This window comes from Patescibacteria group bacterium (assembly GCA_041645165.1).
Classification (GTDB): domain Bacteria; phylum Patescibacteriota; class Patescibacteriia; order 2-02-FULL-49-11; family 2-02-FULL-49-11; genus 2-02-FULL-49-11.
In genome coordinates, this window is record JBAZQN010000010.1 from 1 (window position 1) to 57,671 (window position 57,671).

Sequence of the window (57,671 nt, forward strand, 5' to 3'; positions counted from 1 at the left end):
AATCCGCTCGTGCTGAAACGTGAAGTTGAAAAGCGATTACAAATCCTGTACGATACTCAAAAGCGCTGCGGTCGATCCCAATTTTAAATCCCCTCTACGGTAACAGTTTCTAATGATCTATATCGTAAATGTCGAAAAGATTGATGATTTTTGTGTTTTAACCTTTTAAGGTTTGTATTACAGAAGAATCGATATTTATTTATAGACCGCTTATATTGTGTATTCTCCTAATTTTTTTAGGTAACTCCTCACTTACCTAAATCTAGAAGCGAAGGAATACCAATTTTTCGAGGACTTATGCCTGTAGTCAGGTAGGTATAAGCGCGAGGGTAGTTGGGTCGCGTCCGCAGAAAAATTGTGTATTCCTGAGCGAGAAAGAACCTGAGTGAGCAGTCACTTTTTTAGGGATTGACTAATTTTAATAAAACATCATAATAAGACCTATGTATGACAGAAAACTCCATACTCAATAAATTCACCTCGCACTATCAGCATGTAGTGAGCAATGCCTACCGCTTTGCGATGTATGCTAAGGCCCCCCACATTGAACCGATCCACCTCTTGTGGGGCTTGGTAAGCGAAACAGGATCGCTCGCGCACGAAATCCTGCGAAAAGCAGGCCTTCCCCCTCCTCCCCTCCCGCCGCTTGAGGGGGAGATAAAAAGCGCGCCAAGCTCCGTCTTTGCCCTTCCCATCACCGATACGGTGAAGGCGGTGATAAAAAAATCAGTGCTGGCCGCTTCCCGCTACCATCACAAATACATCGGCACCGAACATCTGCTTCTTGGCCTTCTCAACAGCAGGGACGCAGTGGTCGAGAGCGCGCTCCAAGACCATCGGATTACCATCCCTGCGCTCAAGAAACACGTCGCGCTCGTAATGAAATCCACCTCGCGCTTCCCGGATCTCACCCAGGCAATCTCCCGCGATGAAATGGAAGACGAAGAAGATGAAACCCGCACCCATTCGTCGAAAACAAAAACGCCTGCATTGGATTTTTTTGCCAATGAGCTGACCTCCGTTGCCGCGCAGGTGCGCCTAGATCCCGTCATAGGCCGCGCAAAAGAAATCAACCGCATCATCCAAATCCTTTCCCGAAAGACAAAAAATAATCCTATCCTCCTCGGCGACCCCGGGGTGGGAAAAACAGCGATTGTGGAAGGGCTGGCAAAACGCATCTGGGAGGGTAATGTGCCAGATCTCCTTCTGCGCAAACGCATTTACAGCCTCGACCTTACCCTCCTGGTCGCCGGCACGATGTACCGCGGCGAGTTTGAATCGCGCATCAAGCAAGTGCTCGATGAAGTGCGCGCCGATCCCAATATCATCCTTTTCATCGACGAGATCCATAATATTATCGGCGCAGGGTCGGCCTCCGGGTCGCTCGATGCGGCGAATATCCTGAAACCCGCGCTCGCGCGGGGGGAAATACACTGCATCGGCGCGACGACGTATGAGGAGTACAAACAGCACCTTGAAACCGATCCTGCCCTTGAGCGGCGTTTCCAGGCGGTGCAGGTAAGTGAGCCATCGGTCGATGAAACCGTAGAAATTCTCAAAGGAGTAAAGGCATCCTATGAAACGCATCACCATGTGAGCGTCGAAGACGACGCATTAACGGCGGCCGCGCACCTCTCCGCGCAATATCTGCCTGAAAAACGCCTTCCGGACAAGGCAATCGACCTGGTGGACGAAGCATCCGCCATGAAACGCATAAGCGGTTCAGAAAACCCCTATTTGCGCGAATTGCGGACAAAAGAATCGGCCTTCGAGGCGGTGAAGAAGGAAAAAGAGGAAGCGGTGAAGAAGGAAAATTTTCCCCTTGCGCTCCAGAAAAAAGAAGAAGAAAGAGCCATTGCCGCAGCTATTGCAGATTTGCATAAAAATGAACAAAACCGCGAATCAAGCGCTTTGCGCTACGGTAACGTGACCCGGGAAGATATTATCCACGTGCTTTCCGACATTACCGGAATCCCCTTGGGACGGATTGAAGAGGAAGAGCGGGGCCACCTGTTAAATCTGGAAACGCTCCTTACTGAGCGGATTATTGGCCAGGAAGAAGCGCTCCATGAAGTGGCAAACTTTATCCGGCGTTCGCGCGCCGGCTTATCCGGCGACAAGCGCCCCTTGGGTTCATTCATTTTCCTCGGGCCTTCTGGGGTAGGGAAGACGGAAACCGCGAAAGTGCTCGCGGAAGTGGTGTTCCGCGATCCGGAAGCGTTCATAAGATTCGACATGTCGGAATTCAGCGAAAGCTTCAATATCTCCAAACTTATCGGCGCGCCCGCAGGCTACGTAGGGTATAGGGAGGGCGGAAAACTCACCGAACTCGTCAGGCGCAAGCCCTATTCAGTCATTCTCCTGGATGAAATAGAGAAAGCGCACCCCGATATATTCAATCTCTTCCTCTCGATCCTTGATGACGGTTTTCTGACCGATGCGACCGGGCGAAGAGTAAATTTCCGGAATACTATTATCATCATGACCTCGAACATCGGGCTCTCCTTGTTTAACGCGAATGCCTCGCTTGGGTTCTCGTCTGCAGACGCGAAACGCGGAACCGTATATGAAGAAACGAAAATGCGGGTGTTGGGCGAACTGCATGAACGGTTTCGCGCCGAATTTTTAAACCGCATCGACCGTATCATGGTCTTCCGCCCTTTAAACACCGCATCGCTTAAAACAATCGCCGAACAGCAGCTCCGCCAAATCCAAGCGCGCCTCGCCAAACAATCCATTACGCTCACATGGGATAAAAAAGCAGCCGATCTCATCACGAAGCTTTCCCAGAGTCCCAACGAGGGCGCGAGAAAAATTTCACGGGTTTTAAGGCAACACGTGGAGGACGCGCTCACCGATCTTTTGCTTAACAGTAAAGCGCGCACCGGCTCGGTGATCCGCCTTACTGTACGAAAAGACGCTATCGCGCTTGTGAGCTCCAAGTAAACTAAGGAAACCACCCCCCTCCCTTCCTTTATAAGGAGTGGACAAGGGGAGGTCTCAATAATTAAATTCCAATACGAAATATAATTCTCTCTTTGATACCCTCCTCAACCTCATCACGCCCCGCGAATGCTTCCAATGCGGGAGCGTAGGCGCGTGGCTGTGCGCGCGGTGCACCGCGTCTCTTCCTCTGCTCCACCCAATCCCCTGCCCGGTATGCCAGCGCCCCACCACGGCGGGAAGCGCGCATATCCAATGCAGAAAAAATCTGGGATTAGAAGGCTGCCTGTTGGCTGCCAATCTTTCCCATAAAACCATGGAACTTTTGCTCTATGGATTGAAATACCACGGATTGAAATCAGCGGCCATACCCTGTGCGCGTCTGCTTGCGCGCGCGCTCACGGAAAACTACTCTTTATCAGAGCGCCCGGTCTCCGCAGCCTTCTGCCCTATTCCTCTCCATCCACAGCGCGAGAGGGAACGCGGCTATAACCAAGCACGCTTGATCGGCAAGGCACTCTCGCATGAGCTTTCGCTTCCCCTTCGAGAGCTCCTTATCCGCACACGCGCAACTAAGGATCAGGTGAAATTAAACCGCGCACAGCGGCTCCTCAACCTTGACGGCGCATTCGAACCGCAGCAAGATGCCATTCTGCAGGAACAGGTCGTGTTTCTTATTGATGACGTGGTCACCAGCGGCGCGACGCTGCATGCCGCGGCATCCGCCCTTCGGAAACAGTGGCCGCATTTACAAATCTGGGGACTGGCGGTGGCATACCATGCGCATGGAAACAATTAATTCTTAACTTTGTAATAAACTTGCCCAGTATATCAACATCCAACGCCACACGTGACGCGGATGGTAGTGTACTCTTGTATGGTTGCGAACTTGTAGTGTTGGTGCACAATCTTGTGTGAAGATAACGTGTGGCGATCGGTGAGGGAGGCGTGAAGGTACATCTCGACGTTCTTACCAGACCCTTCTATCTCATCATTATTTACTACTCATAAGTTTATGCCTCCCTCTTGGATGTTGTATTATCTGGGCTTGATTATTGTGAGATAATTTCGTATCCTTTCCCTGCTGGTTCTTTAACGCGGAGAAATGGCTGAATGCCAGTCAAAGACATCCGGCGGGCGTTCATAGACGCCCGGGCGACACGAAACCTCAAATTTTATATTGCGAGGCATCGCCCGAACAAATTATATGGAGAGGTGGCTGAGTGGCCGAAAGCGGCGCCGTGCTAAGGCGTTAGGGATGCAAGTCCCTCGTGGGTTCGAATCCCACCCTCTCCGAATGAGTTTACGAATGAGGAAAGAGTTCCGCAACTGCTTGCGTGGCGTGTGGAATGAGAAAGGTTTGGCGATGTGCGCGAAGCGGAATCTTTACCCCGATGCATATCGGGGCCACCCTCTCCGAATTTGAAAATTATAAAATTAAAACACATGGAGGGGTCGCATAGCGGTTTAGTGCACCGGTCTTGAAAACCGGAGTACCGCAAGGTACCGTGAGTTCGAATCTCACCCCCTCCGCCAGACTTCGCCAAGGCTACGTCTAGGCTAGCCTGAAGCCTTGAATAAAATAAATAAAGTGATATGTTTTATACTTACATACTCAAAGAGAAACAAAAACATCATTTCTATGTTGGTTCGTCGAATGATCTGAATGAACGCCTTCAAGAACACGCACAAGGATTAACAAGATCAACAAGAGGAAGGGTGTGGAATCTGTATTGTTATTTCGCATTCCCAAGTGAAACGCTTGCAAGAAAATTTGAACAATATTTAAAGACTGGATCTGGAAGAGCTTTTGCCAAACGGCATTTTGAATTTCAAGTTGACGAAGCTTTAGCGTAGTCACTCTCACCCCCTCCGCCAGACTTCGCCAAGGCTACGTCTAGGCTAGTACCGTATCTCGTTAACGTCCCATAGTGATCCGCTTCCAGATTTTATTAAAACTCAAGCTGAAAGGCGTATTTCCCGCTATGGGAGACCAAAGAGATACGGCACTAGTCTGTAGCCTTGAATAAATAAAGCGCATCCGCCAATGAGGGAACATAACCTCATATGAAGAAGAAACATACGGATGAATCGAATATGGTATACTGGAAACATGAAAAAATTCATGTTTTTCTTTTTTATTTTTGCGGCTTTTTTTGACACAGGAACGCGCGCGGAAGCGGCAGAGACGCTCGCGGAGCGCTTACGCGGGCGCATTCTCCTGCAAGTCGAGAGCTATGGCAGAGCATGGTATGTGAATCCGGCGGATGGGACGCGGTATTATCTCAAGGACGGAGAAACCGCGTTTGAACTTATGCGCTCATTCGGGCTGGGGATTACGGACCGCGATCTCGCAAAAATTCCCATTGCACGCGGGCAGGCGGCGGATCGCACATTGGCAGCCCGGCTCTCAGGGCGCATTCTCCTGCAGGTGGAAAAGCGCGGAGAAGCGTGGTATGTGAACCCTTCAGATGGCCTGCGCTATTACCTGCAAGACGGAAATGCGGCGTATGCGCTCATGCGCCAATTTGGGCTGGGGATAAAAGACAAGGACTTGCGGAAGATTGAAATGAACGATGTGCAGATCGTGCAAGATACTACGTTTGATGACGTGGCGTATGTGAAACTCTCGGGAGGCGACATTGTCGCGGAAAAACACCAAAACCAAATCCTCCCTCCTGCTTCGCTCACGAAACTCATGACCGCACTCGTGCTTATCGACCATGATTTTGATTTTCACCGGACGCTAACCCTAACCGCCGATGCCCTTGCCTTCCCCAAGGCGCTCGTGGGCGACGATACCACCAGCGAGATTGAACTTGAAGCGGGAGACCAGGTGCAGGCCGACGATCTGTTTATCGCCATGCTGGTGGCGTCTTCCAACCAGGCGGCGATTGCCTTGGTGGATGCGAGCGGCATGACGCGCGAGGAGTTTATCGCCGCCATGAACGCGCGCGCGAAAGCCATGGGATTGACGCGCACCCGCTTCTTTGATCCGGCGGGGCTCGACGCGCATACCGTCACGACGCCCTATGAAATGGCGCTCATTGCGCAAGAGGCGTTTCTCGCGCCGGAAATCTTTGCGGCCGCGCGGCAAGATGCGCATACCATTACCATGCAGCAGCCGCCGTACCGTTCATTGTTTGTCACTGACCGCAATACCACGCTGAAGCCCTACCATCCTGACGCAGTAAAAGTCGGATTTCTCATCGAAGCCCAGCGCTGCGTGGCGTTGATGAAGGACGGCGATATTGTCGTGATCATGCATGCGCGGAGCATGAGCGAGAGAAACGGCATACTGAACAAGCTGCTCAGCCGCGAATGACAAACCGTTTAAGACGACTGCGGCCGCAAGATATCCCACCGCGCCCTTGCACCTTGAGACAGTAGAAGAACTCAAACGATGGTAGCTATTTTTCGACCTTCGGAAATTTTAAGCCCTTATTACACGATTTAAACGACTCGTTTTCTTGAAAAAGCATTCTCAAAAGTATTGTTCTACAGTCTCACCTTATAATCCTCTTTTTACATACCCTGCGGTGGCGCCCTGGACAGCTAACGAATGAAGAAAACTTGCCGCCTGGGTAAAAATCTACTACAGTGAATTAAGGAAACCACCCCATCCCCTTCCCGCGTCAAGCTCGGGACAGGCTCTTAGTAAGGAGGGGACGTGAGGGAAGGTCTCTGTGATGTGATTGAAATTCCGATGTAATGAGTTTTGGAAAATAACGATCATTATTTAATAAACACGCAGCCTTATGGTAAATGACAACCCCGCGCCATTCTCTTATCCCCTCACGTGGTCCTTCCCGGAGTACCCGAAACATGAGAGAACCGCAGGATGGTTCATCATTGCGGTACTCATCGGCGGTGCGCTCTTCGCATATGCGCTCCTCACAGGCAATTATTTGTTCGCCAGCATCATTATATTCATATCGCTCATCATCGCCCTCCAGCACTTCCGCCATCCCCTCACTATTGATTTTGCCATCACTGAGGACGGCATCAGCCTTGCCGGGAAAGCGCTGCCTTGGAAAGATATTAAGTCATTCTGGATGATCTACGAACCGCCAGAGGTAAAAACACTTTACTTCACCTTCAAAGGGCTGCGCCCCACCCTGAAGATCCCCATTGCCGAGCAAAATCCCCTCCACATCCGCGAAGCGCTCAACCCTTATGCGGAAGAAGACCTGGAGCAAGAAAATGAATCGTTTTCAGATGCAGTGGGAAGGATGTTCAAATTGTGAAATTTTCAATGCTCAATTTCTCCCCCTACGAGAGATCTCCCGAAGGGAGACAATTTTCAAATAATTCTCAATGCATCAATATTTCAATGTTTGAAAATTGAATCATTGGAGCATTAATTGTAAATTGAGAATTGGAAATTGAAAATTTTATCATGTGCGCCCGTCGTTCAATGGATAGGACACAAGATTGCGGATCTTGTAATGCAGGTTCAATTCCTGCCGGGCGCAAAAAGTGCGGGGTGAAATTCCCTGCAAGGACAACGATTGGCCTTATAATGATAGAAACCCTAGGTAGGGGGTTTTTATTTTTATACTAAAATGCCTGACTAATCGAATTTGTCATTCCTGATTTAATCAGGAATCCAGAAACAAAAATACGCAAAAACGTTCGTGGTGTCGGTTTTTATTTTCTTCTCTGGATTCCCGCTTTCGCGGGAATGACGACGGGGAAATCGAAAATGGAGTAGCAGTTGAGTATAGTTGATAATTTCATCCAACCGCCGCATACTGATAACATGAATACCCTTTCTCTTTCTGATTCTCTTGCAGAACTCGGGCCCATGGGAAAACGGCTGAGCTCCCGTTTGAAGAGCCTCGGCATTATGAGCATCGAGGATCTGCTCTTTCACTATCCCTTCCGCTACGAGGACTGGTCTCGAGTTCTGCCTATCAAAAATCTCATCCCCGGCATGCAAGCCACGGTGAGCGCGACGGTAAAAACTATTTCATTCCGTCCCGGGCGATGGAAGATAAAACCGCTCATTGAAGCGCTCCTTGAGGACCAGAACGGCGATCACATTCGCGCGGTATGGTTCAACGCGTCATACCTTATTAAAACCCTTACCCCGGGCACCGCGCTTCTGCTTTCCGGAAAAATTGACCGCTCAAAAGACGCGCTCCAACTCACCCATCCCGTATGGGAAAAAAACACAACTCACGCCCCAATGCATACCGCGCGTATTATCCCGATTTATCATGCGACGAACACCATAAGCCAAAAACAGATCCGCTCGCTTATGGCAGTTTCTCTTCAAAATATCCCCTCCATCCCTGATCCGCTTCCCTCGTGGATAGCGTCAGGCGCCAAAATCATCCCTCTTGATCGCGCGATCCGCGCCATCCATTTCCCGTCCACGTGGGCGGCTTTGAGTGCGGCGCAAACGCGGCTGAAATTCGACGAATTATTCCTTTTACAACTGCGCAGCGCGCTTGCCCGACAGGAGCTTACTGCGCTTAAAAGTACCCCCATTCCGTTCCATGAGACTCTTACGCGCACATTCGTTGCCCGTCTCCCTTTCAAGCTCACCACCGCACAGAGAAAAGCCGCCTGGGAAATTATTAAAGACCTCGGGAAGGGCAAGCCGATGAACCGCCTCCTGGAGGGCGATGTGGGATCGGGAAAGACCGTGGCCGCCGCCATTGCCGCCTTAAATGTGATTGCGAGCGGCCATCAGGTCGCCTATCTTGCGCCCACCGCCATACTCGCGGCACAGCAGTTCGCGACGTTTTGCCGTCTTTTTTCCGACACCCCCCTATGTCCCCCCCTTACGAAGGGGGGGAACGGGGGGGTCTTCACCATCGCGCTCATCACGCAGGGGGATATCAGGGTGAATAAAATTCAAAGTTTCCCGCCTCAGCGGGATCCCGCATACCTTAGAGAATCAGATTCAAGGGGCGGGACAAAACCCAAAGTTCAAAATGAGAGAGGGTATAAAAAAATTTCTAAGCAGGAGCTTGCAGTACTGTTAAGAAAAGGGAGAGTCGACATTTCGATTGGCACACATGCTTTACTTTCTGAACATATCCAATTTCAAAAACTGGCACTGGTCATCGTCGATGAACAGCACCGTTTCGGCGTCAACCAGAGAGCTGCGCTCCTGCGCAGATCAGCGCAGATAAAAACGCAGATAGACGCAGATGCTGATGACTTTCTATATAAGGAATTGACATATCAAATAAGAGGAGCAGCATTTGAAGTGGCAAATAGCTTAGGCCTCGGTTTGAAAGAAAATGTGTACCAAAAAGCACTTGAAGAATCATTAAAACAAAAAAGGCTCTTATATGAGCGAGAAAAATCAATTAATGTCTCATTCCACGATACGCGCGTGGGCAGCTTTAAGCCTGATTTTATTATTGACCAAAAGGTTATCGTAGAACTTAAAGCACTACCTTTTATTGGTAAAATTGAAGAAAAGCAACTCTGGAGTTACCTCAAAGGTTCAAATTACAAAGTTGCGTTACTCATCAATTTTGGCAACGATAAACTGGATATCAGAAGAATAATCTACGACACCGCGAGAGATAAAACGCCCCAACCGTCACCAAATCAGCATGCATCTGTGATTAATCAGCACATGTCTGCATCAAGTGATCTGCGACCATCTGCGTCTCATCTGCGTGAATCTGCGTATGTGCCGCATCTGTTGTCCATGACCGCCACTCCCATTCCCCGTTCGCTTGCGCTGGTCGCCTACGCGGACCTAGATTTGTCAATCATCAATGAGCTGCCCAAAGGCCGCGCGCCGATTACCACTAAAATCATCCCGCCTGAACAACGGCAAGACGCGTATAATCTCATCAAGCAAGAGCTCTCATCCGGTCATCAAGCATTTATCATTTGCCCGCTCATTGATCCTTCCGATGCCTTAGGCGTGAAATCGGTGAAAGAGGAAGCAGAGCGCTTGAAACGAGAACACTTCCCCCATGTGAATCTCGCCGCGCTCCATGGCCGCATGACGCCTGCGTCAAAAGACAAGATCATGGGCGCGTTTGCACAAGGAAGTATCCAGGTGCTGGTATCCACGCCAGTGGTCGAAGTGGGCATTGACGTGCCGAATGCCACGGTAATCCTTATAGAAAGCGCAGAACGGTTTGGGCTGGCGCAACTCCATCAGCTCCGCGGCCGGGTGGGAAGGAGCACCCACTCCTCGTGGTGCTTGCTCGCGACCGAAACAGAACAAGAGGAGGCGTTGAAACGCCTCCACGCGGCGGTCTCCTCCCGCGACGGCTTTGCGCTCGCCGAAATTGACCTAGAGATGCGCGGACCGGGAGAAGTGTACGGCACCCAGCAATCCGGCTTCCTCGACACTTTAAAAATCGCCAAGCTTACCGATGTCATCATCCTTAAGCAATCAAAAGAGACGGTTGCCCGCCTCCTCCAAGAAGATCCCGCGCTTTCCCGCTACCCCTTACTCCAGCGCCGCCTCGCCGTATTCGAGGAATCAGTGCATTTTGAATAGCATCTGCGCTCCGCGCATATCGAAGATAAACGCCAATTATTACCGCGTATTTATCAAAGAAAAGTTTGAAATAATTTTTACTTTAAACTAAACTCAATCAATGACTTTTTAACTTCGTTGTCATTAACTTTAAAGCCAGACAAATATACAACTTCTTCGCGGTAATCAACATCATCAAAATAAGCAAGTTGATTTCGAAACATTCTTTCATTAAATTCACTTCCAAAAATCTGTCTAGTTTTTTTAATAATTTCCACGATTGAATGATAATCCCTCATGATGAAATAAAGATCCACGCAGTCTTTCCACTTGGCGCGCATGCCCAAAGCGTAAGCTTTCATGGCAGCTAATGTTAATAAATCAGGCATCTTAATAATATCATCAAATTTTTTATTGTAATCTATCTTAAAATCATACTTGAAAAAAGTCATTTTTACCTTATTGACTATCAGATTAAATTGGTCTGTTTCAGCATAAAGTAATTTATCTATCTTTGCGAGTTGGCTTACTTTTCTCTTTATAACGGCGTTATTGAAACTCTTGTCAGTAAAAAGATCAAAATCAATAGAATGTCTGTGTCCAATATGCAATGCCACAGCAGTACCGCCAACTAAATCAAAATCCCGCGAAAAATATTTCACTACAGGCAGCAGTTTTATTTGCTCGATTGTTAATATCTCTTTATGCATACCCAGTATATAAACTTCCCGCGCCAAACGCACGATTTTGACGAGTATAAGTTATTAATCTTAATTTTGTTGAAAAATTAAAACCTTTATTATGTTCTTCCAATCGCTTCTTCAGGTTACGAGCAAACTCAATGTGCCTCTCGTCATCCTTCTTGCTTTCCAACACATAGACGCAGGAGAACATACGGGAAGTTGTATTACTGGGCATATTTATTAAAATAAAGCCTGAAGTAATTTTTTGATTTTGGCAAATAATTGCACCTTTTCTGTTGCGACTTTTCCCTGAAAATCCGCGCCGCTTTTTTAATGCCCAAAATTTTAATAACTTTCTGCACATCGTCCCAGTCGCCGTAATTCAAAACCGCTTCCAGAATAGTCGCGTCTGAAAGTCCGTCATAGTTCTTTGTTGACCACACCAGGTATGGCTTTTTCTTTATATAATTTTGCAGCGTCATAATTGAATTACACCGTTCGTTCAATCTTGCAGATTGAACGATTGGTTTTATCGCCGAACAGGCCGGTAATGCACATAATATCCAAGGATAGAGGCAGACGGTCGAATGGCTGATCAACTCTGCGGATTCAGTCTGCAAGACTGAACCAACGTTAGTTCTATCTGCGTAAATCTGCGTTACATCAGCGTTGATCTGCGTCCATGTCGCCGCCTTCGCGCAATCGGCGCATTTTGAGTAAAGCTGATCACGCACTCCTGTCTATCGAAATACTGTTTCAGGATAACATCTGCAACCTGACAATGATGAAGTACACCTGGTATAAATAGGGCCTGAAAATTCCTTCCCGCACCACTCACCATAATTACATTCACTATCAATCGTGCATACCCTACTGGGGTCCTTTTCACACTTCCATACTTCTTCACCGGATCGAACATTTGTATAGCTCCTTGTACATTTATCAAATGGGGTACGACACCATAACGTGTAATCGTTAGTACCGTACTTACAGACCTCTCCATGCTTAATATGGCACCTTCGGCTCGTGCCCGACACATCGCAATACATCTGTATCATAAGACCGTCATCTCGATACTCCGGGCATCCCTGATCTTCCGCATTAACCTCACAAGGATCACCTGGTTCAACTAATTCACAAATCCCAAGATCTCCAATTTCTTTATAACAGAAATTATAGAAAGGTGCGTCCGGAATCGAGGAATCTCTCTTAGATCTACATTCGATATTAGTCCTACATCCATCCAAGCACGCTTGTTTCTCAAAAGAACACACACAGGGCGGATTAGGACACTCGTTGCACGGCTCCCCTGTTGATTTAAACCCATTAGGAGATCCATTAGCATCAACCGTAACGCACGTATCAGCCGATGTGCCGGTGAGCGGCGAAAGCGTAGCGGGAGTTGCGCACTTTTCCGTCGCCTTATACGCCCTGCACGGCGTGATCCACCACGCGTCATTTGAGAAAATGGTGGCAGGCTTGCCTTCGGTTGGAATGCCTTTGAGTGAAATAATAATCCAGTTGGGCCATACCCATGCGGCAAGCAGGATGATGAATAACCCCACCACAGTGCCGGTTACCATCTTTTTGCCTTTTTCCACCTCTTCTGCCTTGCCTTGAGACATAAGAAGGCTAAATCCCCCGTAAATAAACAACGCAAGCGCAATAGCACCACAGAGCGACAGTAAAAACCTCACCCCTTTGCTTGCGATGAGTAAAAGGTCGCACAGCGAACATGCGCCGCATGTAAAACAGTCAGTAGCTACTGCCTCTTTGGAAAAAAAGCTGTACGCCTGCGCAGAAAAAACGGAGTAACTAAACACTCCAACAATTATTAATAAGATGATAAGTATTGGTTTTCTTAAACTAGGCATAAATTAACGAAACCGCCCCTCAAGTCCCCTCCTTGCTAAGAGCCTGTCCCGAGCTTGACGCGGGAAGGGGATGGGGAGGTATCTCCTTAGTAAAAAAGATTGTCGTGCCAGAGGCAGATCAGCCCATGGCTGAAAATTCCGATACGATAAATTAAATCCTAAAGAGCCGCCTCATGGGGTGATAACTTCATTATCTCCAGAATTTTGCCCACCTACCGTATATACGCCTGGCGGACAATGCGATGACTGATGGGTTCCAAGATCCTGGCCTGACTCAAAATGCCACCACTCTTCGCAAAACCGATCTAAGCCCACTTCATTCATCTTCGCTTGGAACTCCTTGACCACGGGACCCGTGGGCGGGGTGCCGCTAGGCGGTGTGTAAGCTCTGGTAAGCATATTGCATGCGGCGTCATTAATTACCCCTGAAGGTAAAATGCCGCTTGATATTTCAAGGCACACGTCTACCGCATACCCTGCCTGGTGCGGCGCGTCGCATGAAGGCACTGCCGCTTTATTGCAACCTGTACAACTATACGGACAACTGGGAGGGGTAGGTACGCTGTAATCATAGCACCCTCGCAAGCCAGCCTGGTTCGCCATGGAGCGGTACGCCGAATTGATGACAAGCGTGAATTTCACATTCGAGCTTTTCCAACTATTTTCTCCTTTAAGCCAATCTTCAAGCTTTTTATTATTAAGTTTCGCTATCACTTGAGACATAAGCCGCGGCGGCTGTTCCACCTGGCTATTATCAACGCGGATAGGTGCCTTGGGGAATACTGTGGGGTCCGCGATCGATAGAAAATTAGGCGACGATTCTGTCTTGGTGCACGCCTGCGGGCCGAAATTCATATTCACATTAGTCGCTTGCGATTTTACGTCTTCCAGAGTGCTCAATGCGGTATCAAACTCCACAAGACGCGGGTTGATGGTGTAAAAGAGCAGATAAGAGGTAAGCGCGATGATGAGCCCGGTGATGGCGCCCATGATGGTGCTTTTCGCGCTCGTGATTTTTTCAGGCGACCCGCCTGCCATGAGGTACTGGAACCCGCCGATCATGATGCCAATCACCGCAAGAAGCCCTATGGACGCGATGATGAAATAATAAAGGCCGGCAATGTACTCGCCAATTGTTTTACTGCTCAAGTCAATGCTCCTCCCCGCGACAAAATCCGTGCCGGGAATAGATATTTGGGGTTTAAATTTAATTGCTTCGCGCGGTTTAGGTTCAATATACACTTTCAATTCGCCGCCGCCGGAAGGAACAAACGCCTGCACCGATTGTTTCACGTCCGGACACGCGCACTGGCCTGGATCTTGGTAATTGCACGCATAGTATAAGCCATTCTGGGTTTTAACGCCTTTCACGGTTATCTCCCCTTTTACGGAACCTGCACTTACTATATTCTGCTTAGCTCCAGTATACGATTCATAAATCAACGTTTGCCCACATTCACCTGGTTGGAGACCGCTAAAACAAATGTTTTTAACCTTATCATCTGTCTTTACGTTTTGCCCTAATAGAGCATTACTTTCAGCCGCTTGCGGATCATTAAGCTGGCACACGCAACACTGCGCGCTGGCAGCAAGGGGGAAAAAATGGATACCAACAATGCCTGTTATGAAAATTATTGAGAGAATTACCTTCTGTATCCTTAAACGGCAATATAACATAATACCACGGTTTTAAAATTCAAGCTCTACTAACCTCTCAATCTTTTTCTCCGTAATCTCTCCCGTCAAACGGTAAGAATTTATAAACAGGGCAGGTATCCCGTCAATATCAAGCGCCTGCGCCTCATCCATGCCCTGATTCACAAGATCAGTGGTCGCGCGGGTTTCTACACAGCGGTTGAATTCTTCAAGATTAAGCCCTAATTCTGATGCTATTATACCATACTTCGACGCAGATGCTCGCAGATAAGACGCAGATTCACGCAGATCGTCGTTCATGACTTCGTCACGGGTCAATTTATCTATAAATTCCCAAAATTTACCTTGATTTTGCGCGCAACGGGCGGCAAGGGCGGCGGGGCGGGAGGCAGGATCTAAAGGATTCGGGAAATCTTTCCATACCAGATGCGCAGATGGTCGCAGATAAGACGCAGATTCACGCAGATCGTCGCGGATATACGCAGATATTTGTTTCACCGCATCGCGGCACACTTCAACCACATGGTCGCAAAATAATACGATATTGACTGGTTCGACACCCCCCTCTTGCATCTCCCCCCTTTCTAGGGGGGAGGATATTGCTGGCAACACCGGGTCAGTGGGCAATACCGTGGGCGCAAACGGCGTATCTTCGCGCAGAGGCGCTAAAGGTTTAACCAGCGTGATGAGGGGGTCGCTAAAGGTGCCTTGCGCGAAACTGTCAGAGGCAAGCTCTGACGCTACATTTTGATTTTGGACTACTCTCTCTTGTTGATCGTCTTGAGACGACACAATGAACCCGAGCGCGCTCTTCCCAACTGCAAGCGCTCCCAAACCAAGGACGGCGAGAGAGAACAGCGTAATAGTGAGCGTGCGCGGGTGTATTTTCATAACTTTAAATCTCAAATCCTCACCGCTCAGGCGGGATCCCGCATACCTTAGATAAAATAATTCAAAGTGCGGGACAAAGTTTAAAGCTCAAATGGATGACAAAACTGCACTAATGTCATCCCGGGCTTGACCCGGGATCCAGAAATAACAATAACACTAAAAATCATCAGAAAGATCTTTCCATCCTGGATTTACCTCCTCAATCAAACGCAATTTCCACGCCCGTTTCCACCGTTTCATTTGTTTTTCCCTCGTGATTGCCGCATAGATATCAGAAAATTCTTCATAGTACACCAGTGTATGTACGTGATATTGCCGGGTAAATCCTGGTACCGCTCCCACCTTATGCTCATCTACTCTGCGTCTAAGGTCGTTCGGTACTCCAACGTACAAAGTTCCGTTTTTCTGACTCGCCATGATGTACACGTAATAACTCTGCATGATTTTTGTTTATTTTTTCTGGATTCCTGCCTGCGCAGGAATGACAATGACTGAAAATTGAACATTGAGAATTGAAAATTTCCACACTGTTCTGCTTCTATTTCAGTCTAATGCGATACACTTTCTCAAACGTTTCCAAGAAAAGCGAAGAATTGTCGGGCGTAAGGTAGAGCTTCCGCACATCCTTGATAGTCTGCACTCCTTCTTCCACCGGCACCGCAAGGCGGCGATTGATGCCATTGCCCAAATCGGTGCTCCATACGGTATATGTAATCCCCCGCGCGGATTCAGGCACGAGTCCCGCCCCTGAGGGAAGCTCATCAGGCACGGCGCAATACACGGTCACGCTGTCCTCTCCAAAAGCGCAGCGATCCACCCATGTGGAGAGCCCGAGCGCATATTGGCGCGCGCCCGTCCGGTCGCCCCCGACATCCGCCACCCAGAGCATAGGCTGGTACCCCGCGCCCGCAAGAGTGGTGGAATAGAGCACTCTTCTGCCGTCAGGGGACCAAATACCGGAGAAGCCAGACCCTTGCACCTCAAGCGATTTAAAATTCTCTCCCTGCATACCTATGAAAAATACTTCTTCGCGGTCAATGCCAGTCGGCTTATGGTACGTGGCGACTACTTTGTAATCCGGAGACCATTGGGGAGCGACCAGCATACCGCGGTCGCCGGTTGCCTGTACCGCTTGGGCGCCGGTCCCGTCCACATTGGAAACCACGATCCAATTATCCCTTGCGCTGCCCGTCTCCAGCTTGTAAGAAATGGCTCCCCCGTCCGACCTGAAAGACGGCGCGGTCAGGTCTTTGGGGAGCACGGCCGTTTTTTTGGTGGTAAAATCATAATACACATTCGATCCGTCTTCATACTCTAATATAGCGCTATCGCCTTGCGGCGCCCACACCACCTCTGAAACGCCTGGGAAAGATTCGTTCGCAAGCAGCCGTTTTCCACTGCCGTCGGCATTCACGCGGTAAAATTTGGTATCGGTCGGATTATAATAGCTCAAGCCTCCGCTGGGGCTCACGTCAATATTCATAGGAAACCCTTCCACTACCGCCTCTGTGCGCGTTTCCCTGCCGCGCGCCACGTCGTCAACCACGGGCCGATAGCCGGTGCCTGTTGTCCCCCCTGTGGGTTCTCCTCCGCCTTCAATGGGTAATCCCCCTTCCACAGGTTGCCGCACTAGCCCTCCGGGTCCTTCGCCCGCGCGCGGCAGCGCGCCCACGCCGCCCTCTGGCGGTTTTACCCCGGGCACGTTAAAAAGCCGGAAACGCCAACCAATAAAAAGAATAATGGCGGCAGTGCCGATGATGCCGAAAATAATCAAGCCGACGCCGATGAGGAAACGAATGTTAAAACGAGGCATATTCAATTGATAAATTCCAAATCCCAATGTCCAATTTCCAATAAAATCCCAAGCCCCAATTCACAATTGGATATTTGGATTTTATTTGACATTGGGATTTGGTCATTGGGATTTCCCGGCATTAGCCGGGAAGTTTCTTCTCCTCTGGCTTTGCCGGGAGCTTAGTGGCGATCTCGGAACGATACCAGATATAAAAAACGGAAAACGTCAAGATCGGCAGAAAGCCAAGCAGCGGCACACAGTCAATTAATGTGGGCAAAAGCGACTTTATAATCCGATCCGCAAATTCCATATTCTTGCGGCCAAGATAAAAAAAAGTGCAAAACCCCCACACCACTCCGATAATCCAAGTTAAAACCTGACCCAATGAAAGCGTTCCAATGTCAATCAAATCCTTGACAAGCGCCAATGATATCAGGAATCCCCACATGAATGTCGAATGATCTTTCGCTTGTATCCCCTGCTGTTTTTTTTTGCGCTTCAAAAACGCTTTCGCTTTATTCTTTAACCCCTTTTCTTTTTTCCATGCCTGCCGCTGCTTGTCATTCAAACGCTTGAAAGCCGCCTCTCTCTCCGCCATCATGCCCATGCCGCGATTGATTCCCACCCCGCTCTTTGCCAAGGCTCCAAAATTTTTTCCTAATACACTTCCCGCATTCCCGCCCGCTAATATCCCCAAAGCCCCCACTCCCAGCCTACGTCCTAAACCGCCCTGAGCCATACTAGCCACCCTCTTTTCGTTCTGCTTATCACGCGCAAGCTTCTGCGCATACTGCTGTTGTTGTTGTTCCTTATCGCGCTCTGCCTTGCGCTGGCGCATATTATCCAGAAATCCCTGCTTTTGACCTTCCGGCTGGCGTTGTCCGGTCGCGGCGTATTGCCTATCATCTTTATTCTTCGCTTGCGTGCCGCCTGCTCCGCCAACAAATCCCCCACTACCAGAGAAAGCACCTCTCCCTTGATACGCATCCTTCATTGCCTTCTTCATTGCTTTGCTGGGAATATTCGATTTTGCTTCCGTATCGGCCATACCAGTATTATTAGTTTTTTACCGCCGCACATGATGGTAATATTCAATCCGTAGCGTCGGAGCTCGTCTCCGACATCCGTGGTGGCAGACAAGCTGCCACGCTACAATTCCGCGGTTTCAGTCTGCAAGACTGAACCAACTTCTGCAAGACTGAACCAACGTTGGTCATTCTGCGTTAATCTGCTTCTACTTGCCGCCAATAGGCTCCTGACACCTTCCACATCCCTTCTTCTTTCGTCATGCGTAAATCAAGTTCCTGATAAAATACCTTTGTATTTCCTCCTGTCCCCTGCATTTGGACACGCTGGGTAGTAACGACATAAGACGCCGATCCTTGACTCGGATCAAATTGCTGTTCCTTCACGTTCAGCGCCTTCGTGCGCACTCCAAGATATACCGATGGGTCTGCCTGTGTAACAATCTGCGCGCGCTCTTGTGAGAGCGCATACGTTTGCATTGCCGCCGTCATGAAGGGAAGGAGCGTGCGGATATTGGAAACGTCCTGCTGGTTCGAGTAGCTGCCCCACCGTTCCGCAAACACACTGCTAAGCTGGAGAAGATCGCTCTTCAATTGCACTAAAGGATCAGGAGGCGGCGCAGGAGCGCGATTGGCGGCGGGCGCGGGAGCAGCGTTTGATGCGGGCGTGGGGGTGGGGGATGTTGCCTGCGGAGCTGCGGGAGAAGGCTGCTTTTGCACCGATTCAATCAATGCTTTCGTATCGGAGGGGGGAGGCGCAATTGTTCTGCGTGCAACAAAAAAGTACGCAAAGGCGGCAATCAATACAAAGCTGGAAAATATTAGCAATAATTTAATTTTAGAGGACATACGGTACGATATATAACATAACATTCAAGATTCATTTTAATTTTCAATTTCAAATTATTCAGTCGGCCTCTTCACTTGTCATCCCCGACTAGGTCGGGGATCCAGAAAAAACAATAACATTAAAAATCATCAGAAAGATCTTTCCATCCTGGATTTACCTCCTCAATCAAACGCAATTTCCACATACGTTTCCATTTCTTTAATTGTTTCTCTCGCTGGATGGCAATTTTTATATCAGTGTATTCCTCATAGTAGACCAGCAAATGTATGTGATATTGTTGGGTAAATCCCGGTATCAGTCCATTCTTATGCTCATCTGCTCTGCGTCTAAGATCGTTGGTTACCCCAATGTACAACGTCCCATTTTTCTGGCTTGCCATGATGTACACATAGTAACTCTGCATGATTTTTGTTTATTTTTTCTGGATTCCTGCTGGAGTTTATCCCGTACCGCGATACGGGGCAGGAATGACGAGATAGGGTGGATTCCTGTAGGAGTTTACCTCGTACTGCGATACGGGGCAGGAATGACAGCGATTTGTGAACCCCTCCCTGCGGCAGAGACCGCAGGGCATCAGGTCTTACGGCAAGGATGGTTATCATCCCTGTGGCAAAGACCACAGGGTATTCACGTAAATAAATTAGCATTGAAAATTTATCGATCGTTGGCTACTTCCCTGCAGCAACGGCCGGCGCTCCTTCCTGCTCCAGCGTCTGGTTAAACTGGCGCTTTGCCTCCTCGATTTCCAAAAGCTGGCGCGGGTCAGAGGTGATGATCTGGTCTTCTGTATAGGAGGCAACCACCTTGATGGCCGCGTGCTTGCTGCCCGCGAAGAAAATGCCTTCGCCCACGCCGCTCTCGAGCAGCAGATACCGCTCGCCCTGGGTGAGCAAGAATACTTTCGACACCGCATCCACGGCAGAGGGCGATTGACGGAGCAGTATCTGGAGCCCGGAATTATTTACAATCGCCTGTCCATAGGGTGAACCTAAAAAGTCGTTCACATCCTGCGTAATAGTGGTCAAACCCAGGTAGTATTTGCGGCAACGCTTTGCCAAGGCGTAGATGAATTTTGCCGAATCCTCATGCTGCATGAGCCACCATGCCTCGTCGATCACGAGAATGCGCTTCTTAATGGAGGAACGGACGACATTCCAGATGAAATTAATAATAGTATAAATCGCCATGGGCCGCAGTTCATCTTCGAGGTCCCGCACCGAGAACACCACGAGCTGGTTATTGAGATTGATGTTCGTGCGATTATTGAGAAGCCCCGCAAACGTGCCTTCAGTGTATTTTTTTAGGCGCAGCGCCACGTCATCACCGCCCTCCATGCCGCGCAAAATGTCTTCTAGGTCTGAAAGCACCGGCATCTCCGCGTGAGTAAGATCCGAAGAAGGGGTAATATCCTTTTTCGCATACGTCTCAAGGATTGCGCGGTCGAGGAGCGAATCTTCCTGATGCGAGAGCTCCCCAATCATGATCCGGATAAGCCCTTTCAAAGTGATCACCGCCGAGCGGATGATGTCGCCCGCCTTCAAATCTTCTCCTATGGCGCGAGGAAGGTCAAAAGGATTAATCTTGCTGTCGGAATTCAGGGAGATATTGATATAGGTGCCTCCCACCGCCTGCGCCAGATACTGGTATTCTCGCTCTGGGTCAATAATGATAATCTCCGTGCCGAACATGAGCGAGCGCAGGATTTCAAGCTTAATGGCATACGACTTGCCCGCGCCTGATGTGGCGAAGACTACCATGTTTGCATTAGGGAGCGAAAAACGGTCAAAAAGGATGAGGGAGTTATTATGGCGGTTGATACCGTAAAGGACGCCATTGTCGCTCGAGAGTTCAGAAGAGACGAAGGGGAAGGATGACGCGGCAGGAGAAGTATTCATATTGAAACTGACGCCCAGCTCGTCTATTCCCAGAGGCAGCGTTGAATTAAATCCCTGCTCCGCCTGCCACGTGGCGCGCCGGGTAAATACCAGCTTCGATCCGATAACGCTTTCTACCCTCTCCGTAAGCCTGTTAAGCTCCTTTATATTTGATGAGTATAAGGTGATATACAGCGCGCATTGGAAGAAATGCTCCGTTCCTTGCGTAATATCGTCCCGCAATTTTTCAATATCCTGGAGCGCAGTCTCCCGCACCGGGTCGCGAGGCGCCCCTTTCTCCCTGTCAGCAGAAAGCTGCGCTTCCAGCACCCCCACCTTGTTCCTCAATTGTTTTAAGATAATCTCTGGCTCTATGGGATAAAAAAATATTCCCACGTCAAAAGTGGCGCTCATGTCAATAATAGGCTCAAACCACCCCACCGAGACATAGCGAGGATATGTCACCACGAAAAGCGTGCGCACAAACATACCCCCCAGCTCCAAATGATCTGACTGCACCCGGAGGGAAGAAGGCGCGATAAAATCGCGGATAGATACGGTCCCCTCGCGATACACCTTTTCCGCGCGCAGGAGCTCCTCGGAGGGAAGCGCTGTTTTTTCAACCCGCGACACATCCGCATTCGCTTCCTGCGCAGGACGGGGCGCTTTCGCCGATTGAGATCGTTTCTTTAAGAAGTTGAACATATATGCGCTGAATGACGCTGACCGTCACGCTTGCCTTAATCGCGGACTAACGCGGAAAATCGATGTCAGCGTGAGTCCGCGTAACGTCTGCGTACGTCTGCGTTTATTCCTCCACCTCCATCTTCCCTATCTCCGGCGCCTTTTCGCTCACTACCACCTCTGGATTATAGGTCGCATACAAAAGTTCTATAAGCGACTGGGTATCAAGCTCCACCGAATTAAGGCCAATCGCCTGCAAACCGCCTTTCAGGTGCGCCACATTCCTGTCTAGGCTTGAGCGGTACTGGCGGAACTTTTCCTCTTTCATCTTTATCACCTTGGTTAAGGAAAAAGTTTCCGACATGCGCGTGACCAAACTTTTCTGTTTGTCGGAAACCGGATTATACGGCACTACGACATAAAACCGCTTCGATACGATAGCGCCAAGGCTCACCAGCTCCGTGATGAACTGCCGATAATCTGCCATCTGTATGCGAAGGAGATCATTTGACTGCTCGCGTTCGCGCTGTTTCAAATCGTCAAGGTAGGTATCAATGATGAACCGGCGCGACTGGATGATAATTTGCACTGAAAAGGAAAGGGAATTAAGAAATGAAATATACCCTTGCACGGTGGCAGCCTGCTCTTCGGGGGATTTGAGCGCGAAGTTTACTGACGATACCAAAAGAACGGAACGCAAACTCCCGTCTCTTAAAATAATGGTATCTTCACGAACCTCCGCAATGGGCAGATACCGCTGCGTGGAGGGCGGATGGGTCTTTTTTTTGCTGACACCTTGCTGAAAAGGCATAGTGCTATAAATCCCTTAGTAGGCAATTCCGAACCCTAAATTTATAAATATTAGAATTTTCAATGCTCAATTTCCAATTTTCAATCAATGTCTCAATGCCGCAATTTTCAAACGTTTGATAATTGTTTCATTGAAAATTAAATGAAAATTGAGACTTGAAAATTGAAAATTATCAATTAGGATTTTTCTTGCTCTGCCTCATAGACCCCTCCGGTATCTACCTCAAGCGCAAGTTCAGCGAGGCGCGTGCGGCTAAAACGCCGGTGAGGCTGCTCAAGCACTGCGGAGAGATCCTCGCCTTGAGGCGCCGCTTCTAGACCTTCAGCGTCAAATTTGTTCCATACCCGCAAGGAGGGCTTCATGCCGAGCTGAAAAACGGAAAGGAGAAAATGATGGAAATACCGACCGTTCACCTTATAAAACCCAAACACACCTACCATCGCAAAGGTGAAAAGCGCAACCAGGATAAACAGGGAAATATCAAACAGCTTATAACACACGACGAGGAAGAGTCCTGCCACGATCATCATGATGAACTGCCGCGTGGTGATCGGCCCGAGGATTTTATCTTCCACGTCGATAAATTGAGGAACGACGAATTGATCCATAAACTTTGATAAATCCTAAACTCTCTCGCTACGCGAGATCTGGCGTAGCCAGATAAATCCGAAATCTCCCGCCCAGACGGGATCCCGCAAACATTAAATTAAGTAAATTCATAGTGCGGGACTAAACAAATACAAACAGTAAAATTCAAAACGCGATTTGTATTTTTGAACATTTGGGCTTGTTTAGAGTTTCGTGCTTAGGATTTAGAATTTCTCATATTAGTATGCCAGTTTTCGGTTAATGTCCGCAATAGCGTCAAATTCTTCTTTGGTAAATACTGGGTGGTTTTTCTTCGTATGCTCTTCAATCACGTGCGCCACATCCATACCTTTCTCCAGACTTTCTGCGCCGACCACCAAATAGAGTTGATGAAGAGGTGAGGACTTCCACGCCATCAGCCCCTCGTTTCTCTTCAAGAGAGATTCATCGGCGAGCAATTCTATCTTTTCCACCACTTTTGACGCCATCATGGATACCGTCGTGCCTAAACGGCGGAAATCCTCTATTGTCATGGTCTTGAGTTCGTCGATGGGTCCCATCACCCTACGAAGGGTACGCACGTCAGTGACCGTGGGGCGCAATTCCGCCGTTGGCATCTTAGGAGGCGGCGGAGGCGACGACGGCGCAAGAGGGATTCTTGATTTTTGATTTTTGATTCTAGATTCTTCAAGCTGGTACGACGGATGGATGAACGGCCGCGGTTCCTTGACAATGAGCGGCGGCGGAGGTGGAAGCGGTTTTGGAGGAACCACTTCAGTTTTCACTGGTGTTAGGATTGGCGGAGTGAGATGGAAACTGGCAAGGGCAGGCGTCACCTTAACCCCCCGCACCTCATCTTCAAATGCGGGCCTCCGCTCTTCTATAAGCTGCAGGAGCGTATTCGCGGACGCATTGTCCATATTCACGCCTCCCAAATTCCGCGGCCGTGTGAGCGTCTCTTTTGTTTCAATAAGATCCCTAATGTCTTTGAGCCGGGAAACTATCACGCGGGCGAGCCGAGGCTGGACTTCTGCATCAACCACAAGACCCGAAGCCTTTAAAATCTCATCAGCCTTTTTACTCGCAAGCTCATGAATCTTCTCGATGCGGTCTTTATCGCCCGTCTGCCGGTATCCGTCAACCTCCTCTTCATCGCTCACGTCCACATAATAACGGGCAACCGGCTTCGGAACGGGGACAAGGGAAGAGGGTATAAGAGGGCGCGCAGGGAGGTTTGAAACGGCGCGAGGGGCTGCGGGAGGAAACATAGAGACACCCACGGGCGCAGGAGTCCGTTCGATATTCATACGCTTCACGCGGTCATCTTGCGACGTGAGTGACGCATCCCAATCCTCCAAAACGCCATTTTTAAGCACCTTGAAGCGGCCGTCCGCGTCACGGACGACTAGCTCGCCAATGTGGGTTTTATCTACAGGATCTGGCATAAATATAAATGCTTTTAACTAGTGTATCATAATTCTCCTCACCTCACTTATTCTGAAACTTCTCGCGAATGCGCGCCTGCTCCACCTGGTGCCATTTCTGCTCGTCAGCTAACTTCTTCTCCAGCGATTCAACCAGTTTTCTCAATAACCAATCGGTTTTATTGATAAGCTCATAGAATATCTCATAACTCAAATCATTTACAGTGATTTTGGCTAAAGGCGGATAAAGGATAGTTAAAGGACGATATAAGAAATCCTTGTTTTCCTTTTTCCTCCTTTGATCTCCTTTACCATCCTTTAACGCCCAATTGAACTCACCAAGATCAACTCCGATCCCGACGAGACTCGATCCCGGCCTTGACACAAGAAACCCATCTTCGGTCATCTCCCTCACATCACCCTTCACCTCTTCCAAACTCCCTTGGCTAAAACCCCAGAAATCCAGGTATTCGCGCGTGGTCGCTCGCTTATAGCCTTCCTCAATATTCCGCACTACACTCCGCGCCGCATCGTCTAACTGCGCCTTGCGCCTATATTCAGACCTCGGCAATGCATCAGTCGCAAGACGAACCAAATAGCGCAACAGCACCGCGTTCGACCACTGCACGAGATAACGGTAGCCTTCTGGATCCTGCCACACCCGAGACCGCTGCTGTGGACGCTCCGGCCGCGACAGCTCCCATACTGTCTTGATGCTCATGGATGCTCCCAACTCGCTCGACGACAACCCACTCAATTCACAATTTGGAAAATTCTCCGGCGCTTCTGACCAATCAGGATTCTTAAAATCAAACGTCTCGATAAATACCCTTACGCTGGTCATACACCCCTATTATTTTTTCTTTATACTCCTCCTCTCTCCTCCATTACTTTTCTTTTATTGCATCCATCCACTTAAACTCGCCCGTTTGTAAATCACCATACGCCAAATGCGCGTACTCTTCTTCCCCCGCTTTTCTGCATTCATTGCTTAACGTGAGGACAACCAGCTTCGCCGATTCTTCCGGCAATTTCAAACGTTCGATCAAAATATGCTTCAAAAACGCCAAGAGGTGTTTCGCCGCCGCCGGATCTTGCTTGAATTCCTCTATTTGGGATCTGTCCCGCTCCTTGTATGTTGTTTTCAAGGGTAAGCGGGATCCCGCCTGAGCGGGAGAATTTGGGATTTGGGATTTTTCGATTTGGTGTTCCCAATACCGCTGATATCGAGCGGAAATCCCCACCGTTGTTTTAAGCGTCTTCCTTCGACCAAGCTCCCAAAGTGTCGCAATGACTTGAGGGATTTGACTACGGTTAATGCCACTAAAAAATTCTTCCTCTAGTTCGATCGATCCGAGGGGCTCTTCTCTTTTCACATTTTCCTCTAATTGTTTAAGCGCCTTCTGAATGACAGGTTCCTCCGTCCACTTACGATATTGCTCAATCATCTTGTCTGCAGGAGAGGTAACTCCCAGCTCTTTCATCGCCGCTTCTCGCTTCTCTTTAAATTCATCTTCAATCGCTTTCATCGCAAGCTCGGTCAATCGCTTGTATTCTGCATACTGCCCAGGAGGGATCTCCTCAAGTTTTCCTTCCTTGAGCGTCACAGGCTTCCCATCCTTAACCGCAGAGACCGTCTCCTCGAGACCCTCAAGAGTAGCGGAAGACAGCGGGAGCTTATCGCGCAACATCAGTATCATGCGAACGCGTATTTTTTCATTTTCTGGAAGCCGTACAATACTAGAACCCTTGGTGAGATATGCTGAACGCTTGAACGCGTCAGCATATCCCGTCCCGACATTAGAAATGTAATCTTTAATCCAATTTTCTATGGTCGGCGTTGCTTCACGGCCGCCAAGGAGAGGACCTTGAGCGGTAATACGCTCCTGGCTGCGTATAAGGGTATCTAAAAGCCTTTGTTTTATCTCATCTCTCCTTTTATAGCTATATTCTTTCTGCACAAACGCTTTTACTGCATCCATGCTCTCTTTGCCATGAATATCCAGTACGAGCCCCAAATGGGCATTAAATAATTCTGTTACTTCATCTAATTCAAGAAGAGGAACACAAATAGCGCGGCATACCCACATCATATTCGTTATCTTCTGGTATGCTTCCGGATACTTCATGAGCAAATCCGGATACCCTTTAAGGAGCAGCTTAAACGCCCGTAGCTGCTCAAACGCATCTTCCATCATCACGAACTCGCGGAGGTAAGCTACATACTCGTCATATTGCGCGAGCGCCTCCGTATTCACAAATGTTTCCACGGGCGGGGGCGCCGTGAGGTTACCGGCATCCTGTACTTCATCAGGCTGCGCCAGAGGAGTAAGTTGTGGTTCATCTGCCATAAAGAAGGAATATTAATATCCTCGGAAGAATCGCTCAAGAAGAAAATTATTTCTCCTTACATCGCCAAAACCAGGTGGTATGGCACGCATTGATGATAAAAGCTGACGATTTACATCTCTCATCGCAGCCCTATCCGCAGGCATCTCCTGAGACAGTCGGCTTAGGATGTTTAGTGCCTCTGGCGAGCCAAGATTCTTCTGCATACTCGGCTGCATGCGGCCCTGGCTCAATAATCTTGGCATCTTAAAGTAGTTACGTGCATAAAGAGTTACACCCATCGGCATGATATGTCCTTCCCGGTTACCGGTTTTGCGAAAATCTTCCGAACTGAACGGAACTTCATTAAAGAGCGCGAGACGGTTCCGGTTACGCATGAAACTCTCAAAGTCTACCTTTTCTATTTCAGCCAAACATTCAATATTCCGTTCGATCTCTTTCGCCCACATTGGCTCGCCCGTGAAGTAGTCAATGTCCACCGCTCGCGCCACGCCCCAGTGGCCAATCCCCTCGCCGGTATAGCTCACATCGTTGCCCACTGCCAAACCAATATCAGAAGTAAGCCCTAATCCTGGCTTATTCTTGAATCCCTGACGTTTAATGCCATATTGATCAATATAATCATCCCACGACAAGTCCATCTTCTCTGCCATCTCCTTTGTGAGTCCGCCTTTATTTCCTACCAATTCTCCCATAACAAATTCTTTCAGACCTCCGGCGTTTGAACCATAGTTAAACCAATTCTGCAGCTCATTCTCATTACCATACCTCGTAGCCTTTCTTAAGGCAGCCGCAGCACGCACGCCGTCTTTTTCCTTAATCGCGTCCTCCGCAATTCTCACCAGCTCTTTCCAGTTATCAGTGGTAAGCTTCCGCTCTTCTTCGTCAATGTCATGGCGCGTATGTTGGCGCGTCTCATAATCGAAAGATGGCCTGATTTGGTCAGCATCTTTTTTAATTTTGTCTATTTCAACATCGAGCATTTCCACCTCACGCCGCTTCTCTTCCCGATCAGCCTCAGTAATTCGGGGAGTATCTTGTAACTTTTTGTACATTTGCGCTTGCTTCTTCGCGGCCTCGATAAATCCTTGGTTAAATTTTTCCTCTTCTACACTTGCCAATAATAATTTCTTTCCACCATCATATTTTTTTCCTTGTAATTCATCAAATTGACTTAATCGGTCTAACAACTGTCCTCTTGTTTCTGCTGCCCCACGGGCGTCCCCGCCCGCAATAGCGCGGGCAAGTTTATTTGGCAACTCTTCCAAGTCCTTATGAAGCTTCTTGAAGTCCTCAAGCGCCTTTGCTTCTTTCTTTAATTCCTGTATCATCTTTTCTTGTTTTTCTTTTTGAATCTTCAATGCAGGTGTTTCTCCCTCTTTCGTTATCTTATCCTCAACAAATTTAAGATCCCCCTCTGCCCTCTTTATAACTCCACCTGGAGCATTAAGTTCTATCAGGCGTGCTTCGCGCTCTTTAACCTGCTGCTTCGTAAGTCCTCCTTTTGTGAATAAATCTGCTCTCTCCTGTTCATTTATTTCTTTTTGTGCAAAGTATGCCATTGCTCGTTGCTCGAAGTCAGCAGGCGATTCCTTTTTGATTTTTTCAAGATCATCAATAGTTTCTTTTATTTCTTTTTTCTTATTTAAAATGCTATTAGGGTCTTTCTCGCTAAGCAGACCTTTCAGCTCTATAATGCGTGTTTGCTTTTCTTTCCACCTCGCCGATCTGTCCTCTTCATCGAATTTCTCTTCATCTTCCTTTTCTTTTACCATGGCATCCACACTATGTTCGAATCTTATCACATCAGCCATAGCTTCCTTCATCTGTTCAGGTTTAAGAGCGGAAAACTCCTGCCGCCGCTTGAACTCTTCTCTTAGTTTATCAGGATCATCCTTACCTTCATTATCTTCAAGATATTCTTCTACGGTTCCAATACCCTTCGCCGGATCAATTGATGTATATATACGCTTCTCCCTATTTAGTGCTTTTTTTGCCTCATCAATATCTAGACTTTCCAACTCGCCCCGAAAAGATTGCTCCATCTGGCTATAAGCATCATGATCTACTTGAATTTTCCCTATCATTGCTTCTCCTATATTCCCTTGTGCTATCTCTGCTTCGATCTCCTCTTTTCTCTTTCCCACCGCCTCTGCCTCTTCTCTCATCTTTTGATATTTTTTTCCAAACACCACTCCAGGCCCCTTGGTGACTAGCTCTTTGAGTGTTCTCGTGTCCCATCTATGGCGCAAATTATACGCGGGAGCCGAGAGGAATTGTTTCATGCTCCCCGCTTCCTCACGCTTCTTTTGGATCCGGTCCACTCTCTGGCGGCGCCAGCGTTTCCCCTTCTCCGTCACGTTCTCTGTCCATAGTTTCTTTAATCCCTCTTTTGAAAGCAACTCTTCTGAGATACCTAGTCGCGATGCTGCATCCTTCCCTATACCGGCCCCTGCGGCTTTCCCCAAACCGCCCACGCCTTTCGCGATTCCCTTAAAAGGCGCGGCGCCCCACTGCTGCAGCTTTCCGGACACCGTGCCGGCGAATTGGCCGCCCATGACCCCAAGCTGCTGGGTGAGGGTAAGAGACCCGACGAGGAGCGAGATCACGATGATAAAGTTGATAAGGCTGTCAGTCCTGCCCACTTTCGTCTCAAACGGATTGTATTGGTCTATAGTCGTCTTTTCGCCCGCCAAAAATTTGCCAAAGGTGGTATTTTCCCGCCGGACAAACGATCCCTGCTGCATGATGGCAAACGTGAGCCACAAAAAAAACGCGAGGACCGGGCCGACGATCAGGTGGGAAGTGAATTTTTCCCACCACTGGCTTGAATATTTCTGGCCGCCCGGGAACGCCGAAAGGAGATACGCAAGGGGAGAGAGCACGGTAAGCGTCCAGAGCATAATGACGCGGAACACCAAGACCAAGATAAACGCAAGGAGCACGCCTGCCGTCACCGCCGCCACGGCAAGCCCCAAAAGAAGCCCCCCCAGCACTTTCATAGACTCCACGTTTCCCAGGGATGCGGTCGTCTTAGCTGAATAACTCAAAATGTCCCCAATGCCTACCGCATCAATGATATTCCCGCCGGCGATGTCCCGAAATGAATTCACAAACGTGAGCATGATGATCTGGGCAAGGTCAATGAAGAACCCTGTGATCATCCGGGAAAAATTGATGAGTACCGCCATGATGAGGAGCTTCGGAAGGAGCGCGCGATAAGAATAGGATTCCACTTTAAATATAGTCGCGACCGCGATCACCAAGAGCACTACGATGAAAAACATGTTGGACACGTCCCGCACCACGGTCCATCCGAGCTGTACCCCGTACTCGGTCGCGAAATCGTTATAACTTGCCACCATCACCAAAATGGGAATCAGCGTCACGGTGACCAACATGCCAAAAAACCACACGATCCCATAGATGAGCGTGGTAACCATTGTGATGAGCGTTCCTTCTGCTATATTCACAAGCCATCCTAGCTGCGCATGCGCGCCGGGAACCAATAAAAACACGCCCATCAGCGCGAGCGCCGCGCTCATAAATATCGTAGCATGGCGAAAATGCATTTTTTTAAATTGTGCAAAGCAAGTAGACATGAATGGTTATCGGTTTCACGTGGTTCGTTCAATCTTGCAGATTGAACGATTGTTTTTGCCGCCACACAGGCTGGTAATACATCGTATCGGAATATCAATCTGTAGCGTCGGAGCTTGTCTCCGACTCAACCGATCGTGTGGCCCCTTTAATACAAACTGTCAGGCGGCTGATCAACCCTACAGTTCAGTCTACAAGACTGAACCAACAATGATTGAAAATTTAGTCATTGAAAATTAATTGAAAATTGAACATTGAGAATTGAAAATTGCACTTAGCTTTATTTGACATTGGGATTTGGAAATTGGGATTTTATGCTATGGTCTCACCCTTATCACCCCGCCATAGGCTTTCCAGACTTGCGGATTCGGGAGCGGGCTTGCGGCGGGTGTAGCGCACATGGATCCCGCGCATGCAACAGCCGTGCCTGGCGGATTCTCGCAGCTGCCATTGCATAGACCCCAATTATCCATCACCTGCACGTATGGTTTGAAGAGACAATAGGTGCCATCCCAACAATTTACCCCGCCCGCGCCACATACAGGCAGATCATACTCCCCTTCAGGGCCAATCTGTTTGCCGCCCACGCCGCACTGATACGTGTGCGTAACAATATGCGGATCCTGCGAGGATTGTTTGGGCTCTATCCGCAATCCTTCCACTGAAGTAATCTGCGAACCATCGCGCCAGTCGACGCGATATGAAGTCAAAGGTTTATGGTCCTCATCCACGCTACTCGTAAATTTAAGCGCCACGCCGCCGGCGCGCTTAAACATTTTGAGGAGGCCATCGATCCATATTTGCTTCACTCGCGGCTGGGCCGCTATTTTAAGGGCGTCGGGGTCGGTGCCATCCAGAATATCCCACGCGTCCACGCAGCGATCTGATACTCGGCCGACACACCCTGCCGTCGTTCCCGGCGTACAGCAGTAGCCGTATCTCCCCGTTTGAGGATTAAAAGCCCACACGCTATAGGCTTTCGCAAAAAGCTCGCGCAAAGTCCCCTTGCCGCGTTCCGCGCCGCCATCAAGGGCAGTATAGAAATTCTCCCAATTCTTCATCTCTTTTGGCTTATCAACCCCCGCGCAAATGCCTGGCGCTCCCACATCGCCCTTGACGTAGCCGCAATTCGTTTCCTCATCACATAACTTCCCCACTTTTTCATCGCTTCCCGTGATGCACACTCTGCCCCCCTCTGTTCCACTAACACCGCTGCAAATCCCGGATATGGCACATTTGACTTTGATAGCGATCTCGTCATTAGGATTGCACTCAATACTGCCATTATTGCTACAATAATAAGCTGCATAACCATCTATGTCTGGGCCCTTGGCGCACGCACCAGCATAATTGCAATCTTCATCTTCCTCACACTCAGCGCCTACATTGCCGGCGCTGCACACCTTCTTCACCGCCCGGATCCCATACGGCGCGCCTGCGCGGTACTGGTACGGCGCTGTCTGCCCTTGAGTTATGGGCGCTTCCACGTATGCAGGGCCTGGCCACGTGGCAGGATCGCCAGGATCAATGCCTGACCCTCTCGGCAGCACAAGGCCGCCATACGGCTCGTAATCCTGTTCGTATGGATACTTGGGCGCGTTATACGGGGACTTAAAGCCGCCTGGCCCAATCCGTGTCGCATACGGCAGGGTTTCACCGTCCTGCGTCACCACTTGCGCAATCACGTTGCACCGCTCCCCGCGGTAGGTGATGATGCCTTTAAACTTAACTCTCCCTGAACCACCGCTGCCATCCTTATAATACACATGCAGGATTTTTAATTTGTTATTCTCGCCAAATTCCAGCCATGCCGAAATCATATTACAATCATTTTCATGGGCGCCTTTTTCGCACCGCAAATAGGCATAGGGATTGTAGAGAGCATGATATTTATCTTTATCATCGTCAGGACCGCAGTTCTTGGTGGAGGTAAGACCATTGCGCCAATGATCTTTATTCGACTGGTTCAAAATAATCGTTCCCTTCTTTCCACTTAATGAGAGATTAATATCTGTATCATCATTCCTCATTGTGCAGTCGTACGAATCGGAAGTGCCATCATCCATCTGTATGTCATCAATCCTCACTTCAATTATTTCATTTTTATATATATCCAACCAACTAAGATCAATAGGAAAACTGCAAGACTCACTCTGACATTGGCCGTATGTGTCGCTGGTAATCGCCCGATCATAATACGGCCAGTCGCCTTTTGACTCGAGACAGTAATACAAGGGCTTCCTGCCAGTATAGCCTGCCACAGGCTCGCTTGAGAACAAATCAGAGGTCCCCAAAAGCACGTCCACCGGCCACCAAATCAGGCAGTCGTTTGCGGGATCAAGGTAGCGGCTAGGATTTGGATCCTGCCGCTCCACGCAATAGCCTTTCCACCCTTTATACTCTTTGCCGGACGCTGCTTCCAGAAAATCGCAGGCAGGCGCGTCTTGCGTAGGATACGTGCGGCAGGAGCGCGGAAGCGTGCGCCCTTCCGCGATGGCAAGCGCGGGCTGGATAGTAACATCGTCAATATAGAAAGGGCTTGGCGCGATCGCGCTGCTTTCCTGCTGCACGAACTGAAGGAAGGCTTGCCCGCTTAAATTTTCAGGAAGCTTGCCATCCTCTGCCTTGGTGCCAAGCCGCATCTGATACGTCACCCAGCTGTTGTCAAGGGTAACTTTCTGCGCTCCTTTCCCAATCACAAAATTATGATAATCATTGCCAATGGCAAGCTGAGCGCGAATTGCCCTCAACACGCACTCTTCGCGCTCATCGTGAAATATAGGGCAATCCGCGCTGATGTCGCACAGTCGCGTTTTAGTTCGTTCGCAATGCCCTTCGTTTTTATCGGTGCGGGCGCGGAACGTAAGCATCATCGTGTCCATGCCAGGCGCGGAAATAAATGTGCCTAAGGGGATAAACGCGCCAGACCAATGCTCTGCCCCCGGCACCACCTTCAAGATAAATGTAGAATAGAACGCATAGCCTGATTTGCGTTCAACATAAATGCTTGCGCCATAGCGCGGCTGCCATGGCGAGGGGGCGCCAGTTTCAAAATTGCCATTCTGCACCTTTACGGTTCTGCCGACTTCATTCATGCGCACGTACGGGTAGAGGCCGTCAACGCGCGGGTATATGCACACGCCATCCGCTGCGGGACATGCATTGGTTGCGGAGCACTCTCGAGTTGTAGTAATAGAGCAATAGCCAATGCTCCAGGCTAAACCTACTTTAGAATACCCTGATACGTCCTTAATGAAGTGTATCTGCGACGGCGTGTCAAAGGTGAGGTTTGCCCGGCCAGTTGCGCCTTCCAGCGCCACAGGATTTGCGCATTCCCCTTTCGGATCGAGCGTATCGCACACGCCAAGGTCAAAACACATGTCTTCATACTTGCCCTGCTGGTTTTTTAAGCGTACTGCTGACTGGCAGTAGAGCCAGTTCTTGCACACGCGGTCGCGCGTGACTTTCATGATCTGGTTCGCGTCCGGCTCGATCGCAGGACACGCAGGTACCGTCACCCTCCAATACTTGGGACCCGCAGTCTCCGGGGGATTAGCGATTTGCGCGGTAATGTTTACGCAATACGAAAAGAGACATTGGGCGGGAGCGGCACAGTCGATATTACTGCTACAGGAGTCAAAAGGCGATTTTGAACATCTGCCGGTTGTTGGTGAGAGCGGTGTTGCCACCACTGCGTGGGATAGGGTATACACCTCATCAGTCCGTGAACCTTCCGGTGCAGTCACACGACAACTTCCTAAACCCCATGGAATGTTTTGCCACGATACGGTCCCTCGTGCAGGCTTTGTCGTGCCATAAGTCACGCGGAAGGAACGACAGGTAACATCAGAAATGCCCGCGTCTACAATCCGCAGTGTCTCCGCGGTAGAACCGCTCACGATAAACTGCCCGTTATACTCGGCTTGCACAAACCCTGTCACGTTGCAGGTAATATGAAACGAATATGTTCCTCCTGCATTGAGCCCTGGGAATACTACTTTGTGGGAAATGGGATTGCCAGTTGATATCTGCGAAAGACCGCCAGGGGTCAAGGTGGTGGTGCACACGCTTGGCATGAAAGTTTCAGGATAAGTCACCCACGTAATAGTCTCTTCAGCCGGAGCCGATGTTTCAGAAATTACATGGTGGATATAGAGCTGTTTGGGCACGATGGAAGAACAGGGCTTGGTGCAGCACACGTCGGTGGTGGCGGCGCCCGCAGCGTCTACATCCGGCACTTCTTCCCCTTCTATGCAGATGCTTGCGGTCGAACATGCCGCGTAATGCTGGCATCCTAAATCGTCCACGCACGTCACGGTGGCATCATACACACACTTTCCCGTTGTTATATTGCATCCCACATCAGCGCGGCACGTTTCTGACAAACCGTGACCGGAATAGCAACCATTGTGCGCGGGATCATTCACTACGCATTCATCCCCTGAACCGCCGCCGTTCACATCCCGGCAATGCCCAAACAACGCCAAGGGGCATCCCGCTGACGTTGTGCACGGATCGCCAATGTTCAAACCGTCTTGGCACACCATGAGCGCAGGATTACAAAAATATCCTCCCCAGCCACTAGGCGGCGGATCTATGCAGGTGCGCAAGCCAATCGTGTACGTACCGCCGTGCAACCCATTGGGAGCAAGTACGTCAGCAACGCCGCCGTTAGGCGCGACATAAACCACGTGGTTCCTGATAGCAGCATCTGGATTGTTTTGGTCAAAATTCACTTCGGTGACGCCCGGGGTAGTTCTGGTCCGAAATATAAGAGTCACAAATGTGGCATCATCAAACACGCCCTTAGGCGCGCCGCGCACGATATGAATCGTATTGCGGTCAGTCAGGACGCCTGGAATTATGTCCTGAACCGTTACTTGGGTAAAAGGGTCTGCTGCGCTAATACACGCATCTTGCAAACCACTAGCCTCGCAGTCATCCTTCCTGATATCCAGCATTGTGGGATCATACGTAATCACCACTTCTGCCGCATACAAGGGCTGTTGAGAAGGGTTAGAAATCATCACATTCAACGGCATGGCGGTGTTAAAAGAATACCTGCCGCTTGCCGGCCGCAGGGAAAGCTCCACATTGGGATTTCCAGCTGGGTTTGGAGTCACTTGCGCAAAGAGCAATCCTACCCCTGCGGCCACCGCGAGGAATATCACGATCTTGACCCACAGCGAAAGCGCGCCAAACCAGCTATGGAAGCGCTGCCACAATTCCTTTACACTCAAATGCATTTGTTCATTATTGTCAGGCATATAGCCTAGTAGGATTTATAAGACCTATACGACTTATAAGACTTATCCGTCTTATTATTTTACAATAAACGCCTCATCTTTCACATCCGTAAACACATATTTCTCCGCGGTCATGTACGGCACGAACTGCGATTCTTGTTTATCAATAGTAAAGATGATCTCTCCTGCTTTCAGAGGCTTCACCTTGATCCCTGAAAGCAGCCCGCTGCCCGCAAATCCTCCCTCGCCTCCTTTTGCCCCGGGACCGGGAATAAAGCGCACGATTTCTATCCGCCCTGTAGTCTCAAGCGCACCCGGAGGATTTGCTTCCATAGGCAGGCTTGTGCCCTTCGCATTTAAACCCTTAAACTCAACCTGCTTCGGATCATAGGTGAGCACCGCTCGCACGACCGTAATATGCGTATCATAGGTATCAAAACGAATTTCAACCAATCCTTCTTTTCCCACGCTTAAACTCGTCTTCCCTTCAGGAAGCGATAGGGAAATCGCGCCTTTCAAATCCGGCCGCACGATGGGCGCTGGTGGTGATTGTCTTTGCGCGGGGAGGGGTGATGGCGGCGCCGGTTTTGGTGGTTTTGGCGTGAAATAATTCACCGCGAGCGCCACTACTACTACCCCCGCCAGCGCTCCAAGCAGCACAAGAAGGCGGGAAGAAGAACGAGGCTTTGCATCTGTTGATGGAACATTAGTTTGAGAATCTTGTGGAGACATATGATTGATGTTAATTTTTATAAATAAATGCAAAGTTTCATTGTAGCGTGGCAGCTTGTCTGCCACCTGTGAGTCGGAGGCAAGCTCCGACGCTACCAGATCTGGGTAATTCGGGGGTACTACTGGGGTCTGCCGCCTTAGAGTTTATCACTGTTGGTACCCGCATGTTCCTCCCGTATCGCAATCATTATCCGTAATACATGGACGCGGATTCCCCACAGGAGAGTTAGAACAATGCTTCGCGGTGATAATGGTATCTGGCCCGCCGCCGGTCTCATGGAGCCCCACGCATCCTGCTTCAGGATCAAGCTCGCCTTTGCAGTCGCTTAATTGGCTCTGGATTTTATCTTTCGGCACATAGAGGAAATCGCACGCAGACACCGAGCAGGTGCCACCGGGCCCTGGCGGGGTTGCCGTAGTGCTGCATTGCGCGTCCGTGGTACACGCAAACGCTCCGTCTTCGCTGCATGCTTTCTGCCCATACACGAGCGCCCTTGAACACCCCTCCGGCAGCCGCGGATCCTGATACTCGGTGCAGGTGGACACTTGCGGTTTGCAGCGCGCCACTGCGTTCGAGCAAAGGCCTTGGCTGCCCGGGCGGCTAAAATCCATGCAGTCTGCGTCGCTCAAACAGCGGTTCTTCACTTTCGGATACGTCACGCCTCCTGATATCGCATCACGCACGGCTCTGCCGCCTATGCAAAATCCTAACGGACGGCAGGTGCCGCCTTCAGGGCATTGCGTCGTCGCGTTCGTGCAACTCCGATACGGCGCGTTCGAACATACGCTTGTCACAGTAGGGCAAGGAGTGGAGGTGCCGAGCTGATACCACGTCGTGACAGTGCCCTCAGTCTCATACTCGCAGGTGTAGCCGGTCGGATCTTTGAATGAAGGAAAGGAGCTATTATCAGTCCTAGTCAATGTCGCACAATACTCTTCAGGGAGTGTGCAGAGACTCGTGATCTCCCCGATCTTACCGATCTCATCGCTGAACGTGTCAGGATCAACCATGACAATAGTGTCGGCATACGTGCTGGTGGCCACTCCATTCGCGGAATTCCAAAACGCCACACTCGCCTGCCCCAGGAGCGTGCAGCCTGCCTGATTTGCACTGCATGCCGCGTCTTGAGAAGGGATAAGGTAGGCAAGCGCATCAGCGGGCACGGTTACTATTGATGCAGGGCTATTGAAGCGATCCGTGGCATTGGAGTTATAGAACGTCTGCTCGGCTGGATTACTCGAATTCTGCGTGTCAATGAGCGCTTCGCATCCCACGAACCGTTCAGGGCACAGCGTAGAAAACTTCTTGAAATAGTATGTCTTCTCTGTCCCTCCTTGACGGTACGCCGCGCAGTTGAGCTGGGCACCCGCTACCGTAGTTATGGGGGGAACTTGACTATTTTGATCGCACGTCTCTGGCGTATACCAACTATCTTTAATCGCATACACCTGCGCGGTCTGCACTATTACATTATCAATATAGGTAGTGCTTCCTACCGTTATCCTCACTTGGGCAGGTGATGCGCTTGTTGCAGTAAATGGACCAAGCGTATACGACTTCCATGACGTGGTAACACTGTCCGCATAGGACGCAGGAGTGGCCACCGCTGCCTGCCCAGTGGAATCCACAAGCGAAGCGGAGATAGTGCTTGCAGAGTCAGCGCGCGCCCAGAATTTTACATTATAGAGCCTGCCTGTTTCCACGGAAAACCCAGGCCGATACGCACTCGCGCTCCCCGCCGTACCTCCCGCCATTTTAAGTGAATGGTTATTGAGCACGGCAGCTTCATTGGAAATAGATAGCGCCGTTCCAGCAGCCGGGGACCATGGCTCATACGACCCGCTCTCAAAGGTATCAGAAAAAAGCTGCTGCACATTGCTGCCGTCGCCGCGGCGGTATTCGCGGCACCCCGCGGATGATGGCGCACATGTGGCACTATAATAGGGAATTGCTTGATACACACAGTGGCCATTTGCATCCGCTTCTCCCCGGTGTTGCGCGCACCAGCCGCCCGCATCTGGCAACGTGCGCCGCAGAGGGTGGCAATCGTCAGATGCTATAATCACTTTGGAGAAATAGCGATAGTAATAAGTAAGATTGCTATCAATGAACTCTCGGCAGTCAAGATCAGGGTTGAGCGAGTTAAAGTCATTCTGGCAGTTGATGCCATCAGGGCTCCGCAAGGAATCTACTATTTTTGCTCCAGTGACCGCGGGCTCGCTTGTCGCGCCTCCGCTCGGGATCAATGTCCACACCTTCAGCTGGAATCCAACCGTGTCAGACCCCTCCCAGGTGTAATAAGTTGCTTCGCCGCTCCCGGGAAGTTCGCATTGTTTCAATTCTGTATAATACTCCTTGCCTTCGCCGCCTTGGGCAACCTTGTCGAGATTGGTAAATTCATCGCACCCGGCGTCTTGCGCCGGGCATGAATGCGCAGTGGCGGGAATAAATTGGGCTACCGGAGCAGGAGGCATATTGGTGATAGGAATACCAGCTTCAAAATTCGTCTGCATTTGCTCATACTTCTTATATCCCACACATTCTGCCGGGCACTCATCATTCCAATTGCTCACCGTATTGGTTGCCGGAGCAATAGTAGCCATGGTCGGTTTTGCCGGAATGCCTATCTGCAGCTCGGTAGGATCAAGCGGGGTATAGAGGGCGCAACCCGCATACATACCCTCTTGGCCTACAGGTCCCATGCACGATTGCGCGGTATTATTAAGATAAACCGATTCTGCTTCTCGTGGAGCTCCTTGTTGCGGCGGCGTGGGCGTGCCGCGATACGTATCAGTAGGAGGATCCGAGGTTACATCTTGTAACACATCTGCATATTCTTGAGCGGTAAGTAAATGCTTTGCCTCATCCCTATGCCGAAGACGAATATAATCTTTGCACCCCACTGCATTCGGCTCTTTGCACGCGGCCTCTGCCATGGTAAGCGCTGATTGGTTCAGGAAATAATTATCCGGCGCAGCCACGCTGTCCACCCATCCGCCGGCATCCCTGCGTCTCGCGTACCTGCGGCACCCTTCAGACGCCACTCTCGTGCACCCTTGCGCATCCGTAGTATTGAGGAGAAAGCTTACGGTCTGATCTGATCCTGCCTTTTTAAGCTCTAGGCATGACGCATACTGCGCGGGGCACGACTCGCCCAAAGACCACACTTGCTTTTCCGTCGCGCAATACCCATACGCCAAGCACCCTGTAGCTCCCCCTTCCACGATGCAGGAGCGCTGATTCGTGCACACGTTCTCGCGGCTGATGGCAGGGGACGCGATATCAGGAGGGCAGAGAATCGTGCCGTTCCCGTTCGTGTCAGTGTCGCAGATGGGTAAAGTGGCGAGCGTTACCTTCAGGTCCGCTTCTCCCGGCCCTTCCCGCACGCACTTGGTAAGAGGCGCTTTCAGAATCCAATTGGGATCTACGAGCCTGCAATATGGAGACAAAAGCCCGCCATTTTGTCCGCACTTGTCATGCGCGTCGAGAAGTTCGCCTAATGTCACGCGCGTTTGCGCAAAATTCTTGATATAGAGCGCAGCAAGCTCCCAGCCTACGGGCACGATGCGGTACTTGCGCAAAATCACGATGGAACGGTAAGGGATTCCTGATTGCCAGTCCGGTTGCGAACCGCCTTGTTCAAAACCAAAGGTAAGATTGCGGGAAAGAAGCCCTTGGCACTTGGGACAGCCCCCTGTCCCTACAGGCTCCACTGCTTCTCGCACTGACAAATGGGGATTCACGTCAATCGCCAACCTGAACAGTTCCGAAATCACGCGGTTCTCCGGGCCAGTGGTATTGGATGAAAGCTCCGAGAGCAGATCCACCGCGCTGTCAGTCGTGAAATCTGTCTTCATAATTTCGGCAAATGCGAGCTGCGCGCCCGCGGTAAATCCAATGAGGCCGCTTGAAGGGCCGTAACTTGACAAAGACCGGTCAGTCGCAGGATTGAATCCGCCGCTGGTAATGCGCTTGAATAGTTTGCTTACTAAAGTGTTCGTGAACACCTTAAATGCATCAGCGACCGCGTCGCCGGTGAAGAGGAGCATAGGACCATATGGCTTCTTAGTGAGCGCCTCTCTGGTCGACTCGGATACTAGTGTCGTCGGCGTCTTGAGCTCACCTGTTATTAAATCTTTCACTGGATTAAATCCTTCCCCCTCTTTCCGTTCTAGCTCCTTCGCCGTACGCGCTTTCGTCTGCGCGCTATACCCTTCTGCCACGATGGAGAGCACCGCGCCGATGTCATTCTCCGCAGGATTGAAGTATGTGGCAAACTTGGGCAGGTCTTTGAGCTTCAACTGCTTATAGTCAGTGCGGAAAATATCCAAACCATTGATGCGCACTGATGTCCGCGGCAGATTTTTCCTGATCTGGCTAAAGGTGCACAAAGGTTTTGAAGGCGCCAGGATTTCACGCGCGGTAAGTTTTATTTTCGCTTCAATGTCTACGGATATGGGAGAGCAGAGGGTAAGCTTCTGATGGAGCGTACCGCGGAGTTTAGCTTTACTCGCATTACTTTTATCACGCGCAGCCTGCGTCTTTTTATTTTTTATCTGACATTGCATGAGTTTTTCTGCCACTGCCTCGTATTCAGAACTACCAAAGCTAAGACATAAACCATCACCCTGTAATTCGCTACAACCAGCATTCCCTTGCTCATCAATTTTCCATTTTCCTTGGCAACAGTACTTCGCACACTCCTCTGGCATTTCTGGCTTAGTAAGCTCATCAATCGCCACATCAACGCCAGTGGTTAAAAATATTCCCAACGCTTCGTCTTTCGCATCGTCCAAATACTTCTTCCACCCTTGAGTGATGAACGCGGGCTTCTGGCCTTGCCCTCCGCTTCCTAAATAGCTAGCATAGTCGTAGGCCACCTTATTCAAAAAATACTGCAAACCGCTTTTATACGCCACCGCCACTACGGTCTTCAAGGCTTTGTCAATAACTCTCCAGATTGTATCCAAAATAGTCTTCTTTTCTTGAGCGACATCTACTACGACAGCCTGTGCATTGACATAAGGGATATGTAAAAAAGGAACGACAGCAAAACTCATCGTCACACACAGGAGGGCAATAATCGCGAACCATTTACGACGAGCCACCGTTCGTTCAATCTTGCAGATTGAACGATTGTTTTTATCGTCGAACAAACCGGTAGTGCTCATAAAATCAAAACTGGATATTTAGATTATGCAACTGAACAAAATCTTGACGTCAGTGGAACAGGCATGCCTGTTCCCTACGATCACTTGGTTCGTTCAATCTTGCAGATTGAACCATTGATTTGAAGGACGAAATTAAACAGGAGTAACCACGATCCTCGTCGGATACCTGCTTGCCGACGACCACCGCCAATCTTCTGGCGCATACACGTATCCTTTGCGCACGGGATTGTTATGAATATACTGCATCTTCTGTCTTAAAAATTCCTCTGACTCAACGAGTTCCGGATAATTTCCGCTCTGCCAGAACTGATATCCTCGCTCGGCCGCGAATATCCTCAATACACTCGGTTCGGTTGCGATAATGTTCTTCTGCAATTCTTTCGATAAAAACGTCTTCATGTCCCTGATCACGCCGATGAGATCGCGGGCTGAACCGATGAAATGAAGGTGATTGAGCATAAAGACGAACGCGTAGATTCTTAATTGTTTCTGCTTTTGGCAATATACGAAACTATCTTCTAAGATTTCAAAGCGATGATGGCGGTCAAAGATATAATACCAGTTTTTAACGGTAAACGTCATGAAGTAGACGCCGTCCTTTCCTGCTCTCGGTATTCGTACTGATGGCATACTTCATACCGCTCATTAAACGGGTGGTTCAATCTGCAAGATTGAACCAACGTAATACTATCTGCGTTCTTCTGCTTCTACTAGAGTTAAGGTTGTGGTTGCTGCTGCACGGTCTGTTCCTGTTCTTTGAGCGTATCCTGATACATCTGCATTAAAGTAGCGTCGTCAATCTGTTTGAGCTGGTCTTCTGTCACCTGCCCAGTAGCCAAAAGGAGCGTCCTCAACTCTTGGGGCGTCATTTTTGAAAGGTCAGGAGGAGGCGCCGCAGTTTCATTTCCCTGTGCAGGGGGAATAAGTTCATTGAATTGCGGCGTGGAACCTACGGGCGCAGGCTGGCCTGCCTGCGCAGGCAGGCCTGTGCGGCATTCCGTGCCTTTCGGGCAATTGGGATCGTTATTCGAATCAATTTCAACCTTGTCGGTATACGTATCGCCGTCAGAATCTTTCAAGTAAGGCGAAGTGCCGTACACATTCAGTTCATCATAATCAGAAAGCCCGTCGCTGTCAGTGTCTTTCGTCTTTAGTTCCTCATTATTCGTTGAAAACTGGGCAGTTACCTGTGGCGCGCTCACAGCGCCGAATTGATTCTCTTGGCCTGCCTGCGCAGGCGGGCCTCCAGAAAGCCGCAGATCGCGCCAAATCTTAAATCCTCCCACGCCAAGGGCAAGAAACCCAAAAAATAAAATAGACCCAAATAGCACTTTTGGGTTCATTCCTTTTGATTCCACTTCTTCGCTTTTATTTTGTGGCAAAGATGAGTCAGGCATCTATTGTATTTTATCTTGCATTTTAACGAATAGAGAAGAGGAAAAGGCTGATAACAATATAGCATAAAATTACATTCTTGTCAAAATTCATATTTCACCATATTTTGAACGAAAAAGCGCTATCCAATCGTCTATATCTAGCTCTCCCGGACGCCTCTCTATTAACGCAGATAAACGCGGATTAAGACGCGGATTAACGCAGATATCGTTATCGTGAGGTAACGATAACGTGGTATGAATCTTACGCCGGGGAAAACGGAATGCAGGTTTGATGAAGCTGAAAAACGTTTCACTCTTGATATTTCCTCGCCGCTCGGCCGCTTGAGCGTCGCGAAGATCAATCCGCACCAATGCGCTCTCAACCGCCGGCTGGGGCCAAAACGCAGAACGAGGAATAATCCTTAAAATTTCAACCTTGCCATACCATTGCACAATCACCGAAAGGAGAGACATATGCGGCGGACGTGCGTAAATCCTCTCTGCAACTTCTTTCTGAATAATGAGCACCATACGCTTCGGCAGATGATCATCCCGCAAAATGTAAGAAAAAAAATCAGAAGTAATGGAATAGGGAAGGCTTGCGACGACCACGAAATCCGACCACTGATGAACTGATGAACTGATGAACTGAATCGCATCTCCCTCAACAATCTCAACATTCTTCATTGAGCGGCGCTTGCACTCTTCTCGCAAAAATTTCACTAACTTCGACTCAATCTCTATCGCAGTCACGCGTCCTGCCGCGCCCGCAAGCGCAAATGTCAGCGCGCCGAATCCAGGACCGATCTCGTACACTGCATCAGCTGGCGTAATGCCCGCCGCCGCCACGGCGTCTTTCACCACGCTCTCGTCAATTAAAAAATTCTGGCCGCGGTCTTTTGTCGGCCTGATGCGGTATTGCTCGCACAAAGATTTTAATTCGGGAACAGAAAGGAGAGAAGACATTAGAAAAAATTTTCAATTTCTCCCGCTTAGGCGGGATCCCGCTGACATTTAAAGAAAATGATCAAAGAGCGGGACAATTCTCAATTTTTCCCGCTTGGCGGGATCCCGCTGTGGCGGGACATTCAATGACTCAATGATGCAAATGATTGAAAATTGAAACATTGAAAATTATTTGAAAATTGTAAATTGGTCATTGAACATTTAGTCTGAGTGACCCTACTCGCAATACCCTCACTGAACCATCAGTATTTACTTGAACGACAGTTGAAGGCTTCCTCCTCAGCAGTGTTCCCCCATCAATGACGAGGTCTGGTTTAAATTTTTTTCCGCTGAATGCGCGCACTGTCGCTGATGCGCTATAGAGCGCTTGCGTGCCGGAAACATTCGCGCTTGTGGCGATGAGGGGTTTGTCTAATCCACAAACGAGCTTGTGGGCGATTGGGTGCGGCGAGATGCGGAGGGAGAGTGTAGGGATAGATCTCGGTTCACTATTCACCGTCATCCCGGGCTTGACCCGGGATCCAGAAACAAAAACAAACAAACCCGCGCGATTTTTGTTTTTTCTTGTCTGGATTCCCGCCTGCGCGGGAATGACAGTTGTTTGAACGTATGAAGATGCGCGTTTCAACGGCAACACCAAAGATAACGGCCCCGGCCAATAGTGCCGTGCGAGCCGACGGGCAACAGGAGAAAATACTACGTAACGCTCTGCCATTGACCTTGAAGCAACGATGACTGACAGCGGCTTTCCCTGCGGCCTTTGTTTGATGCGCCTTACTTTCATATGAACCTTCGGGTTCGTCCAATCACCGCCCAGACCATACGAAGTTTCGGTGGGAAAGGCCACCACGCCACCCTCACGGAGCACTCTTAATGCCACGCGAAGTAGTATCGGGTCATTAACTGAAATTACCTTCATACGCTAAGCGCGGTGGAAATCCCAATACCCAAACCCCAATGACCAATTAAATCCCAATTACCAATACCAAAATTGAGCATTAGGGAATTTGAGCATTGATTGAGCATTGGACATTGGAAATTGGTCATTAATTTGACATTTGAAATTTGTCATTGAGATTTCTCAATCTTGTGTAACAAGATTGAGCAGTTTCCCTTTCACATACACCTTCCTCGCCACCTCTTTTCCTTTCAAATACTTCTGAATCTCGGGCAGTGCGTTTGCCGCCGCATATACCTCTTCTTCTCCCGCATCGCGGGACACTTCTGCCACTCCCCGCTTCTTCCCATCGATCTGTATGACCACCTGCACAGTCTCCTGTGTCATCAGCGCGAGATCAAAAGCCGGCCACGGCTCTTTGAAAATAGACCGTGCGTTGCCAAGCTGTTCCCATAACTCTTCCGTGATATGCGGCGCAAACGGCGCAAGAAGAATGAGGAGCGCCTTGTAGCCGGATAAAGTATCAGCGCGGTCTTCAAGGGCAGGTAATTCGTTCGTGTACGTCATGAGCTGTGCGATCGCAGTATTAAATTTAAACGCTTCAATATCTTCTGTAACTTTCTTAATCGTCTGATGCGCCAAACGCGCAAGCGCGTCGCTTTTAAACGCACTTACTACGCCCTTAAACGCCTGCGTATGAATGCGTGGTGAATGCGTATGAATGCGGGTCCCCAAGGACCATACGCGCTCCAAAAACCTCCTTATCCCTACGATGCTGCGCATGCTCCAAGGTTTTGCATCTTCAAACGGGCCCATGAACATTTCATACAATCGCATAGTGTCTGCGCCGTAGATTTCGATGACTTCATCGGGATTGATGACATTGCCTCGCGATTTCGACATCTTTTGCCCGTCCTCTCCCAAGATCAGCCCTTGATTTTTTAACGTAAGGAAAGGCTCGTCAAAATCAATAATCCCCAGCCAATGCAGCACCTTGGTAAAAAACCGCGCATACATCAGATGCATGACTGCATGCTCTGCCCCGCCGACATAGAGGTCTACCGGAAGCCACGCATGAATCTTCTCGCGGCTTGCAAATTCTTTCGCATTGCGAGGATCCGTATAGCGGAAAAAATACCAGGAAGAGTCCACAAAAGTATCCATCGTATCGCACTCCCTCCGCACGTCTTCGCCATACGAACCGCACTTGGGGCATCTCACCTCATGGAATTTTTTTGACCGCTTAAGAGGCGACTCCCCCGTAGGCCGGAAATCAACATCATCAGGCAACCGCACCGGTAGATCTTTTTCCGGGACCGGCACCTCACCGCACTTCACACAATAGATAATGGGAATCGGCGCTCCCCAATAGCGCTGACGCGAGATGAGCCAATCACGCAGACGATAGGTAACCTGCTTCCTGCCAAACTTTTCTGCCATTTTTAAAAGAGCCTCTTCCGACGACAGTCCGGTAAACTCCCCCGACTCGACAAGCATCCCGTGTCCTATATAACATCCTACATCCATAACCTCCTTGAGTAATTCCGGAAATTCAAGGGTCCCCATATCTTTCATCGTGAAATGTCCCCGTCCTTTTAATTCTCTCAGTTCAGCGTTTAATTCCTTCGCATACCACCGTGCACTTTCCTTGCGGTATTCTTCTTCATTGTCGGAAATAAAGATGATAATTTTTCTCACCTGATCCTTAATCTTTGGATTTATGTCAAAATCATATAACGGACCAAGACGCTGACGATTCTCGGTGATGGTTTTCCTACCAGGCGCCACCAAAAGGAGGGTATCAATTTTTGCATCCGTCTCTCCCAGCCACCGCACCGCAAATGCGCCGCCCGCGCTATGCCCTATCACTACTGAATTTTCATCTAAGGGAAGGTGTGCTACCTGCTTTTTCCATTCATCATATTGCGGCTCCCAAGCATTCGGCATGAGTGGATTAAATACCTTGAAACCTCGTTCTTCCAACTTCGGCGTTATCCATCCCAACCAGTGATGGGTATTTTCTGGAATATAATCAGCTTTCCCGCGTGGATCAGATTTTGGAGATCCGTGTACCATAAGCACCTTTCTCTCTTTTGGCCGTATTACACACTTGATCGGCAAATTGAATTTTTTTGCAAACACATAATCCCGCTCGTCATGTGCCGGAACGGCCATAATTGCGCCCGTACCATAACCCATGAGCACGTAATCAGCAATCCAAATTGGTATCTCTTCCTTAGTGGCGGGATTGATTGCGGTTATCCCTTGTAATTCAACACCAGTTTTTTCCTTCTGTAACTGACCACGCTCCAGTTCAGTTTTGCTTTTAGCGCTCTGAATATATTGTTCAACAAATTTGAAATTTGAAATTTGAAATTTGAAATTTTCAATTATGGGGTGTTCCGGTGCGAGCACCATGTAAGTCGCCCCAAATAACGTATCCGGCCTCGTGGTGAATACTTCGATCCATAACTCCCCCTCTCCCCCTCTTACCTTAAGAGGGGGTTGGGGGGCGTTACTCACTATAGGAAATTTTATCAATGCTCCTTCACTTCTCCCAATCCAATTCTGCTGCATGAGTTTGATAGGTTCCGGCCAATTAATCTTTTCAAGGCCTGAAAGCAGTCCTGCCGTGACTCGCTTGTTCCTTTTCGCGTCTTGTGTCCGATCCTCGATAAAATCAGTGATTTTGAAAAACCACTGCGCAAGCTCTTTCTGCACTACCGTATGCTTGCAGCGTTCGCATTTCCCGTCCACCACTTGCTCGCGCGCGAGCACGGTTTGGCAGTGTGCACACCAATTCACCGGGGCTAATCTCTTATAGGCCAAGCCGTGTTGGTAGAGCAAGAGGAAAAACCATTGCGTCCAGCGGTAATAATCAGGATCTGCGGTATTCACTTCCCGCGACCAATCATAGGAAAACCCCAGCGACTTGATCTGGCGCCGAAAATTTTCAATGCTCTTCGCAGTGGTCTCCGCGGGATGCACACCCACTTTGATCGCGTAATTCTCCGCAGGAAGCCCGAACGCGTCCCATCCCATCGGATGAAGCGCCATAGAGCCCCGCATGCGCAAATAGCGGCTCACGATATCGGTGGCAGTATAGCCTTCGGGGTGCCCTACATGGAGCCCTTGCGAGGAAGGATAGGGAAACATGTCGAGCACATAGCGGCGATCTTCGCGCTTTCTCCCCTCATCATCAGCGCGAAACGCGCCCTGCGCTTCCCAGCGCTCCTGCCATTTCTGCTCAATTTTTTTATGGTCGTAGGAGTGAGACATAACAGTACATAATCCAAAAACCAAAGATCAAAAATCAAAATTATGGAGTCCCGTAATTACGGGACGAAATTCCTTCATTTTGCATTTTGAGTTTTGCATTTTGAGTTACATGTTGATTGTACCATTGACTCAATGAATTTCCAATGGTATACCCAAGTAATGATACGGTCACATAATACCATGCCCAAATTATTCCGCCATATTACCCTCGCCTTTCTACGTTTCCTCGTCCGCCTACTCACTGGATTAGGCAAAGGCATCGCGCTTGCGGGAAGACGTCTCTATCGCTCGCTCTCCTCCTCGACGAAAATCGTGTCAGGCATAAAGGGTATCATGGTGCGCCTGTATGAAACCCTCCGTACACTCCGCGCAAACGCGCGCGTAATCCATCCTCAAGGAAAAATACGCATCCTCCTCACCCATCCCTACACCCTTAAGGTAATCATTGCGGGAATGATTCTTCTAGTTATCTTCACAAACATTAACTCGCGCTCCGTCGCTGCTGATGAACTGGGGCACAACAGCCTCATCTACCGCTTGATCTCCATTGATGCCCGCATGATCGTGGTCGACGCGAGCCCTGCAGCGCTCCCTCAAGCAGGCAGAACATTCAGGGATACCATTGAGAGAGAAAATTCCACGAATGAGGGGATCGCGGGCATGCCGTTAGCGCTCGATACGAGTATCGGCACAATAGTGCGCCCAAACCCCACTGAAACCTTGCGCGGAAGCCGCCCGCGCGACAGCATTATCACTTACACGGTACAGCAGAATGATACCATAAGCGGCATTGCCTACCGTTTCACGCTCTTCGCGCGTACGATTCTTTGGGCGAATAATTTAAGCGGCACCTCCGTAATCCGTCCCGGCGACTCTCTGGTCATACCTCAAGTGGACGGCGTGATCCATACGGTAAGGCGCGGTGACACTCTCCAGGGGATTGCGACGAGATACCGCTCAACCATTGATAAAATTACCGCGCTCAATAATATCTCACAAGGAGCAAAACTTGAACCCGGCACGCTCCTCACCGTTCCGGATGGCCGCCCCCCATCCGTAAGCGTCCCTGCGCAAACCCGAGTTGCCACGCGCACTGCACCAAGAAATGTGGGGAGCGCGCGTTCTCCTAGCGGTGGCCTTATCTGGCCCACCACTGGCCGCGCCATAACCCAATATTTCAGCTGGCGCCACGGAGGACTCGATATCGATGGCAACCTTAGTTCCCCGATCTACGCGGCGGAAAGCGGCACGGTAGAAATCGCGCAGGGAGGGTGGAATGGCGGATATGGCAACGTCATCGTCATAAGCCATAGTAAAAGCACAAAGACAAGGTATGGCCACCTTTCCCGCCTCTATGTGCGTCCGGGAGAACAAGTGCAGCGAGGGCAGATCATCGGTATGATGGGGTCCACCGGCCGTTCTACAGGATCCCACCTCCATTTCGAAATCCTTATTAACGGCGCGCGCAAAAATCCGTTAAGCTACTTTTAATTAAGGAGTTTGACCCCGTTAGAGGTCGCCCTGCCGAAGGCACGGCTTCAACCGCCTAAGGGGCGGCTTACCTCTCACGGTACGCGCTCACTGGGGGCATCGCCATCCTCGCGGTTTAAGCCCCCCTCTTGGTCTCCCCCCTGATAAGGGCGCTTAAAAAAATAACATTTCACTTGTCCCATAGGTTTGTCCTTATTTTGTTGACGTACGGCGTAGATGGCGGGATATGTTATTTTTTTACGGCGCCTAAGGGGGAGACCACACGCCTTGTCCTCCCCCTATGGCTTCGCCATATCTTGATGATATAAAGGGGGAGGTTTGGTGGGGGTGTTGATGGTCAGTGAGCGCTTACCTCCTTACGGGGTTGACTGTTCGGTTTTTGTTCGGTATACTATATTTAGTTTTCCACAGATAATACTACTTCTGTCTTTTCCTAATAACTCGCTCACAGTCACCATTCAGGCTCGAATGCAAAAATCAAAATCCAAAAGTCAAAATGAAAATGTAAAATCTTTAAATTTTGATCTATCATTTTGCATTTTGAGATTTACATTTTACATTTACCCACATTTCCTATGCTCACCAAACAACAAACCAAAGTTTTAGACATTATTAAAAATTGCATTAAGGACCACGGGTATGCTCCTTCCATCCGGGAAATCGCGGAAGAAATGGGTGTTTCCTCCCCTGCCACGGTAAACGAGCACCTCGAAGCGCTCGTGCAAAAGGGATTCTTGAAAAAAACGGACCGCGCCATCCGCAATATTGAACTCACGAAAAAGGTGTGGATGCTCAGCAAAAGCATTGAGCTGCCGCTCGTGGGGCTCATTGCGGCAGGCGAGCCGATTGAAGCGATTGAACAAAGGGGAGAAACCGTCGCCGTACCCACCGAGCTTGCGGGCGACGAGAACTGCTACGTGCTGCGGGTGAAAGGCGATTCCATGATGGAAGACGGGATCTTAAATGGAGACTACGTGATTGTGGAACGCACCTTCTATCCTAAAAATGGCGACGTGGTGGTGGCGCTTCTGGATAATGAACACGCGACGCTCAAACGGTATTACCGGGAAAAAGACAGGATCCGGCTGCAGCCCGCAAATAAAAACTACAACCCTCTCTTCGTAAAGAATCCCGCGATTCAGGGAATTGTTAAGGGATTGATAAGAAAATTTGCGGTAGCATAATGCCGAATTTCAAAATCTCACCGCTCAGGCGGGAAACTTTGAGCTTTGTCATTTCAAAAGGAATATGTCCCTCACCTCGTACCACGACCCCATTTCGGTGCTTGCCTCCTTCCGCGGAGGCGAAGTGAAACCCGTGGCGTTCAAATGGGGAGGGCGCGACTGGCACGTAAAACAGGTGAATCTCGTGAGCGCCTCGCGCGACGGCCGCGCCAAACTCATATATTTCTCCGTCTCAGACGAAGCAAACGCGTTCAAACTCCAATTCAATAGCGAAACATTGGAGTGGGCGCTGGAGGAAGTGTGGCATGATTAATTTTCAATTATCAATTTTCAATCAATGACCTAATGAATCAATTTTCAAACTTTGAACATTGCGAAATTGAAAATTGTTTGAAAATTGTCCCCCTTCGGGAGATCCCCCGTAGGGGGAGAAATTGAGCATTGAAAATTCACTCACTATGCTCCATCAACGAGTAGTGCTTCACATCGACATGAACAGCTACTTCGCCTCGGTGGAGCAGCAGGCAAACCCGTTCCTGCGCGGAAGAGCGGTGGCAGTCTGCGCCTATCTCTCTCCGAACGGATGCGTCATTGCATCGTCCCGGGAGGCAAAGGAAAAAGGGGTGAAAACCGGCCTGCGCGTGCGGGATGCGCGCTCGCTCTACCCTCCCACTATCTTTCTCCAAAACGATCCTATCAAATACCGCACGACGACCGAGGCCATTTTTGGCATCTTTGCAGAATATTCTGACCGCATAGAGCCGTATTCCATTGATGAGGCGTTTATCGACCTCACGGGTTATGCCGCGGATCTTAAACACGGCGCCGAAATAGGCAGGGAAATCAACCGCAGAATCAAGGAGGAAGTGGGCGAGTGGCTGCGCTCCTCCGTAGGGATCGCGGAAACGCGCTTCATCGCGAAGCTCGCCTCGGACACGGGCCCCAAAGACAGCGTTACGGTCCTCCCCTCTTCCCAACTTGCTTCTTATCTCAAGACGATCTCTTTGCGGGACATTTGGGGCATCGCAGGAGGCCTGGAGCGCCGCCTTGCATCAATCGGCATCACAAGCCCTTTAAGATTCCGGCAAGTGCCCATGATGCACATCCTGTCATCCTTAGGGAAACCAGGCTATTATCTCTGGGCATCGCTTAATGGAATTGAGCTCAACGGGGTAGCGAAGGAAGAAGAGCATACACAAAAGTCTATCGGGCACTCTTACTGCCTGCCTAAAAAAACAAACGATCCAAAAACACTTGCGGCGATCCTCATGAAACTCTGCGAGAAGACCGGCCGCCGCTTGCGCGCGGCGCGCGTTGAAGCATGGAATATTTCTGTGGGACGACGGTGCGAAAATCCTCTAGCCTTCCACCAGTATCCCTCTCCACGAGGACGTTCGATTGGAAAAAACCCTCCGCAGCTTGCCCGAGCACGACCCCTCGATGCAATCGAGGGTCGGGCGAGCGAGGCGGAGCACGGTCGCGCGCAGGAGCGACCGATGCGTGTTTTTTCAACGAACGTCCGAGCTCCCTTATTTGATTCTTTCGATATCTTCCGCGAAGCGTGGCGGCTTCTCAAAGCCGATACGATTTCGAGTCCCGTCTCCATGCTTGCCGTGTCCGTATCGCGCCTGATGCCCCCTTCTGCCCAGTTCAGCCTTTTCCCTTGCCGTCGCGGCGGCTCCCGCAGGGTGGCATGCGCGCTTGATGCCATCAACGACCGCTGGGGCGAATATACGGTGATGCGCGGCGCCATGTGGCATACACAAAAAAATGCTCCCGATAGAATTGGCTATCGGAAGAGCACTGAAATCCCAAAATGGAGGGAGACAATCCAGTCTATCCCTTTGGCGGAAGATGCAGAATAACCTCCGTGATCTTCTCAACTGTTTCATTAAGTTTCCCCTCCCGGTTCACCACGCGATAATCATAGTCATGCGCGGCCTTGAGCTCTTCCATCGCCTCATGCCAACGAACGTTCAGCTGCTCATCGGAGAATCCTTTTTCCACCATGCGACGCCGGATGCTCTCTAAGCTGTCAGGCTCAATGAAAATACGCACTGCGTCCGCATACATATCCATCACTTGTTCAGCGCCTCTGACGTCAATTTTCAGCAGCACATTGCGCCCCCCGCGAAGCGCCGTTTCTACCGCTTGCCGCGGCGTGGCAAATTTCCTGTTGCGCACGGGCGCCCATTCTAAAAACTCGCCCCGAGCAACCCGCGCATCAAACTCTTTATTATCAACAAAATAGTGGTCTATGCCGTCTACTTCTTCGGGGCGCTGTTCGCGCGTCGTCACGGTAATAATCCGTGCAAGGTTCAGCGCAGGCCTTTTCAAGAGCTCCTTGACGACTGCGTCTTTGCCCACTTGCGAGGGTCCTGAAATGATGATAATGCGGCCGGGCATGACAGAAATTCTAATTTCTAAATCCTAAAAACTCTAAAAATTTTCAATGCTCAATTTCTCCCCCTACGGGGGATCTCCCGAAGGGAGACAATTTTCAATCAATATCCCAATGTCATAATTTTCAAACGTTTGATAATTGTTTAATTGAAAATTAAATGAAAATTGAAGCTTGAAAATTGAAAATTATCAAAACAGCCTAGGATTTACTGCGCTGAAGAAGTGTATACACTTGCTGCAACTCAACAGGTAAGGGCGCATGATAAGTCTTTACCTCTCCTTGCAGATCAGTAAATGTAAGAGATGATGCATGGAGAAATGGGCGATTGAGGGTTGTTTTTATTTGCCTGCGCGCCTTTCCTCCATAAAGCGGATCCCCGATGATAGGATGCCCTATCGCGGCAAGGTGTACCCTGATCTGATGCGTACGACCTGTCTTAGGAAATACCTTAAGAAAGGTGAGACGGGGGAAGCGCCTCGCGACTTCAAACCTTGTCAACGCTTCTCTCGCGTTGTGAGAAATTTTCAACGTTTCTGCGTCAGTCTGTGACCTCCTCTTATGAGGAAGCGCTGTCATTGTACCACGCCTTCGCGGACTCGTGCTACGCGTGAGAGGGAGCGCAATTTCGCCATGGTCATTCACAAAGGTCCCCGCAACCAGCGCGTGATATTCCTTTTCGATTTTGCGTTCGCGAAATGCGCGGGAAAAATAATCAAACGCCTGCGGCGTACGGGCAATGATCATCACGCCGGATACCAGCTTGTCCAGACGGTGCACAATCCCCGGGCGAGATGGATCTCCCCCAATCTTGCGCAATTCAGGATACCGAGGAAGGAGTAAATCAATAAGGGTTGCGCCATGAATCCCAGGCGCAGCATGGACCGCGATCCCTGCCGGCTTATCAACGATGAGATAGTCATCCGTTTCGGCAATAATGGAAATTTTCACATCTGCGTTGATCCGCGATAAAACCAAACGTGACGATCCGCGTTGATCTGCGATCTGTTTCACCTCCTCAACCTTCTGCCCTTCCTTCAGCGCGTAATGCGGCGTCATTGACTTTCCCTCAACCACCCACCTCCCTGCCTTAATATCACGCTGTATGGCAACCCGCGACTGTTCTGGCAATTTCTCCACCAAAAATTTATCTAATCGCTTGCCTTTGTCTGCTGGTTCAACAATAAATTGGGAGGTCATACGCAATGAGAACAATGTTGCTCTGTAATTTCTTATAAAAATTTTATTTATTCCTCTGTCCGTAGGACTATATGTCGCCTCACATACTCATTTTTGATAAATTTTGATGAGTATGGCAGATATTTTTTCTGCAGACTTTCGCTTAAGGTAAAAAAGTCACTTGTTACCTTTCCTGAACAGTTTTTGTTTCCGCAATTGCATTTCCAAGTATTGCCAGTATGAGCATTGATTCGGTAGTCAACGGTTATTTCTTCTCCTTTCTTGATTGATTTCAATGCAAAGTATGGTACCTTCTTTTTTGAAGACTCTTTCGGGATTGCATTTGGATTACAGGAATGATTCACGAAGCGTCCTGGCGGATTCATAATTTCCCACGTTTCTCTATCTATTTCATTCAGATGATCTCCTTCGCTTTTTAGAATTTTTTCTAAATCTCTTTCTTTCACCGACCGTCCGCGATAATTAACAAAAACTACTTCACCTTTACGAAAATTCCTAAGAGCGAATACTCCTTTCCCTTTCTTCTCGGCTTCTTTTATTTCTACACCTTTTCTCATAATTTTCCTTTTCCTTACGCCCAATAACACCTTTCGAAATTACTTCAATGTCCACAGATAAAACCTGAATTTCTTTTCACTTCCTTTGATATTTGCACGAATGCCGACTCTTCGAGCGGTTAAAATGTCTTCTTTATGCACTACCACATCTCGGTCTTCCAACCAAAGTATATTGTCAGTAAGGTCAGCGCCATAAAGATGAGTAGTGATCCCAAAAGACTTGCATAAATTGCCGGGAGATTTTGTGAGCCCTTCTTCCGCAACATCTTTGCCGAAATTCTTTTTCATCAGATTAATGCCCTCTTCAGGAATGAGTGCTCTTATAAAAACGACCTCGGGTATATCCTTTTTATTCACCACCACCGCACACTGGTAATGCATCCCATAAATCTTATATACGTACGCATAGCCGCCATCGCGATACATCACCTCGGTTCTCTTCGTCCTTTTATTCCCGTGCGACACATGATCTACAAACGCGGGATAAGCCTCAACATCCGTAATCATTCCCGAAATGATTCCTTGCTCCGTTTTATGCACCAAATACTTGCCAAGGAACTTCGGCGCTAAGGCTACTGCACCCTCTTGATAGAATAATTTTGGCAGTTTCTTATTCATGGTTTCATCTTTTGTTCCGTTATGCTTTCTCAATTTTATCCTACTCACGTAGAAATCCTCCTTAGGAGCGCTGTCCCATCACGATAATGTTCGGCCTTAAGAATAAAAGAGAAACGATCTAAATCCAAACAGAGATCAAAGTCTCTTTCCGGCTTCCATGTCTTCTGCGGATCAAAGAAGGATTGGCTTGCTTCGCTATATCTCAGACGGTTAATGAGAGGAGCAAATTCTTGTGCTACACCTTCCAACGCATTCCGCACATAACCTGCACATTCCGTATCTTCATCAGACAACTGAACGCCGCCTCTCCCCATGCATACCAACGACACCTTACGAGGTGCCATACGGTTCACATACTTCACCACTGCTCCTGCGTTGATAAAACTTCCAGTGATGACTTCATCTGCATTAGTCGCGTTCACAATACCCTGCGTACCGGAGGAGGTTGTAAGAATAAGCGTTTTTCCACTAAAGTCAACATGCTCAATTTCAGTGGGGGAGTTCCCATAGTCGAATCCCGCTACTTTCTTCCCGTCCCTTTCTCCGATAAGGATACTCTCTGGTATCTTACTTTTAAGTTGTAATGCCTGAGTGACGCCACCAACGCATATCATACGCGCCGCACCATTACCAAACGCGTAACAGGCGGTAGAAAAAGCGCGAAACACATCGATAATCACCGTAAGGCCTTCTGCCTTCTTAGCTCCCTCGATCAATTGAAGAATACTAATTTCCATACATTGCCTACAAATATACTGAATGAGCAACCTAATCCCGAATTTGTCATTCCTGATTTAATTTCGATGTTATACACCTTAAAAAATTTCTATTTTTTCAATAAAAATTGCTTTAATTTTAATGTCGCCTCATCAACCTTGGTCAAGTTACTTTTGGTTTTAAAAGTTTTCTTAGCGAACTCCATAATTGGACGCACAGATTCTATTTTTCTGCCAAATTTTCTTTTCATCCAATCAAAACGTGGAAATACCCAAACGTGGAAATGATGCAACGTGTCTTCTTCCTGGATAAGGTAAACAACCTTAACGCCAAGAACCTGCCTTAAGGCTGAACGTAAGCGATATAATAATTTTATGAAATCCCGTTGTTCTTTGTCAGTAAATTCATCAACACTTTGAATATGCCTTCTGGATGAAATAATCACAAAACCCGGAATAGGAATTTCATAGTCTTGGTGGGCATCAAAATATTTTGACTTTACAATATCGCCTAGGCTTATTTCACCTTTTTCACGGGTACACCCAAGGCAAGTTATTTTTTTCACTTGGCCTGTATAATTGATTATTTTATTAATTGACCTTGACATACCATGAAATTAAATTTTTCAATAATGAAGAGAATACGAATTATATTTATCACGAAAAAGTGCTCATTTCAGTGAGATATTTTTTTGCTTCCTCATACCACGGCTGGGCAATCTGTTTGGCGAAAGGAGACGATATCCTGTGAAACACCATACGTATTCTCCTCCCCGCCTCGCTGGTACTGCCATCACGCATAGATTTCTTGGCAAGGCTTACGGCCTTTTCTTCCAAAAATGCCAAACAATCGGCATCGCACAATACATTTTGATCTTCATCGCCCCCTGTCTCATGATTCGCCACAAAGTGCTTGACTCGCGCGATGAGTTCTTCTTCCGCACCTTCGTGCCGCAGGAATTTTTCAATATCAACCGCGCTTAAGTCCTGATGTTTGCGCAATAGTGCGGGATCATCAGACCCCTTTTTCCAGTCTCCATAAAACGCCCTTTCAATATCATGCGCTATCCCGGCAATGAGCAATGCCTCATCCGCGTCAGGTTTAAGCTTCTTAATCCAGTATACGGTGCGCTGGTGATGCGAGATATTGCTCAAGGCTCCCGCCTCCGTGAAAGCATCTATAACAAACCGTTCCACCTTATCAAACATAATGTGATCCATTTAACTTTTGCTTATATGTTCCCTAGAGACTGACTAATCAAACACGACGGTAGTCATCATTAAATCAAAAACACTGTTCACTGGCCCCAGCGTTGTCTCAAA

Annotated in this window: 45 protein-coding genes and 3 tRNA genes (1 of these 48 running past the window's edge); 13 read left to right on the top strand and 35 right to left on the bottom strand. The window is 49.1% G+C overall.

What is annotated here, in order from left to right; all coding sequences use genetic code 11:
* The first annotated feature begins 447 nt into the window (after nucleotides 1-447).
* Entirely contained in the window at nucleotides 448-2,946 is a 2,499-nt protein-coding gene (locus WC659_04425) for an ATP-dependent Clp protease ATP-binding subunit (protein ID MFA4873155.1), read from the top strand.
* A 61-nt stretch (nucleotides 2,947-3,007) separates the two neighbouring features.
* On the opposite strand, the gene WC659_04430 is transcribed toward WC659_04425, so the two are convergent.
* Nucleotides 3,008-3,193 carry a hypothetical protein gene (locus WC659_04430; GenBank protein ID MFA4873156.1) on the bottom strand — a complete coding sequence of 62 codons (186 nt, stop codon included), beginning with the start codon at nucleotides 3,191-3,193 and terminating at the stop codon, nucleotides 3,008-3,010.
* 66 nt (nucleotides 3,194-3,259) lie between these two features.
* On the opposite strand from WC659_04430, the gene WC659_04435 reads away from it, so the two are divergent.
* The 8 genes from WC659_04435 to WC659_04470 all read left to right on the top strand — a co-directional run bounded on the left by WC659_04435 (nucleotide 3,260) and on the right by WC659_04470 (nucleotide 10,429).
* The gene (locus WC659_04435; GenBank protein ID MFA4873157.1) at nucleotides 3,260-3,742 is read left to right on the top strand and encodes a ComF family protein; all 483 of its coding nucleotides are present in this window, start codon (nucleotides 3,260-3,262) and stop codon (nucleotides 3,740-3,742) included.
* 410 nt (nucleotides 3,743-4,152) lie between these two features.
* Nucleotides 4,153-4,239, top strand: a tRNA-Ser gene (locus WC659_04440).
* A gap of 152 nt (nucleotides 4,240-4,391) precedes the next feature.
* Nucleotides 4,392-4,479: transfer RNA gene (locus tag WC659_04445), tRNA-Ser, on the top strand.
* A gap of 60 nt (nucleotides 4,480-4,539) precedes the next feature.
* On the top strand, nucleotides 4,540-4,800 hold the full coding sequence (locus WC659_04450) for a GIY-YIG nuclease family protein (protein ID MFA4873158.1): 261 nt from the start codon (nucleotides 4,540-4,542) through the stop codon (nucleotides 4,798-4,800).
* Between the two features lie 256 nt (nucleotides 4,801-5,056).
* The gene (locus WC659_04455) at nucleotides 5,057-6,268 is read left to right on the top strand and encodes a serine hydrolase (GenBank protein MFA4873159.1); all 1,212 of its coding nucleotides are present in this window, start codon (nucleotides 5,057-5,059) and stop codon (nucleotides 6,266-6,268) included.
* 433 nt (nucleotides 6,269-6,701) lie between these two features.
* Nucleotides 6,702-7,190: a hypothetical protein gene (locus WC659_04460; protein ID MFA4873160.1), complete on the top strand. Its 489-nt coding sequence runs from the start codon at nucleotides 6,702-6,704 to the stop codon at nucleotides 7,188-7,190.
* Between the two features lie 156 nt (nucleotides 7,191-7,346).
* A tRNA-Arg gene (locus WC659_04465) sits at nucleotides 7,347-7,418 on the top strand.
* A gap of 287 nt (nucleotides 7,419-7,705) precedes the next feature.
* Nucleotides 7,706-10,429, top strand: coding sequence for a GxxExxY protein (locus WC659_04470; protein MFA4873161.1), 2,724 nt, complete (start codon nucleotides 7,706-7,708; stop codon nucleotides 10,427-10,429).
* A gap of 77 nt (nucleotides 10,430-10,506) precedes the next feature.
* On the opposite strand, the gene WC659_04475 is transcribed toward WC659_04470, so the two are convergent.
* The 26 genes from WC659_04475 to WC659_04600 form a co-directional block, all read right to left on the bottom strand.
* Nucleotides 10,507-11,118, bottom strand: a complete 612-nt coding sequence (locus WC659_04475; protein ID MFA4873162.1) for a nucleotidyl transferase AbiEii/AbiGii toxin family protein — start codon at nucleotides 11,116-11,118, stop codon at nucleotides 10,507-10,509.
* On the bottom strand, nucleotides 11,111-11,326 hold the full coding sequence (locus tag WC659_04480) for a hypothetical protein (protein ID MFA4873163.1): 216 nt from the start codon (nucleotides 11,324-11,326) through the stop codon (nucleotides 11,111-11,113). The genes WC659_04475 and WC659_04480 overlap by 8 nt, the downstream gene beginning before the upstream one ends.
* Entirely contained in the window at nucleotides 11,316-11,573 is a 258-nt protein-coding gene (locus WC659_04485; GenBank protein ID MFA4873164.1) for a hypothetical protein, read from the bottom strand. The genes WC659_04480 and WC659_04485 overlap by 11 nt, the downstream gene beginning before the upstream one ends.
* A 258-nt stretch (nucleotides 11,574-11,831) precedes the next feature.
* Nucleotides 11,832-12,965: a pilin gene (locus WC659_04490; GenBank protein ID MFA4873165.1), complete on the bottom strand. Its 1,134-nt coding sequence runs from the start codon at nucleotides 12,963-12,965 to the stop codon at nucleotides 11,832-11,834.
* 171 nt (nucleotides 12,966-13,136) lie between these two features.
* Nucleotides 13,137-14,642 carry a hypothetical protein gene (locus WC659_04495; GenBank protein MFA4873166.1) on the bottom strand — a complete coding sequence of 502 codons (1,506 nt, stop codon included), beginning with the start codon at nucleotides 14,640-14,642 and terminating at the stop codon, nucleotides 13,137-13,139.
* A gap of 12 nt (nucleotides 14,643-14,654) precedes the next feature.
* Nucleotides 14,655-15,512 carry a thioredoxin domain-containing protein gene (locus WC659_04500; GenBank protein MFA4873167.1) on the bottom strand — a complete coding sequence of 286 codons (858 nt, stop codon included), beginning with the start codon at nucleotides 15,510-15,512 and terminating at the stop codon, nucleotides 14,655-14,657.
* Nucleotides 15,513-15,668: 156 nt separating this feature from the next.
* Nucleotides 15,669-15,953 (bottom strand): GIY-YIG nuclease family protein, encoded by a 285-nt coding sequence (locus WC659_04505; GenBank protein MFA4873168.1) that lies wholly within the window; start codon nucleotides 15,951-15,953, stop codon nucleotides 15,669-15,671.
* A gap of 97 nt (nucleotides 15,954-16,050) precedes the next feature.
* Nucleotides 16,051-17,325: a hypothetical protein gene (locus WC659_04510; GenBank protein ID MFA4873169.1), complete on the bottom strand. Its 1,275-nt coding sequence runs from the start codon at nucleotides 17,323-17,325 to the stop codon at nucleotides 16,051-16,053.
* Between the two features lie 121 nt (nucleotides 17,326-17,446).
* Nucleotides 17,447-18,355, bottom strand: a complete 909-nt coding sequence (locus tag WC659_04515; GenBank protein MFA4873170.1) for a hypothetical protein — start codon at nucleotides 18,353-18,355, stop codon at nucleotides 17,447-17,449.
* Nucleotides 18,356-18,530: 175 nt separating this feature from the next.
* Entirely contained in the window at nucleotides 18,531-19,181 is a 651-nt protein-coding gene (locus WC659_04520) for a hypothetical protein (protein ID MFA4873171.1), read from the bottom strand.
* A 119-nt stretch (nucleotides 19,182-19,300) separates the two neighbouring features.
* A complete protein-coding gene (locus WC659_04525) occupies nucleotides 19,301-19,588 on the bottom strand; it encodes a GIY-YIG nuclease family protein (protein MFA4873172.1) in 288 nt (95 codons plus the stop codon).
* A 262-nt stretch (nucleotides 19,589-19,850) separates the two neighbouring features.
* Nucleotides 19,851-21,761 (bottom strand): ATP-binding protein, encoded by a 1,911-nt coding sequence (locus WC659_04530; GenBank protein ID MFA4873173.1) that lies wholly within the window; start codon nucleotides 21,759-21,761, stop codon nucleotides 19,851-19,853.
* A gap of 103 nt (nucleotides 21,762-21,864) precedes the next feature.
* Entirely contained in the window at nucleotides 21,865-22,551 is a 687-nt protein-coding gene (locus WC659_04535) for a TraC family protein (GenBank protein ID MFA4873174.1), read from the bottom strand.
* A gap of 176 nt (nucleotides 22,552-22,727) precedes the next feature.
* The gene (locus WC659_04540) at nucleotides 22,728-23,159 is read right to left on the bottom strand and encodes a PrgI family protein (GenBank protein MFA4873175.1); all 432 of its coding nucleotides are present in this window, start codon (nucleotides 23,157-23,159) and stop codon (nucleotides 22,728-22,730) included.
* 219 nt (nucleotides 23,160-23,378) lie between these two features.
* Nucleotides 23,379-24,584, bottom strand: a complete 1,206-nt coding sequence (locus WC659_04545; GenBank protein ID MFA4873176.1) for a hypothetical protein — start codon at nucleotides 24,582-24,584, stop codon at nucleotides 23,379-23,381.
* 43 nt (nucleotides 24,585-24,627) lie between these two features.
* Complete coding sequence (locus WC659_04550) at nucleotides 24,628-25,407, bottom strand: four helix bundle protein (protein ID MFA4873177.1); 780 nt, start codon at nucleotides 25,405-25,407, stop codon at nucleotides 24,628-24,630.
* 43 nt (nucleotides 25,408-25,450) lie between these two features.
* Nucleotides 25,451-26,914, bottom strand: coding sequence for a hypothetical protein (locus WC659_04555; GenBank protein MFA4873178.1), 1,464 nt, complete (start codon nucleotides 26,912-26,914; stop codon nucleotides 25,451-25,453).
* Between the two features lie 12 nt (nucleotides 26,915-26,926).
* A complete protein-coding gene (locus tag WC659_04560; GenBank protein ID MFA4873179.1) occupies nucleotides 26,927-30,457 on the bottom strand; it encodes a hypothetical protein in 3,531 nt (1,176 codons plus the stop codon).
* A 372-nt stretch (nucleotides 30,458-30,829) separates the two neighbouring features.
* Complete coding sequence (locus tag WC659_04565) at nucleotides 30,830-35,779, bottom strand: hypothetical protein (protein MFA4873180.1); 4,950 nt, start codon at nucleotides 35,777-35,779, stop codon at nucleotides 30,830-30,832.
* Nucleotides 35,780-35,833: 54 nt separating this feature from the next.
* Nucleotides 35,834-36,490 (bottom strand): hypothetical protein, encoded by a 657-nt coding sequence (locus WC659_04570; protein ID MFA4873181.1) that lies wholly within the window; start codon nucleotides 36,488-36,490, stop codon nucleotides 35,834-35,836.
* A gap of 147 nt (nucleotides 36,491-36,637) precedes the next feature.
* Nucleotides 36,638-41,662, bottom strand: a complete 5,025-nt coding sequence (locus WC659_04575) for a carbohydrate binding domain-containing protein (protein MFA4873182.1) — start codon at nucleotides 41,660-41,662, stop codon at nucleotides 36,638-36,640.
* A 132-nt stretch (nucleotides 41,663-41,794) separates the two neighbouring features.
* Nucleotides 41,795-42,292 carry a hypothetical protein gene (locus WC659_04580; protein MFA4873183.1) on the bottom strand — a complete coding sequence of 166 codons (498 nt, stop codon included), beginning with the start codon at nucleotides 42,290-42,292 and terminating at the stop codon, nucleotides 41,795-41,797.
* Between the two features lie 86 nt (nucleotides 42,293-42,378).
* On the bottom strand, nucleotides 42,379-43,044 hold the full coding sequence (locus WC659_04585) for a hypothetical protein (protein MFA4873184.1): 666 nt from the start codon (nucleotides 43,042-43,044) through the stop codon (nucleotides 42,379-42,381).
* Nucleotides 43,045-43,146: 102 nt separating this feature from the next.
* A complete protein-coding gene (gene rsmA / locus WC659_04590) occupies nucleotides 43,147-44,004 on the bottom strand; it encodes a 16S rRNA (adenine(1518)-N(6)/adenine(1519)-N(6))-dimethyltransferase RsmA (protein MFA4873185.1) in 858 nt (285 codons plus the stop codon).
* A gap of 190 nt (nucleotides 44,005-44,194) precedes the next feature.
* Nucleotides 44,195-44,923 carry an L-threonylcarbamoyladenylate synthase gene (locus WC659_04595; GenBank protein ID MFA4873186.1) on the bottom strand — a complete coding sequence of 243 codons (729 nt, stop codon included), beginning with the start codon at nucleotides 44,921-44,923 and terminating at the stop codon, nucleotides 44,195-44,197.
* Nucleotides 44,924-45,085: 162 nt separating this feature from the next.
* Nucleotides 45,086-48,181 carry a class I tRNA ligase family protein gene (locus WC659_04600; protein MFA4873187.1) on the bottom strand — a complete coding sequence of 1,032 codons (3,096 nt, stop codon included), beginning with the start codon at nucleotides 48,179-48,181 and terminating at the stop codon, nucleotides 45,086-45,088.
* A 180-nt stretch (nucleotides 48,182-48,361) separates the two neighbouring features.
* On the opposite strand from WC659_04600, the gene WC659_04605 reads away from it, so the two are divergent.
* From WC659_04605 to WC659_04620, 4 genes are all read left to right on the top strand, one after another.
* Complete coding sequence (locus tag WC659_04605; protein MFA4873188.1) at nucleotides 48,362-49,672, top strand: M23 family metallopeptidase; 1,311 nt, start codon at nucleotides 48,362-48,364, stop codon at nucleotides 49,670-49,672.
* A 575-nt stretch (nucleotides 49,673-50,247) separates the two neighbouring features.
* Nucleotides 50,248-50,856: a transcriptional repressor LexA gene (gene lexA / locus WC659_04610; GenBank protein ID MFA4873189.1), complete on the top strand. Its 609-nt coding sequence runs from the start codon at nucleotides 50,248-50,250 to the stop codon at nucleotides 50,854-50,856.
* 64 nt (nucleotides 50,857-50,920) lie between these two features.
* Nucleotides 50,921-51,169 (top strand): hypothetical protein, encoded by a 249-nt coding sequence (locus WC659_04615; protein MFA4873190.1) that lies wholly within the window; start codon nucleotides 50,921-50,923, stop codon nucleotides 51,167-51,169.
* A 145-nt stretch (nucleotides 51,170-51,314) separates the two neighbouring features.
* On the top strand, nucleotides 51,315-52,721 hold the full coding sequence (locus tag WC659_04620) for a hypothetical protein (GenBank protein MFA4873191.1): 1,407 nt from the start codon (nucleotides 51,315-51,317) through the stop codon (nucleotides 52,719-52,721).
* Here WC659_04620 and gmk read toward each other — a convergent pair.
* The 8 genes from gmk to WC659_04660 form a co-directional block, all read right to left on the bottom strand.
* Nucleotides 52,693-53,262, bottom strand: a complete 570-nt coding sequence (gmk, locus tag WC659_04625; GenBank protein MFA4873192.1) for a guanylate kinase — start codon at nucleotides 53,260-53,262, stop codon at nucleotides 52,693-52,695. The two genes, WC659_04620 and gmk, sit on opposite strands and share 29 nt — an antisense overlap.
* Before the next feature lie 196 nt (nucleotides 53,263-53,458).
* Entirely contained in the window at nucleotides 53,459-54,457 is a 999-nt protein-coding gene (locus WC659_04630) for an RluA family pseudouridine synthase (GenBank protein MFA4873193.1), read from the bottom strand.
* A gap of 47 nt (nucleotides 54,458-54,504) precedes the next feature.
* Nucleotides 54,505-55,014 carry an SET domain-containing protein-lysine N-methyltransferase gene (locus tag WC659_04635; GenBank protein MFA4873194.1) on the bottom strand — a complete coding sequence of 170 codons (510 nt, stop codon included), beginning with the start codon at nucleotides 55,012-55,014 and terminating at the stop codon, nucleotides 54,505-54,507.
* Between the two features lie 39 nt (nucleotides 55,015-55,053).
* A complete protein-coding gene (locus tag WC659_04640) occupies nucleotides 55,054-55,632 on the bottom strand; it encodes a DNA-3-methyladenine glycosylase (protein MFA4873195.1) in 579 nt (192 codons plus the stop codon).
* 44 nt (nucleotides 55,633-55,676) lie between these two features.
* Nucleotides 55,677-56,369: a 2-phosphosulfolactate phosphatase gene (locus WC659_04645; protein MFA4873196.1), complete on the bottom strand. Its 693-nt coding sequence runs from the start codon at nucleotides 56,367-56,369 to the stop codon at nucleotides 55,677-55,679.
* An 89-nt stretch (nucleotides 56,370-56,458) separates the two neighbouring features.
* Entirely contained in the window at nucleotides 56,459-56,956 is a 498-nt protein-coding gene (locus WC659_04650; GenBank protein MFA4873197.1) for a diadenosine tetraphosphate hydrolase, read from the bottom strand.
* Nucleotides 56,957-57,005: 49 nt separating this feature from the next.
* On the bottom strand, nucleotides 57,006-57,557 hold the full coding sequence (locus WC659_04655) for a DUF4202 family protein (GenBank protein MFA4873198.1): 552 nt from the start codon (nucleotides 57,555-57,557) through the stop codon (nucleotides 57,006-57,008).
* 45 nt (nucleotides 57,558-57,602) lie between these two features.
* Nucleotides 57,603-57,671, bottom strand: partial view of a hypothetical protein gene (locus WC659_04660; GenBank protein MFA4873199.1) — the 3' end only. 831 nt of this gene lie beyond the right edge of the window; 69 of the gene's 900 nt are visible here — the last part of the coding sequence; its start codon lies beyond the right edge, outside the window; its stop codon occupies nucleotides 57,603-57,605.

Coding starts and splice junctions, on each gene's coding strand:
- WC659_04425 (MFA4873155.1), top strand. CDS start 448: ATGACAGAAAACTCCATACTCAATAAATTCACCTCGCACTATCAGCAT.
- WC659_04430 (MFA4873156.1), bottom strand. CDS start 3,193: ATGCGCGCTTCCCGCCGTGGTGGGGCGCTGGCATACCGGGCAGGGGAT.
- WC659_04435 (MFA4873157.1), top strand. CDS start 3,260: ATGGAACTTTTGCTCTATGGATTGAAATACCACGGATTGAAATCAGCG.
- WC659_04450 (MFA4873158.1), top strand. CDS start 4,540: ATGTTTTATACTTACATACTCAAAGAGAAACAAAAACATCATTTCTAT.
- WC659_04455 (MFA4873159.1), top strand. CDS start 5,057: ATGAAAAAATTCATGTTTTTCTTTTTTATTTTTGCGGCTTTTTTTGAC.
- WC659_04460 (MFA4873160.1), top strand. CDS start 6,702: ATGGTAAATGACAACCCCGCGCCATTCTCTTATCCCCTCACGTGGTCC.
- WC659_04470 (MFA4873161.1), top strand. CDS start 7,706: ATGAATACCCTTTCTCTTTCTGATTCTCTTGCAGAACTCGGGCCCATG.
- WC659_04475 (MFA4873162.1), bottom strand. CDS start 11,118: ATGCATAAAGAGATATTAACAATCGAGCAAATAAAACTGCTGCCTGTA.
- WC659_04480 (MFA4873163.1), bottom strand. CDS start 11,326: ATGCCCAGTAATACAACTTCCCGTATGTTCTCCTGCGTCTATGTGTTG.
- WC659_04485 (MFA4873164.1), bottom strand. CDS start 11,573: ATGACGCTGCAAAATTATATAAAGAAAAAGCCATACCTGGTGTGGTCA.
- WC659_04490 (MFA4873165.1), bottom strand. CDS start 12,965: ATGCCTAGTTTAAGAAAACCAATACTTATCATCTTATTAATAATTGTT.
- WC659_04495 (MFA4873166.1), bottom strand. CDS start 14,642: ATGTTATATTGCCGTTTAAGGATACAGAAGGTAATTCTCTCAATAATT.
- WC659_04500 (MFA4873167.1), bottom strand. CDS start 15,512: ATGAAAATACACCCGCGCACGCTCACTATTACGCTGTTCTCTCTCGCC.
- WC659_04505 (MFA4873168.1), bottom strand. CDS start 15,953: ATGCAGAGTTATTACGTGTACATCATGGCGAGTCAGAAAAACGGAACT.
- WC659_04510 (MFA4873169.1), bottom strand. CDS start 17,325: ATGCCTCGTTTTAACATTCGTTTCCTCATCGGCGTCGGCTTGATTATT.
- WC659_04515 (MFA4873170.1), bottom strand. CDS start 18,355: ATGGCCGATACGGAAGCAAAATCGAATATTCCCAGCAAAGCAATGAAG.
- WC659_04520 (MFA4873171.1), bottom strand. CDS start 19,181: ATGTCCTCTAAAATTAAATTATTGCTAATATTTTCCAGCTTTGTATTG.
- WC659_04530 (MFA4873173.1), bottom strand. CDS start 21,761: ATGTTCAACTTCTTAAAGAAACGATCTCAATCGGCGAAAGCGCCCCGT.
- WC659_04535 (MFA4873174.1), bottom strand. CDS start 22,551: ATGCCTTTTCAGCAAGGTGTCAGCAAAAAAAAGACCCATCCGCCCTCC.
- WC659_04540 (MFA4873175.1), bottom strand. CDS start 23,159: ATGGATCAATTCGTCGTTCCTCAATTTATCGACGTGGAAGATAAAATC.
- WC659_04545 (MFA4873176.1), bottom strand. CDS start 24,584: ATGCCAGATCCTGTAGATAAAACCCACATTGGCGAGCTAGTCGTCCGT.
- WC659_04550 (MFA4873177.1), bottom strand. CDS start 25,407: ATGACCAGCGTAAGGGTATTTATCGAGACGTTTGATTTTAAGAATCCT.
- WC659_04555 (MFA4873178.1), bottom strand. CDS start 26,914: ATGGCAGATGAACCACAACTTACTCCTCTGGCGCAGCCTGATGAAGTA.
- WC659_04560 (MFA4873179.1), bottom strand. CDS start 30,457: ATGAGCGCGGCGCTCGCGCTGATGGGCGTGTTTTTATTGGTTCCCGGC.
- WC659_04565 (MFA4873180.1), bottom strand. CDS start 35,779: ATGCCTGACAATAATGAACAAATGCATTTGAGTGTAAAGGAATTGTGG.
- WC659_04570 (MFA4873181.1), bottom strand. CDS start 36,490: ATGTCTCCACAAGATTCTCAAACTAATGTTCCATCAACAGATGCAAAG.
- WC659_04575 (MFA4873182.1), bottom strand. CDS start 41,662: ATGAGCACTACCGGTTTGTTCGACGATAAAAACAATCGTTCAATCTGC.
- WC659_04580 (MFA4873183.1), bottom strand. CDS start 42,292: ATGCCATCAGTACGAATACCGAGAGCAGGAAAGGACGGCGTCTACTTC.
- rsmA (MFA4873185.1), bottom strand. CDS start 44,004: ATGTCTTCTCTCCTTTCTGTTCCCGAATTAAAATCTTTGTGCGAGCAA.
- WC659_04595 (MFA4873186.1), bottom strand. CDS start 44,923: ATGAAGGTAATTTCAGTTAATGACCCGATACTACTTCGCGTGGCATTA.
- WC659_04600 (MFA4873187.1), bottom strand. CDS start 48,181: ATGTCTCACTCCTACGACCATAAAAAAATTGAGCAGAAATGGCAGGAG.
- WC659_04605 (MFA4873188.1), top strand. CDS start 48,362: ATGCCCAAATTATTCCGCCATATTACCCTCGCCTTTCTACGTTTCCTC.
- lexA (MFA4873189.1), top strand. CDS start 50,248: ATGCTCACCAAACAACAAACCAAAGTTTTAGACATTATTAAAAATTGC.
- WC659_04615 (MFA4873190.1), top strand. CDS start 50,921: ATGTCCCTCACCTCGTACCACGACCCCATTTCGGTGCTTGCCTCCTTC.
- WC659_04620 (MFA4873191.1), top strand. CDS start 51,315: ATGCTCCATCAACGAGTAGTGCTTCACATCGACATGAACAGCTACTTC.
- gmk (MFA4873192.1), bottom strand. CDS start 53,262: ATGCCCGGCCGCATTATCATCATTTCAGGACCCTCGCAAGTGGGCAAA.
- WC659_04630 (MFA4873193.1), bottom strand. CDS start 54,457: ATGACCTCCCAATTTATTGTTGAACCAGCAGACAAAGGCAAGCGATTA.
- WC659_04635 (MFA4873194.1), bottom strand. CDS start 55,014: ATGAGAAAAGGTGTAGAAATAAAAGAAGCCGAGAAGAAAGGGAAAGGA.
- WC659_04640 (MFA4873195.1), bottom strand. CDS start 55,632: ATGAATAAGAAACTGCCAAAATTATTCTATCAAGAGGGTGCAGTAGCC.
- WC659_04645 (MFA4873196.1), bottom strand. CDS start 56,369: ATGGAAATTAGTATTCTTCAATTGATCGAGGGAGCTAAGAAGGCAGAA.
- WC659_04650 (MFA4873197.1), bottom strand. CDS start 56,956: ATGTCAAGGTCAATTAATAAAATAATCAATTATACAGGCCAAGTGAAA.
- WC659_04655 (MFA4873198.1), bottom strand. CDS start 57,557: ATGTTTGATAAGGTGGAACGGTTTGTTATAGATGCTTTCACGGAGGCG.